The following is a 56,645-nucleotide window of genomic DNA, read 5'->3' as shown; positions in this document are numbered from 1 at the left end:
CCTTAATCCTGATGCCTTTCTCAAACTATGCGCAGTGCTCTCTCGATCCGGTGCTCGCCATGATGAAGGATCCTTGCAGCATAATCGGCCTGGGAGATGGAGGCGCGCACTACGGTATTATTTGCGATGCCAGTTATCCAACGACAATGCTCGCCTATTGGGCACGCGACCGCGGCGGTGAGCGACTTTCCGTCGCGGCTGCTGTTAAGGCGCTTAGCGCTGATAATGCCGCCTTTCTCGGTCTGCACGACAGGGGGCGGCTGGCACAAGGGCTGAAGGCCGACATCAACCTGATCGACCATGCAGCCCTCAGGCTTCATGCCCCGTACGTCGTTCATGACTTGCCGGGAGGCGGTCGCCGATTGGCGCAACATGCGTCCGGATATCGTGCGACGATGGTTAGCGGCGTCATCACTCGTTGGGATGGCGTCGATACCGGCGCACGCCCCGGACGGCTAATCCGGGCAACCTAAGCCAGCACTCCATCAGCTTGCTCGGGGTCGCACTTTGGTGCCGGCGGTCAATCCGTGGCGAATGAAGTCCGTTGCCAGGAAGTCGTGCGGGAAGCCTTTCGGAGTGAAACTGGCCGCTTCCAATCGATCGAGATGGTGCAGATCCAGCGAAACGCCGAGCGCGGTTACATTGTCCTCATATTGCCGCATCGTTCGTGCACCCAGCAACGGCGAGACCACGGCCGGGTTCGCCAAAGTCCAAGCGATGGCCGCTTGTGCCGAAGTAGCGCCGACGTCGTCGGCGACTGCCTGAACGGCGTCAGCAATGGCCAACGTACGAGCGTCCAGCTTGCCCGCAGCGGCGAGCATGGCGCCACGTCCTCCGGTGTCCTGACCCTCTCCGTTGCTCCGGGCCGCGTATTTGCCGGACAGCAAGCCGCTTGCAAGAGGAGACCACGGCATCACGCCAATGCCGAGTGCTTTTGCGGCAGGAATGAGATCCCGCTCGGCGGTACGCTCCACAAGATTGTATTCGGCTTGCAACGCTGCGAACTGGGTCCAGCCTCGCAGGTCGGCCATCGTCTGCAATCGCGCCATCTGCCAGGCGGGCGTATCGGACAGACCCAGATAAAGAACCTTGCCCTGGGTCACCAAGTCATCAAAGGCGCGCATGATTTCGTCTGCGGGGGTGCTATCGTCCCAGACATGGAGAAATAGCAGATCGATGCGATCGGTGCGAAGCCGGCGCAGGCTCGTCTCAACGGTCTGCATCATGTTGCGCCGGCTGTTTCCGGCAGCATTGGGATCTCCAACCGATCGCGTCAGGGAGTATTTGGTGGAGAGAACCAGTCTGTCGCGCTTCGCCTCGGCGAATTTGCCCGTCAAATCTTCCGAAACGCCGCCTGCGTAATATCCTGCAGTGTCGATGAAATTGCCGCCCTGATCGACGTAGGCATCGAAAATGCGTCGGGATTCCTCTTCGCCAGCGCCCCATTCCTCGCCGAATGTCATTGTACCCAGAGCCAAAGGCGAAACTCGTAAGCCCGAACGGCCAAGCAGCCGGTAGGTATCGAGCGAAAGCGGTCCTGTATGCGTGCGGTTCATGGCTGTGTTGGCTCTCTCTCTGCTTCAGTCACGACCCAATGCATCATGCGATGGACGGGCCATCCCCCGTCGTGCGGCAGGCCGCCGAACTTTCCGCTATTGATGTTGCCAAGGCCGACGATGCGTTGCGCGCCGGCCGACGACAGCCCGTCGCGCAACTGCGTGATGCGGCCGGGCGGATAGACGCCGACCGACTGGGTGGCCACGGAGACATGGGCAATCGCCTCCGCCAGGCTGGAGACGGCGACCACGTTGACAAGCTTGCCACCGGGATTGAATGCGACCGGATCGCTTGATCGAACAACCATTCCGGTGCCGTCGGGTTGTCCGAACACACGGTAGATCGGCTCGAGATTGCCGAGCATATCGAGTTCGTCCAACAATGCCTCGGGAGGACGTGGTCCGCCTTGTCCATTCCCATACCGAACATCCTTGCCCATCTCGGCTACGAGAGCCTCACAATAGGCATCGACTTGCGGTAAGGATCCCTCGACGAACTGGAAGCGAGCGCAGCTACATGCGTCCTGATTGAAAGCGATGATATCGGCCGCGCTGCGCCGGGCGATCTCGGCTATAGGCAATCCTGCGAAAGCCTCCTTGCCGATCAGCGAAATCGAGATCTTGGGGTCGAAGGATATGATCTCGAAACCGGGAGCTGCATATTTCATTGCATGGCGAACGGCCGCTTCGCCTCCCCACACCGCCAGCTTGTCGAAATACTGAGATCTGAAGATGTGCTCCTCGATCGCGGTATCGCCGCCGCGCCAATAGGCCGCCGAGAACGAGCGTGTCACCGGGTGATTTGGCCCGACATCAGCCATCGTGCGCAGAAGTGCCGTGGCAGTGAACATGTCGTTCGAGGGCATCTTCAGCAAATGAACGCCCTTGCTGATAGCCCCGCGCACGATCGTCACCGGCGGCACGATGGGGGCATTTCCGGCAAGGATATGGACCATGCGCGGCGGAAACGCCCGGATGTCGAAGGCTTGGCCCTGGATATCACGTCTAACCCAGCCGTCATTCGCGCCGAGCCAACCGAGAGATTGCTCCGCCTCGGCTTCGACGGCCTCGCGCGTGAAGAACCAACCGATGTCCCTGTAGCAGTTTTCCAGAATTCGCGCGCCAAGACTATTGCAGTGGAGATTGAGGGCTGCCGCTTCCTGTAGATAGGCATTTTTATCGAAATCGAGTGCCTTGCCGACCTCGACGAGGAAATCGACGATTTCCGCCAACGGCGTTTCGAACGCAGGTCCGGGGTCGCGTCTGGGCCAAATCAGCGCGTCGAGATCCAGTGCAGGGGTCATCACCGGGCTCGCGCTCGCTCGGGAGCGATGCTCGACTGCAGCGTCGAGCTGTACTTCTCCCTTTATGACGTGCGCTATCAGCAGCCTCGGCTCGTTGGACATGCTTTCCGGTCGCATGACTGTATCCTCGTTCAAGCCGCGACAGTCGGGGAAGACGAGATCGACCCGCGGACGTAGGAGTCGATGGATCCCGCGCAGCTGAGTTTGTCCTCGCCCCCTTCGAGATCGGCATAACGAGCTACGGCGTGGATCACCGGTGTCTTAACACCTTCAAGGCCCGATCCGAACTCCACCTGGACCTTGTCGCCGGAAATCACGCCGCCCCAACGCGCATCGGCGAGGATGTCGAAAAATGCCATACGCCCCTCGACGAGGCCGATGTCACCGGTCGTGCCGAGCAGATGCTCGCCGGACTTGTCGAGAACCAATGGGACGATCCACGGGGGTACCGCATAGGACTCGGTCGGCTGGATCTTGGCGCAGAAGCCGCTCATCTCCACCATTGCGTAAGAACTGGTAATCCGGTCGGCCGTGACGCCGAAGAATTGCTGGATCTGATCCCGGTAATCTGCCGGGACCGCAGCGCCCTTCGTGCCTCCCCCGAAACTCATCAGAGTGTCGGGGTGGAAATCTCCGTTCTTTATCCCGCGCTTTCGTAGCGTTTCTACGATCTGCCAGGCAACGCCGTACATTACGCCGATGTAAAGGGGACTGTGCCGGCGGTCTTCCAATAGGTCGATCCAGGTCTCGAACTCGGCTGCACGCTTGATGCGGCGGACCTCAAGTTCGGCTTCGTAGGCTGCGATCTCGCCCGGGCCGATCTTGCCTGCTGCCAACAAGCGCCGCAATTGCGCAGGCCTCATGGCATCGAACGCACGGATCGGATCCTCGCTCAATCGGTGCAGTTCGCCGGGCGCTGCCCAGCGAGGAAAGTGGCGGTTGCAGAAATCGATCATCTTATGGGTGCCGCGCTCCGGCATCATTGTGAAGACCGAGCGCGAGTGATCGGCGACGTAGCCGGGCGTGGACAGGTCCGCGGCATGCAGACAGGCTGTGACACTGACGTCCCGGTCCTGGTCCGATTGATCCAGAAATGAGGATTTTCCAGATGTTCCGCTCGAGGCAAATACGTGGTGGCCGGCCAAACGTGCGCGGTCCAACCACTCATCGATGTCGCGCACGTCCGACACGTCGATGTTGTCGGTAGGATAGGTCGCGAGGGTGCCGAGCCATAGGTTCATGTGAGCCCATTGCCCGTTGTCGACAAAGGCTTCCGGATAGCTCTTGTAGTTTGTGTGAGCGAAGAGAAGGGGCACAAGATCGGATAGCCGGTCTATGCCGTCGATCCCTGCCTCTCTGGCGCGCTTGTTCAGCACACCAATCTGCCCGCGCCGCTCCGAAAAACGTTCCCGTGCGGCTTCGAGCTGCAGTTCGGCCAACTGTTTCGGGGCGTTGCGGAATGGGTCTGCTGATCGTGCAAGTGCGATCAGTTCGTCGACGGCGCTCATGTTTGCGGCACTCCCGTTCGCTTGTGCCGCAGCACTATAGGAAGCGCTGTGCAGGATGCTGCAACGATGACTTTCAACACGAGGACATAGTGTCGCCGAAGCGACGTCACGTTGCGGCAAATGATTGGGCGGCAACGAACGGCCAATGCCAGGCACGAGGGATTCCGATCTTCCCAATGCGATGAAGGCCAGAGCGCCGGCCCTAACGCGGGCTGGCTATCTTTCGGCAGGGGCATTGCCTGCCATCAGTCCCCATGGTGCCCCGATTGCAGATCGGGGAGGCGAATATGGCGGGACCGTTGCAGGAAGTGCTGGCATTTTTCGGTGAAAGCGGCGGCACCGCGCAAGACATGATCTCGGCAATGAGGAAGCGATTCACGCCCATCACGCGCTGGGAAAATGTTGGCGTGGCGACGACAGTCGGAATCGAGGAAGCAATGGCCTTCGTTGAGGGTTTCCTGGCCCGCATTCCCTTCGAGCGCTGCGAAGTCGTTGTTCACCACGCCGCAGCGCATGGCAACGTCGTCCTCACGGAGCGCAGCGATATTTTTTACGGAGCAGACGGCGCGGAACTCGTTTCGCTGCGGCTGATGGGCGCACTGGAGATGGACGGACCGTACATTACGGCATGGCGCGACTATTTCGACACCAAGGGCTTCTGAAAGGCGATAGCATGGCAAAAGGAAAAGCTGTTTGGGCACAAATCGCGCCAATGCCTGGTGAGGAGCTGGTCGCGGCGGCGCGGAGCTACGAAGCCACCGGAGTAGAGGGAGTTTGGGCACCCCAAATGTTTGGGGCGCCGTTTTCGACCCTCGCGGCCGCCGCGCCTGCCACGCAGAAAATCAAACTCGGCACGGGCATCGCCTTGGCATTCGTGCGCAGCCCGCTTGAGACCGCTTGCAGCGCGGTTGATCTCGATCTGATCAGTGGCGGCCGTGTCGTGGTGGGACTTGGCTCCAGCGCGCAAAGCCAGACGGAAGGATCGTTCGGGTCGACCTATGGAAAGCCACTTGCACACATGCGCGAAGTTGTGGGCATGATCCGCAAGATCGTGGCGCTCGGTCACACCGGCGAACTGTCGCAGCTTAAAGGCGATTACCATAGTCTCGACCTTTCGCACTTTCGCCTGCTGCAGCCGCCGGTGCGAAGTGAGATTCCGATCTATCTTCCTGCAGTATTTCAGAAGGCTTGCCTTCAGGCTGCCGAGATTGCCGATGGACTGCTGGGCCACCCTTTGTGGAACGAGGCCTGGATCGAACGCGAGGTCATTCCGAATATCCGGGCAGGGCTAGACAAATCTGGACGAGAGCGCGGAGATTTTTCGCTCAACCTTTCGATCTTCACGGCGATTGATCCGGATCGCAAAGAGGCCATCGAGGATTGCCGGGCGACCGTGGCCTATTACAGCCAGTCCCCGCAATATCTGCGCTATTTCGAGGAGATCGGCTTCGGCAAGGAAGCCTCCGCTATCCAGGCGGCATTTGCTCGAGGCGATCTAGCGGCAATGACTGCCGCATGCCCGGACGAGATGGTGGAGAGCATCGCGGTCGTAGGCGATGTAGACGAGGTGCGCGCCGGCGTGGCCAGGCGGGCAGCGGCGGCAGACGCGATTACGCCCGTAATTCCGCACTATGGCCTCTCGCCCGAAAAGAGCAGGACATACAGCGCGCGGCTGGCGGAGGCTTTCTATGGCTGATCCAGTGCGCCAACCGATCGCCTCGATGGCACGAGCAGGTGCTTACAACCGGCATTCCGGTTTGCAGCATGCCAATCTTCATTCGGCGCTTCCTCTCTGGGAGGAGGCAGTGGGAACTATCGCTGCGAATTCCCAAGGCTTGGTTCGGATTGTGGACTACGGCGCCTCGCAAGGGCGCAATTCGCTGCTTCCTATGGGCACAGCCATCGACCTTGTGAGGGATCACAACGGCCAACGAGCACTGGAGATCATTCATACCGATCTCCCATCCAACGATTACACGTCATTGTTTGGGCTCCTTGCGACCGAATCGGACAGCTACCTTGCGGGCCGGCGCGATGTATTCCCGATGGCGGTGGGCCGGTCCTATTTCGAACAGATTCTACCCTCCGACAGCGTGGACTTGGGGTGGTCGTCCAACGCCTTGCATTGGCTCAGTCACAACCCCGTCAATGTCGCCGATCACGGCTGGGCCGTATACAGCAACAGCGTGCTCGCGCGCGAAGCGGTCGATGATGTGCTTGCCCAGGATTTGCTCAATTTCCTGCGGGCCCGGTCGCGGGAATTGAGGGTCGGAGGGCGTCTAGTGTGCCAATTCATGGGGCGTGGCGGCGACCGACATGGCTTCGAATGGATGGCTGGTCACTTCTGGGCAACGCTCCTCGACTTGAGGCGCGAGGGCCTGCTCGATGACGACGATACATTCATGGCGACCTCTCCATCGGCGGGACGTTCCCTGGAGCAATTGAAGGCGCCGTTCGAGCAGGGGCTCCTTCCTGACCTCTCGGTAGTTCACGTGTCTTGCGTCCGCTCTCCAGATCCATTCTGGGATGCCTACCGCGAAACCGGGGACGCGGAGGCATTCGGCTTTCAGTGGGCGTCGATGATGTGCGCGGCGAACGGCCCCAATTTCCTGGCCCAGATAGGCCGCGACAGAGATCCGGAACGCCTGATGAAAGAATTAAGAACAAGGCTTGCCACGCGTCTGGCCGCTGATCCGCAGCAGAGTGTTTCCTATCTCGCGCTCCTGTCGATCCGAAAAGGGAGCTAGCCACGCGGAATGGACGATCAACGAAAGTCATATCGGAACGTGTAGATTTGCGAACGGCACCTTGGTGAAGGCAGCGGAGAAAAGCGGTGAGCGATATCGAGAAAAATAAGGCGATTGCACGGCGTTATATGCGGGCTGTGGAGGAAGGAGATCTCGAGACAATCGAGGCTTTGCAGCACCCCGATTGCCAATGGTGGATATTGGGCCATGGCGACATGACACGGGCGGATTTCATCGCCAGCGTGAAGGGCGGATTGCTGTCGGCTGAGCGGCGCACGGCGAACGTTGTTGGAATCACCGCTGAAGGTGAGCGAGTTGCCGTGGAAGTGAGCGGCGAGATGGTTTTTCCCGACCGGGTCTATCGCAACGAGTACCATAACCTTCTGATCATCCGAGATGGTCAGATCGTTTCGGGCAAGGAGTACATGGATACGCGCGCGGTGGCTGAGGCTTTTTCGTCCGGCGCTTGAGCACGTCAATATTTCGCTGCTCAAGCTAGAGTGTATTTGGGATGGCCTGATGCCCCCAAGCGGCCTCGCCAACTGCATCGGACGGTAATTCGAGAGCGCCTGCTTGAGGTGCTTTTTGGGAAAGAAAATGGGCATTTTTACTCACGCGTGCCTCGGCACCAATGACTTGGGGCGGGCAGCCTGCTTCTATGATGCTGCGCTGCTGCCGCTCGGTATTGCCAATTTGGGGCCGTTTCAGGAACAAGGTCTCTGCTATGGGCGCACTGTTCCGGAATTGCTCATTCTGCATCCCCTGGAAGGCCGCGCGACTTCGTCAAATGGTGCGACCTTGGGATTCAAGGCGCCCAGCAGGCTTGCGGTCGACCAGTTTCATGCGGCCGGGTTGGCGGCGGGCGGAACCGATGCAGGGGGGCCGGGACAGCGGAATGCGGTCCCCCACGCCTATGGCGCCTATTTGCTCGATCCCGACGGTAACAAGATCTGCGCCTATTGCTTCGATCCGTGCTGATCGGATTTCCGCCACTGAACCCTATCGGATTGCAGGTTCGCTTTCGCACCTCCCCGCCATCCTGCCCACATCGGGAGACGAGAATACCCAGGAGGACAGCCCATGCATGAAGCTGCATTGCAATTGCTCAAGCGGACGATGGACGATCAGTTGGCCCGGACTGAACACCCGAGCGACTTTCCTGCCTTGCCGCCCATTCCGGCTGGACGCTACACCGATCCCCGGTTTGCGGCCCTCGAGAAAGAAGGGCTGTGGGATCGTGCGTGGTTGCTCGCCGGCATAGCTTCGGAGCTGCCAGAGCCCGGTTCTTACCGACTCTTTCAGCACCTCGATCGATCCGTGATCCTTTCCCGCGGAAAGGACGACCGGATTCGCGCATTCCACAACACCTGCCGGCACCGCGGTTCGCCCCTCCTGCTTGAGGAGGAAGGACGGGCCTCGCGGTTCGTCTGTCCTTACCACTCCTGGAGTTACGCGCTGGACGGTGCCTTGAAAGCGGTGCCCAGCCAACACGATTTTGCCTGTTTCGAAAAGTCGGACCACCGATTGGCAGAAGTGCGCTGCGAAACTTATCGCGGCTTCATCTTTATCAATTTTGATGACGCGGCGGGTCCTTTGCGCGAATTTCTTGGCGAATTTGTTGCCTTGACCGAAGGATATCCCCTCGAACGCATGGTTGTGAAGGACCGGTTCACGGTCGAAATGGATTGCAACTGGAAAATCGCCTATCACAATTTCCTCGAAATCTATCACGTCAATACTGTTCATCCAAAGACGCTTGCACCGCACCTCGATTCCCGCAGTTTCGTGATAGCTCTTTACGACGGTGGCCATATGCGTTTTGGCACGCGCAAGAAAGGCGGCGTTTCGCTCTTCGAAAAGCCGCCTGTGCAGCCTGACGATATTGCCGACGTCTTTCTCGAGAACACGGTCGCATTGCCCACTTTTCCGAACACGTTCTTCTCGCTCGATCCCGTAGGTTTCAATCTGCAATGCTTCTGGCCGGCCGGGCCGAACAAGTCGATCATGGAAGTGCGCCAGATGGGATGGGCAACGGATGACGATGCCGACAGGGAATATTGGGGCGAAATGCGAAAGGCCACCGAACACATCCTGTCAGAGGACCTTTGCCTATTCTCCAGCATACAGCAATCGCTGCGCAACGGCGCATTGGCTTCTATCATTACGGGTTATCAGGAGCGCGCGCTCTATTGGTTCGAAGAGGAAATCGACCGCCAGATTGGTCCGGATCGTGTACCGCGGGACCTTCAGGTGCAGCCGCGATTGGGCTCCTATTCCACGCCCCATAGCGAATGAGCCGGGCAAGCCGACAAGCTGCGCGATCGTCGCGGTGAACCTATCAGTTGCGCCGTCATATCGTCCATGGGCGGCATGACGGCGTGGCTGATGCGATATACTTGGTTTCCGCCGGAAATTTGATGAGCAGTTTTGGAAAAATGAATCCAGTTGTTTGCGGCAATACAAGCGCATCGGCGGAGCGGTCAAATTCTCCTCGGGGAATAGCTCCGCCGCACTGGCTCATGAAGATGGATGCGGCGCGCGCGAATATCATTCGTCGATTAAACGCGTCATGTGGTGATTTGCATGCATTCAAAAGTTGAAGAACGAGTAGACAATTTGGAACGCGCAGCTCTCGAGTTCGAGGGAGCACAATTCGCAACGCGCCACCTTCTGGCAATGCTACTATCCAGGCTCGACAGACATGAGGCTGAAGAATACTTTCGGGATCTGCAATGCACCGGGCGTAAACACGTCGTCGAGCTCGGTAAGGCCCGCTTGACCGGGTATCTAGATGAGCTTGAAGCAGTTCGTCACGCTGCTTGCCTGGCGAGAACCCAGCCAGTTACGCCCTTGCGCGTCGTTTTGTGAAGCCGATCGCCCGAGTTTGGTGGCCATCAGACGGATTTCACGACTATCGCCCTCATCAGATGTCGACGTAATATCCCTCGCAGCAGTCATTAATTCGGAGACAAATCAGAGATAGTCTTTGCCAAGGTTTCAGTTTCGCTGGCCAACGCAAAGTGCGCACCATCACAGGTGGGCGGAGTGTGGGAGAGCGTGGGTTTGGGTCAGTTCAAACCACCGGCTACCTTGTTTTTTTAAGCGCTCGTAGCGCGCGGGTAGCGGCGATCCGTCCTGCAATACCGGACACACCGCCGCCGGGATGAGCGCCTGCACCGCCGATAAGAAAGCCGGGAAATGGCGGCCGGGGGCCGCCGAAACCGGAAGCCGGACGGTGCACCCCCGATCGCAGGGCACCGAAATCTATGTGGGTGACGCACCCATTGCTGACGTTGAGCCGCTTTTCCCGTTCGCGCGCGGTTTCCACGAAGCGCCCGACCTCTGTGTCGAGCCCGTCGTAGAACTCGCCAAGATGGCTTATGATCGAGGCCATCGTTCGGTCCTTCAGCTCCGGGCTCCAGCCCTCGCGCGCATCCACAGCAACACCGGGCAAGTAGATGTATGCCAGCGAACCGCCCGCCGGAGCCTGCGAAGGATCGGTATTGGACAGCGGGCTGAGGGACATCGCGTGACGTTCGGGAATGTCGCCGCGTCGCGCCATGGCAAATGACTTCCGCACTTCGTCGGGCGTTCCGATGAGCCCCACGGCCTTGTCGAGATCGGCATCGTCATGGCGCATGTCCTGATGTCGCTTGAGCCGCAGCGGCCCGGACATCGCAATATTGGCGAGAAGCGGCGCGGCGTTGGATCGGTTCGACGGGGCATGCTCGATGCGTTGCAATAATGTGCGCGAAACGCCGCCCGGCGTCGTCAGGCGCATCGCCGTTCGTGGGTCGCACGTCGCGATCACCATCTTGGCGCGTATGATCCGGCCATTTTCCAGCCGCACGCCTTTGGCCGCGCCGTCGTCGACGATGATTTCCGCAACCGGCGCATTGAGCTCGATCGAGGCGCCCGATGCTTCGATACTGCGAGCAAGCGCGTCCGAAAACGACTGGAGGCTGCCGATGGGTTTACCGGTGCCGTATTTATGCGTGACGGCGAAGATCATGTACGCGGCAGCATTTCCGTCGTCATCGATGGGACCGGCGCCTGCGGCGATTCCCAGCAACAGCGCGATTGTTGCGGGGTCTTCAAACCTTTCGCAGGCGATCTGGTCGGCGGTCGCCTTGGACATCGCCACCAGTTCGTCTTTCAGCCGGACGTTGCGGACCGCGCTTTTGATCACCTTCGACATATTCCGCACGTCGGGGCGTCCGGGCTCGGCCATCATCATGGGAAATCCGATATCCATCATGACGTTCAACGTCTTCATGAAATCCAGATAGGCCTTGCCGTCGTTGCGGTTGATGCGGGCGATGTCTTCCGCCGTGCGGCGATAGTCATAGAAGAGGGCGATAGAGCTGCCATCGGGATGGAGGTAGGCGTAAGTGGGATCAGGATCGACAGTCCGCAGGCCGTATTTATGGAGATCGAAGTCCTCGATGATGCCAGATTTGCGCGCAAACAGCAGTTCCACGGCGCAGGGCGTTACCAAGTGCTCAGGCGCTTCCGGAATCATGTAGCCCGAGCTCGTCATCCCGCCCACTTTCGCAAGGCGCTCGACGACGACGACTTTCTTGCCCGCACGCGCCAGATAGCCTGCGGCCGCCATGCCGTTGTGGCCGGCTCCGATAACGACGACGTCGACCTCGTCCATCATTTCCCGCTATCCCTTAGCAAATCAGCCGTTCGCCGCAGCCGTGTACGCCTTGCCCCATTCGGCGAGGGCAAGAAGGCGCGTCTTTCGGTCTGCCTGGATGCGCGGGATCTGCGCCTCATCCGGACCGTCGGGCACGATCACAAGGGGCTCCTTGCCCAGGCTTGCAAGGGCCAGTGCACAGACGTTTGCGGGATCGTAGGCGGTCGAATAGTCCATCCCGAGCCCTTCGGTCGCCCGGCGCAGGGTCGGAGTGTCCATGATCGGGGCGGCAATTCCGAGGATATCTACGCCTTGTCCGTCGAGCTCTGCCCAAAGCGATTCCACGAAATTCAACTCGAAAGCCTTCGTCGCTGAGTACATAGTCAGCCAGGGCTGGCCGCCAAGACCGGCTCCCGAAGACATGACTATGATCCCCCCGCTGCGCCGCTTGACGAGTCTGTTGCCGAAGCCATGAACGGCTTCGACGACATTGGCTGCATTCATGGTCAGAAGGCTGAGCGCTCGATCAACCGGCTCTCCAAGGAAACTGTTGCCGGCCCCGTCGGCCCCGGCGTTCGAAACGAAGAGTCCGATATCGAGATCACGGGTCTCTTCGACGAGCCGGGAGCCCGTTCCCGATTGCGTGAGATCGGCAACCACCGAGCGAAACGCAATCCCGTACAAACCGGCGAGCCGTTCGCCCAGTTGATCCAGGGCCTCCTTGCGGCGGGAAACGAGGACCACGTTGATGCCCATCGCCGCAAGTTGTTCTGCATAGCTTGCACCGGTTCCTTCCGAGGCTCCGGCGATCACCGCCCAAGGGCCGTAACGGCGTGCAAATTCGGCGTGATCAAGCGGGGGAAGCTCTACTGTTCGCATGCTGGAATGATCCTTGCCCGGGTAACCCGCGTCAGTTTGTTTCATTGCGCGGATGGCGCTTGTTACAAGCTGACGGGGAAGCTCCGTCCTATCGGGAGGCAGGGAGCATCCTTGTTGATTGAAAGGACTGGGACATTGCAAGGTCGTTAATGTTCCAAAACATCGGAAAACTACCATTCCGCCCCACGCTGGTATGGATTCTTGCGGCAATGGTGTTATCCTTGCCCGGTGGAAACAGCCTCGCCTCAACGACGTATACGGATACTCCGGCGAGCAACCGAAATTTTCCTTGATCGCGGTTATGCCGGTGCGACGATCGACGACATCGCGCAGGCTGCCGGTGTGGGGAAAGTTGCGATCTATCAGCTCTTTGGTGACAAGGTGGAATTGTTCGCCGAGTGCATGATCGACGCTGCGAAAACAGCTTCGGAAGGTACCCGGTCTGTGCTGCGCTGTGATGAACCGGTTCGTGACGTACTTGTCGCGTTTGCCGAGCAGCACATTCGCCAGATGCTCCGGCCGGTCTTCGGCGCCAGGCCGTTCTACGAATTTATTCGGGTGCTCCTGAGCGCTTCGATCACACATCCAGATATCAGTGGACGCTGCCTCGATATCCTTCGGACCGAGGAAGCCGCCCGGCTGAACGACTACTTCCAAGCGATGATTGATCGGCGGACGCTGGCAGGGGGCGATGCAGATTTTCTCGCGCGCCAATTCATGCAAACGATCTTCTTTACCAATGTGGTCATTTTGGAGCCCGCAAGCGCAGAGTGCTACAGCAATCCGCGCGTTTCCGCGGAAAATGCGGTTGACCTGTTCTTGAATGGATGTGCGCGAGGCGCTCTGCGATGTCTGGCGGTTGCTTCAGATTGACGTGATCGATTCTGAATTCTCGTCGTGCCATCATCTCCGGCCAGGCCCTGATCTGCTCGCATCATGAAGATGCCAAGCTGGCCGCTTGACACTAATCCATGAGACGCACCCTACCCTTGGAAAGGCGCGAAGATGCAGGGGCTCCGCAATTCTATAGAATATGGAATTGCATCGCCGCCTCCCTTCGCCAGACGTGCCTTCCGGCCCGAGCCTGTTCGGCACGGAGCCGGTCAGTACGCCGCCGACCCGCCGCCAGGCCGTTCTTGAGCGCCTTCGCAGCAGCATCGTTTCAGGAGCCTTGCCCCCCGGTACGCTGCTGCGCGAAACGAGTTTGGCGGCGCATCTGGACGTCAGCGCGACGCCCGTTCGCGAGGCACTTGGCACGCTAGAGGCCGAAGGGCTGGTCGAGATTGAAGTGCACCGCCTGAAACGGGTTGCGCGCATTGACTTTCGCAGCATGCGGGACCTGCTTCGCGTTCAGTCCGAGCTGTGGCGGCTTGGATACATATGGGGCATGCCACATGTTGGCGCAGGGCAGGTAGCTCAACTCGAACACGCACTTGCGCGCTACCGAGCGTGTTTGGCGAGCGATGATTCCGCAGGCGCCCTCACTGCTGGGCTGGATTTCCATACGATCTTCATCGCGGCGTCAAGCAACCAGGAGCTGCTGCGCTCAACGCTCGACCGCAGAGCCCTGATTGCAAGGTTTGTCCTGCTGCACGGTCTTCAAACGATTTGCCCTCTCGGGCTTTCCCAGCATGAAGCGATCCTTGCCGCCTTCCTGGCGAACGACCGCTCCGCAGTGCTCGCTGGTGTCGACCGCATCGCCACTCGCCTGATCGCGCTGGCCGAACAGGGGTGCGAGCTGTCCGACGATGTTGCTGAAAATCAGAAAATATCACTATACGAAAGAGATACCTGAGATGGATTTCGAACTCGAGGACGAATACCGTTCCTTTCGCGACACCGTGCATCGCTGGGTCGAAAACGAGGTGCCCAAGGAGTGGGCGCGAGCGCTCGAGAAGGACGAGCATGCCTACCCCTATGCCCTTTGGGACAAGCTGACTGAGGCGGGCTTTCACGGCGTCGGCATTCCCGAGGAATACGGCGGGCAGGGCGGCGACGTGGTGATGCAGATGCTGCTGGCCCGCGAACTGGCGCGTTCCCTGGGTGGACTGGCATGGATCTGGGGGATCACCAGTTTTGCTGGGGGGAAGTCGATCGGTCTCTACGGATCTGCCGAGCAGAAGGAGAAGTATCTGCCGTTGATCGCTTCCGGTCAGCTCAAGGCCGCCATCGCATTCACGGAACCGGGGGGCGGTACCGACCTGCTTGGCGCGATGACGACAACGGCGGAACGCGTCGATGGCGGCTGGAAGCTCAACGGCGAGAAAACCTGGTCCTCATCTGCGCATGTCGCCGACTATCTTCTGGTGATTGCACGAAGTGACAGGAATCCGGAGAAAAAGCATCAGGGACTGACTCTTTTTTGGGTTCCCGCCAAGACTGCCGGAGTGACGATAACCCCGCTCGCCAAGCTCGGCATGCGATCGATGGGGAGCTGCTCGATCCATTTCGAGGATGCTTTCGTCGCAGACGAACAAGTGCTCGGCGAGCCGGACAAGGCCTGGTACATGTTGCTGCCCACGCTCAACAACGAGCGGATCATGGTCGGCGCGTTCTGCCTGGGCGTCATCGACGGCGTACTGGAAGACGCTGTCGCCTACATGCAGCAGCGCAAGGCATTCGGCGGGATCATCGGCCGTTTCCAGAGCCTGCAGCACTATGTGGCGGATATCGCCACGATGCAGAAGACCACAGAACTCATGCTGCATTTCTGCGCCGACAAGCAGAGCCGAGGCGAAGACGTTGGCGTTGAGGCGAACATGCTGAAACTCATCGCGTCAGAGAATGCCAACGCGGCCGCAGATCTCGGCATCCAGATCCTGGGCGGCATGGGCTACTCCGCAGAGACCGACATGCAGCGATACTGGCGGGACAGCCGGCTCTGGCGGATCGGCCCGATCACCAACGAGATGGTGCGAAACGGTATCGCCGAGAGCCTCGGGTTGCCCCGATCCTTCTAAGCGACAGGTGCAGGAATGACCGGCCCCGGAAATGGGGCGGGACAAACGACAGGGAGTGTGGGAGTGATGATGTTTCCGGAGCAGGCGATCCCCGATCACGTGCCGCCAGCCTTGGTGAGCCGGGACTTTCCATTCATTTTCGGAACGACGACGGACAAAGATCCGTTCGACGATCTGGCCATGCGGATCCATGACGGACCCGATATCATTTACGCGGCCCATGCCTATCCCGGAGGAACGGGAGCATGGGTGCCACGCCGCATGGCGCATCTTCGCGAAATCTATCTCGATACAGAGCACTTTTCTTCCACCGACTTTTCGCCTTTCTCGAAGCTGGTCGGTGGAGCGTGGATCAATTCGCCGGCGGAACTCGACCCTCCGGCGCATGGGCCATTCCGTCAGATGGTGAACCCGGCCTTCACGCCCAAGGCCATGGCGGCGCTGGAAGACAGGATTCGGCACTATGCGGTGGAGTACATCGAGACCTTCGCCAAGCGCGGGCAGTGTGAATTCATGGGCGAGTTCGCATTCGAATTCCCGATCAAGGTCTTCATGGAACTGATGGGTTTGCCGCTCGACCGGGTCAGCGAATTCATGGAATGGGAAATGAATCTCTTGCATAACCACGATTTGTCCAAGATCGCGGATGCCACGCGCAGTGTGCTTGACTATCTGGCCGGCGAGATTGCCGACAGGCGCGCAAATCCGCGCGACGATCTCATTTCATTCGGCGTGCGGGGCGAGATAGAGGGACGTCCTCTGACGCAGGACGAACTGCTCGGCTTCATGTTCAACCTCTTTATCGGCGGGCTCGACACCGTCTCCACGAACATGGGCCTACAATTTCGCCACCTCGGCACACACGTTGAAGACCAGGCATTTTTGAGAGCCGACCCTTCACAGATCCCGCATGCCATCGACGAATTGATGCGGGCATACGGGGCGGTCACCACGTTTCGCACCTGCAAGAAGGAAGCGGTGATAGGCGGTGTGCAGTTCAGGCCGGGAGATAAGGTCGCCATGTCGACAACGCTCGCCGGGCGGGACCCCGACGAGTTCGAAAATCCCTGCGAGGTAAAGCTGGACCGGCGGCCGAGGCACGTCGGCTTCGGCTTCGGCATACATACCTGCGTCGGCATGCACCTGGCTCGCCGCGAATTGCGGATCGCGATGGAAGAGTTCCTGGCGCGGATTCCGGAATTCCGCCTTGCGCCCGGTCATCGGGTGCGTTGTCATCTGGGCATGATCCAGCCAGTGGAATTGCCGCTGGTCTGGTGAGGTTGCGACGGAGCCGTTTCCAGGACAGTCGCTGCTTCCTGACAGGAGAGCGCCTTGGAAACGGCTTTCGAGCCTAAAGGTCGACGCAGGCTTCGTCGAAGTCCAGCCGGGGATTGCGGGGATGGAGTCCTGCCGGATCGCCGTGACCGATGTTGCACAGGAAATTGCTTTTCCAGCGGCCATCGGGGAAGAATTCGGAATCGAGGCTGGCCGCATCGAAGCCCGACATAGGACCGCAGTCGAGACCCAGGGCGCGGGCGGCCATGATGAGATAGGCGCCTTGCAATGTCGAGGAACGGGCGACAGTCTGCGCGACGAGTGCGTCATTGCCTTCAAACGTCGCCCGCATGTCCCTTGCGGGAAACAGCTTGCCGTAGAATTCATAAAACCGTGTGTCACCCGCTACGATCACAGTGCAGGGAGCCTGCATGACCTTGTCTCGGTTGCCAGTGTTGACGTGAGGCAAGAGCCGGACCTTGGCATCGGCCGAGCGGATGAAGACAAATCGGGCCGGATTGCTGTTCGCGGTCGTCGGGCCCCACTTCGCGAGTTCGTAGAGGTTCCGAATGGTCTCCGTGCTGAGCGGACGATCTTGCCAGGTGTTATGCGTGCGGGCTTCCCGAAACAGGAGGTTCAGCATCGTGTCGTGTTCGAGCGTGGTTGCGCCAGTCATCCTCATTCCTCGTCAGTGGAGTAGGAACCGCGAATTCCACGCTCGATCCATTGGCGATGTTCGCGTGCGAGGATAGCTTCGGCCTCTTCGGCCAGAAGCGCCATCTCCGCGATCTCCCAGACGCGGTGGTTTCCGGTCGCATAGGCGCGGGCGTTCTCGCGATAGAGGAGCGCATCGATGATGTTGCCGTGCAGCTTGTCAAGAACGCGCGTCACTCGGCCGGGCGTGCCCATTACCAGGGAATTTGACGGAATAATGGTGCCGGCGGGCAAGAAGCTGTGAGCAGCAACAATCGAGCCGTGGCCTATGACGCAGCGCTCCATGATCGTGGCACCGATGCCGATGAGGCAGCCGGGCTCCAATGTGCATCCGTGCAGGACTGCACGATGTCCAACTGTACAGTAGTCGCCGATGATGGTCGGGTCATTCCAGCCGATGTGGATCATGGCGTGATCTTGCACACTTGCGCATTTTCCGATGCGGACATGACCTCTCTCGCTCCGAACGACCGCGTAAGGCCACAGACTGCAATCCTGTTCCAGCATGACGTCGCCGAAGATCCGGGCTGTGGGATCGACGTAAGCTGGTAGAGAGCCGATGCTCGCCTCGGTCACGATATCGCCGTTCGTTGTCTCTGTTGCTACCCCTGCGCAGCATCCATGGGCCGTCCCTCTCTAAATGGGCTGTGGATGCTGCCACTGGGGCGATCGCCTGCCTAACACGCGATCGCCCCGGCATTTTGGATCAATAGGCACCCGGCGGAGAGATCGGATCGGCTCCGGCAAGGTTCCGGCCATAGATTTCGTAGCCGATGGTCGGGATATTCTGGATGTGGCGGAGAGCCATCGAAATATCGCGCCAGTAGCGGTTGATCGGCTTGTCCAGCGCAAAACCGGAAGAACCCGCCTGGAACATCAGCGATTCACTCGCACTGTGAACGAGTTCGACCATCTGGGCACCGCCGGAGCGCTGCTTTGCCTTCTCGGCGAGGGTGAACTCCTCACCCTGCGCAACTCGGTCGAGCTTGGCTGTGAGGTTGAACAGGATCAACTTGGCCGTGTCGATCATGGCGGCCGCTTCACCAAGGTCGCGCATGTAGGCACCGGAATTGGTGCGCGGCGAAATCGTCGTCGTCAGTACGGGCTTCTTCGGCGATTCCGCCGTAACGATCTCCAGCATGCCCTCGACTGCGCCAATGAGCTGGGCAATGCCGGTCGTGCGAACCACCGGAACGGCAGGAAGGAGGTCTGAAGGCGCGCCGAAATGACGCTTGGTACGATCGATCTGGCCCGCGCGTTCGTCCATCAATACCATCTGGTCATCGGGAATGAACACGTCCTTTGCTATCGCCGTGTCCGACCCGGTTCCCTGCATGCCCGAAACGAACCAGGTGTCCTCAATAGTCATGCTGTCCATCGGCAGATAACACATGCTGATGCCCGGAACGACCGGCCCGTCGTAGCCTTCAAGCACCACGCCCTGTTGCGCCCACTTCGACTGGCGGGAGCCGGACATGTAGGGCCATTTACCGTTGATGATCCAGCCGCCGTCCACCTTGCGCGCCTTGCCCGGCGGGTTGTAGGCGCCGCACACGGTCTGCGGGCCCTCGCCAAAAATTGTGTCCTGGACACCGTCGGGCGCGAGACTGGTGATCCAGCTGGTGCCGTTGATGATCTGCATCACCCAGCTGACCGCGGGGTCGCCCTTGGCGATTTCCATCTGGACGCGGCAAAAGTCGGTGGTCGAGAGTCCGAAGCCGCCCAGGCGTTGAGGCAGCAGAAGCCGCAGGAAACCTTCCGTCTTGAGCATTTGATCGACGGCCGGGGTTGGGCTGCGCCGCTTTTCCCCTTCAGGCGCTTCCTTTTGCAGGAATTCGCGCAGGCTGCGCGCCTTTTCCACCAGGCCGTCGGCCACCGCCTTGTCGGCGAAACCGGATTGCGTGTCTGATTCGAGCTTTGCTACTGTTGCCATGAAATCATCCTCTCGTATTTTCGGCTTGGTGGCCGGCGATTTGCATTGCGATTTCGTGCAGCCGATCGGGAGAACCGTTCCAGAGTTCCAGCCATTCACCAGTGGCCGGAATGATCAGCGTGCTAAGCTGCAGGCGAACGAGCGTGTCGCAGAATGTGTCCCGGTCTATGGTATTTCCGGTCAGTCCTTCGAAATAGTCGAGCACGGGTTCGAGAGCGCGTTGCACGGCGGCCTTGTGACGGCCGAAATGGCTGCGCAGGAAACTCAGGTGAAAGGCAGGTTCAACTTCGAAGATCCGTTCCGGCGACCGCTCGATCGTAAAACGGCCGAAGAATTTCATGACGGCACGGAACCGCTCGATCGGATCGGGAATGCCTTCGCCAGCCTCGACAATGCCCTTTTCGAAACTGCTGCAGATGTATTCGCTGACTGCCGCGAGCACTTCTTCCTTGGACGCGAAATGACGATAGAGGGTCCCGCGCGACACCCCGCTGCTTTCGCTGATGTCACTCATCGACAGTCGCCGCGTGCCGATTGTTGCGATCGCGCGCAGTGTACCGTCCATGATCTTCTGGACGCTGCCCGTGCTGTCGGTGGCGACGACTTCGCTCCAGTCGGTGTGCGGCGTCAGTTTCATGTTTGGGCTTCCATTTCGGCAAGGTTGTGCGGAACGCTTACATAGCCGGGCAGATGCTGACCGCCATCGACATTGATCAGCTCGCCATTGACGAAACGCGACATTTCCGAAGCGAGGAAGAGCACGACCGGTCCGATGTCCTTCTCGGGATCGCCCGCGCGCTTGAGCGGATTACTTGCTGTTGCCATTTCAAGGAAGCCGGGCACGTCCTCTGCCAGCTGCGCGAACACCTGGCCCATCCCTGTCGGTGCGATCGCATTGGTCCTGATGTTGAACCGGCCCCATTCAACCGCAGCGGTGCGGGTCAGGCCCAGGATCGCCCCCTTGTTCATGTTGTAGTCGGCATGAAGCCATGCACCCGTCTGGGCGTCGATCGAGTAGAAATTGACGATCGAGCCGCCGCCGCGTGCCTTCATGTGCGGGAAGGCGGCACGCATGGCCCACCAGGTTCCCCAGGTACCGATCTCGAGAGTGCGCTGGAGCATCTCATCGGTCTTCTGTTCCAGCAACACGTTGGCAGACAGCTGCGAGGCATTGTTGATCAGGATGTCGAGGCCTCCGAACTCGGAGACGACCCGCTCGATCATGCCTTCGACGTCGTCCTTGATTCCCATGTCCGCCGAAAGGCCCATGGCGCGGGTTCCGAACTCCTGGCTTATCTCGGCCGCAACCGCTTCCGCCGCCGCGCCGTCGCGCCCGGTAATGAGGATATCGGCGCCCTCACGCGCCAGACAGCGGCTGATGCCGTAGCCCAGCCCTTTTGCCCCGCCCGTGACGATCGCGATCTTGCCCTGAACCAACCCAGTCAAGCAGCTTCTCCTGCAAATTGTTCGCCCAGCGCGCGGTCCATTTCCATGCGTTCCTGGCAATAGTCCTGCGTAAAAACGTAGCCCCGCACGTTCTTGCCGTTGTCGCGGAACAGATACTTGAGCCCCCGCTCGTCGTTGGCCGCTTCCTCCCACCGCCCGGCAACGCCGATCGGAGCCGGAAGCAGCACCACCGGGTAGGCTGTGGTCTTGACCTGCACCGAGAGCGGCGGAAAGTGGATATTGGTAGGTGTTCCGAGCGCACTGGGAGCGATGGCGCGCGCTGCCGACATGATCGGTGTTACATAGGCTGCGAGGCCTTGCGGATATTCCGCGCAGTCGCCGATAGCGTAGATGTCGGGATCGGAGGTCCGCCCGGTCTGGTCGACAGTAATGCCCCGGCCGGTCTCCAGCCCCGCCTCACATGCCAGCGCGACATGAGGGCGAAGACCCACCGCTGAAAGCACCGCAACGGCTTCAATGACCATGCCGCTGTCGAGCTGCGCGCGAACCCCGCTTGGAGACTTGTGGATGGCCGTGATCTTGCTGCCTAGGTGCCATTCGACGCCCTTGGTAGCCAGCGCATCACGGATTCGATCACCGACCCCGCTGGGTACCAGCTGAGCCAAAGGATGGAGCAGCATGTCCACGACTACCGGAAAATAGCCTGCGGCAGAAAGATCGTTCGCAAACTCAGTTCCGACAAGTCCGCCGCCCATGACCAGCACTCGCCCGCCAGCGGGCAGCCGCTCGCGAAACTCGCGGTAATTGTCGAGATTGTTGACAGCAAGAGCCCGGTGGGCCGCGTCGCCATCGATCGGCGGGCGCACAGGATCTGCTCCAAGCGCGAGGATCAGTTTGTCGTAGAAGATCGGCCCGCCAGTTGTCAGTACAGCCTTGTCCTGCCGATCTATGGCCTCGACGAGGCGTCCTGCGCGCAGATCAATTCGGAGCTGAGCCGCCATTTTCTCACCCGGCGTGGTAATCAGGGCGTCGGGCATTTTGCCCTTGGCCAGTGCGGTGGACAGCGCCGGTTTGGAATAGAAGTGGCCATCGTCCTGCGTCACCAGGGTCAACCGGGCGTGCGGCGCGAGCTTGCGTAGCTCCCGCAGGACGCCGTAGCCGGCGAGGCCGCTCCCGATGACGACGATGTGCGGGGATGACGTCACCGTGCCCGTCCGATCAGAGGAAGATCGCAAGATTGGACATTCCCAGCGTGGATTGGTCGACAATGATCTCCCTTACGGACAGCTTGTAGTTGCCATCCACAAGACGCCAGACGTCCCGACGCTGGGCAGTAAGCGTCTCGTTCTCCGGATTGTCGAAGCGGCTGCGCTCGACGAAGAGGTAGCTGACCACTTCATATTCGCCGGTCTTATCGCTCTCGGCGATCCGCACATTAGTGACGAACCGCCGCGTGCGCGAGGGCGGGTCTTCTGCCCAGGCGCTCTTCGAGAGACGACCAGTGCGCATGAGGATCGACCCGTAATTCTCGTCGAAATGCTTCATCGTCCGTACGACGTCACGGTCCTTGTTGGGGCCATTTCGCGTGAGACGCAGCGGTGCCGTATAGATCAAATCCTCCGCAAGGAAGGCGACCCAGTCGTCGAAGCGCCGCTCGTCGAGCGCAGCCGCTTCGTCATAGAGCGTTTCCAGAATGCGGTTGTAGACCTCCGAACCGAGCGGTACCCGCTTGGTGGAAACAAGACCGCGCATCACTCCAGTCTTGTCGATTGCGGCCGTGGCGTAGTTCACCATGTCGTGATCCTCCCAGTCTCAGGCTTCGGCCATCAGATTGTAGTAAGCCATCCACCAGGCCCACTGCGTGTCGTCCTTGGTGAAGCCGGGATAGAGATCGCCGCCTCCCACCCAGCCTTCCGGCCGCTCGTGGCCGTGAAGCGCCTGGTACTTGAGCGTGATGGTCTTGCTCATGTGGCCGCGTGCATTGCGCATGATCTGCGGCCAGGTATCGGCGTCGTCCTGCTCGATCGTTCCGGAGGTGCCGGTCGACCAGATGGCGTTCTGCAACATATCGCGCTTTACGTCCTCAGGTGCGTCCTTCTCCGCGAAAATGAAGTTCACGAATTCGACCCTGTCCGGCCCCTTGGGAACATAGGTGTGCAGCGACAGCGCGCCTGACGCGCCGCCATCGGTGCGAGGCGCAAAGATGAATGCGATCAGCACGTTGGGGAACATGCCGCCGACTTGCGGGGGGATCGTCGCTAACTGGTTGACCTGATCTTCCGTCAGATTCTTGAAGAGCTGAGGGATCAGGTCCTTGGTGATGCCGGGCGGCGAAAGTAGATGAAGGCGCTCTTCGGTCGACTTCCCTTCAAAACTGACATCCGCAAACATCTTGAAGGTTTGGGCCGCTTCCAGACAGCGCAGGGTATGGCCTTGCGGAACCGAGATATCGACACCGTACATGCCGGGCGCCGTATCGTAGATCGATTCGGCAGTACCGCCCATGATCCCGCCTTCCATAAGCGAGCGGTGCAGCGTCAGAGTATGGAAGCCGTCGGATCCCGACTGTTCGCCAGGGATCTTCCAATTGCAGGGCAGCACGAAGCGCTGCGGCGGGCCGAGCATTTCAAGGCCGTTATCGGTACGGCAGAACAGCTGATCGAGATAGAACTTCGCGTCGCCGAGGTAATCGTCGAACGAAAGATCCTCGTTCCACGTTGCGAAGATGAGGCCGCCGTACAGATGGACGCGGGCCTTCTTGAGCCCGAGTTCTTCCTTCTGGCGCTTGTTGCCGTGCATCTGTTCCTTTTCGATCGGGGCGCCGATAAAGCTGCCATCGGGTCGGAAGGCCCAGCCATGGTAGATGCAGCGGTGGGCATGGGCATTGCCCGCCTCGGCAGTGCAGACCTTCATTCCGCGATGCGGACACACGTTGAGCATGACGTGAATTTCGCCGCTACGGTCGCGCGAGACGATGACATTGTCCTCGGCCATATCGCGCATGACGTAGTCGCCGGCCTTGGGAATCTCGGACTCATGGCCCAGCAGGAGCCAGGTTCGCGCGAAGATGCGCTCCATCTCCAGCTCGTACAATTCCTTGTCGTTCATCACACGCAGCGACACTTCGTTCATCTCGCGGTCGATGAGATTGTCGAGCGTCGTCCCGTCGCTGAGTGTCAACCCAGGGTGGTGCAGCATCTTCCTCTCCTTGGAAAATCCGTGTTTGATCGCGTTATACATATTGAACGAAATCTGTTCAAGCTGTAATAATCCGAAAAAAGGAGAGGACTATGAGTCAGAAGCTGAAAGTCGTGATCGATAAGGCCGCATGCTGCGGATACGGCGTCTGCGCCGAGATCTGCCCCGCGGTGTACAAACTCGACGCCAACGGCATCGTATACGTGGACGACGAAATCGTGCCGGACGGCCTGGAAGAGCTGGCACGCGAAGGCGCCGAAGCATGTCCGCAGGCCGCGCTCGCAGTGGTCGACGCCTGATAAGGGCTCGGTCGGTGGTACAAGAATCCTGATTCGCCCTCTGGGCGAACCTGTCGCCGGGAAGGTCTCAGGACGGAGCGGCTAGAGGCAGCAGTGTCAGAAATCAGGCAGGACGGGAAACCACGGCACTATGGCAAGCGGCACCGAAATTCTTTTCAGGCCATGTGAAGTCGGGCCGCTAGCGCTGCCCAACCGCTTCGTAATGGCGCCGATGACGCGAAATTTCTCGCCTGACGGGATTCCGTCAGCGGGTGTGGCGGACTACTACCGCCGCCGTGCCGAAGCGGAAGTAGGTCTGATCGTCACGGAAGGCATCGGGGTGGATCATCCTGCTGCCGTCGGCAGGGAGACAATGGGGGGCGGAGCCTCGCCGATCATGCATGGCGAGGCCGCGCTTGCGCGGTGGCGCGCGGTCGTGGACGGGGTCCATGAGGCCGGGGGAAAGATCATTCCCCAGCTATGGCACCAAGGCGTCATCCGAGTCCCGGGAACCGGCTATCATCCCGACGCGCCGTCTGCGCGCCCCTCAGGCATCTGGGGCCCACTCGACAAGGCGATGGTGCCCCCGGAATATCTCGAACAGGTTCGCGAGCCTACCGCGCCGCTGACAGAGAACGAAATCGCCGACATCATCGTCGGGTTCGCACGAAGCGCGGCAAATGCGAGAGCCGCAGGCTTCGATGGCATCGCCCTCCACGGTGCACATGGCTACCTGATCGACAGCTTTCTCTGGGGAGAGACAAACCTGCGAACGGACCGGTGGGGAGGCGCACTCCCAGACCGCGCCAGGCTTGCGGCAGAGTTGGTCCGGGCAGTGAGGGCCGCGACGGCGCCCGATTTTCCGATCATGTTCCGGTACTCGCAGTGGAAATTGCAGGATTACGATGCGCGAAATGCGCAAACCCCGGATGAGCTCGAATCCTTGCTGACACCGATTGTCGAGGCGGGCGTGGACCTATTTGACGTCAGCACCCGGGTGTTCTCGGCGCCCGCATTCGACGGCTCCGATCTCAGCTTGGCGGGATGGGTAAAACGGCTTACGGGCCGGCCAACGATAGCGGTGGGCGGCGTCGGCCTCTCGCGCGATTTGCAATCGTCGTTCGCCCAGCCGACCGTGATGACCAACAATCTTTCGCTTGTGGCGGAGCGCTTGGCGAAGGGTGAGTTTGATCTGGTGGGGGTGGGAAGGGCGCTACTGATGGACCCGCAGTGGGTTTGCAAGATGCGGAAGGGAGAGAGCGTCAATCCCTTCCGGCTGGAAGCTTACGGGTCGCTGGATTAACGCTTAATGCGTGTCACAGGCGGCAAACACTTGAATCCGGGCGAGGTTGGTGCGCTCGGGCTGAGCCGCCATGTACCGCACGGCATCCGCAACATCCTCAGGTTGCATCGGCGGTATGAAACTGTCCCAGGCCGGCTGTCCGCGTGACTTCATGTCCTCGAATATTTCCGTGCTGGTCGTGCCCGGCGAAACGATACCGACTTTCACTCCAGTGCCGGCCAATTCGACCCGCAAACAATCGGTGAACCCCTCCAGTGCTCGCTTCAGGCCGCCGTAGACACCGACACCAGGTGCAACGATGTTGGCGCCGATGCTCGAAATATTGATGATCTGGCCTCTGGCTGCCGATTTCATTGTCCGTGCAAACAGAGTACTGGTGCGAACGACCGCTTCGTAATTGAGCGCCATCATCGGTCGCAACTGGTCGAGATCGAAATCGTCGATCGGTGCCGCATGAAGAATGCCCGCATTATTGACCAGAATGTCGGCTCGCCCGAACTTAGCCAGAACGAAGTCGTGCAAAGCCCGAGCGGCGTCGGGATCCGCCATGTCGGCTGAATGGACACAGGCATGCTCGCCAAGTTCGCCCGCCAGTGAGGCAAGGCGTTCGGCGCGGCGGGCGACCAGCACTGTCCTCGCGCCCGCCTCGGCGAGCGCTCGCGCAGTGGCCGCGCCTATCCCCGACGATGCCCCGGTTATAATGGCGACCTTACCTTCAAGGGCGTTCATTACCGTCACTCGTGCGCTCCTGTCTCTTTCAGCCGGATCAACCGCTTGCCGTGGTTTTCCCCACGGTAAAGGCCCGCAAGGGCATCCGGACAGCTCTCAATCCCGTCGAGTATTTCCTCGCGCCACGTCAGGCGGCCCTGCTCGGTCCACTCGCGCAGCTGCGCAACTGCGGCGGCGTAACGGGCCATGTGATCGAAGACGACGAAGCCTTCCATTCGTGCCCGCTTGACCAGAAGGTGGCGTTCCACGCGCGGACCATCGGGCCAGGGAGCCCAGCGGTCCTGCGACGCTGTTCCGCAGACGATGACACGGCCGCCGAGCGCGAGGTGGGGCATTACCGCGTCGCTGATCGGGCCGGCGACGTTGTCGAAATAGACGTGGATCCCCTGGGGCGCGACGCGGCTCAAAGTGGCGGCCACGTCCTGGCCGCGGTAGTCGATCGCAGCCTCGAATCCAAACTCCTCGACACAGCGCCGCACTTTGTCTGCTCCCCCGGCAATACCCACCGTGCGGCATCCAAGGATATTGGCAATCTGGCCCGCGGCGGACCCAACCGCGCCTGCGGCCGTGGATACCAGCACGGTTTCACCGGCGCGCGGCTGCCCGACAAGCGTGAGGGCCAGATAGGCCGTGACGCCGTTTATTCCCAAAATGCCAAGCGATGCGCGAAGTTCTTTTTCGCTGGTCTTCTGAAGGATTTGATCGGCCGCTACGCAAGCGAAATCCTGCCACCCGAACCATCCTGCGACGTATTCGCCAACTTGGAAATGTTCGTGGTTCGATTCGATGATACGGCCTGAGGCGAGGCTGCGCATGACCGAGCCCAGGGCCACCTGGTCTCCGTAGTTACCGACGTCGGCGATCCAGCCGCGCATGGCGGGCTCGACCGAGAGATAGTGATTTTGTACAAGTATCTGGCCCGGACCGGGACGGTCCACCGGAGCGCTGCGGATTTCGAAATGCTCGGCCTGGGCAATGCCTGCCGGACGAGAGCGCAACCTGACCTGCCGGTTCGTCGCCATCAAAAACCCGCTCTGACCATCGTGAATTTCCGGCGGGATATCCGCCAGCCTTCTGCCGTGCGGATCAGGCAGTCGTCATAGAATCCGGCCGCTCTGGTCGCGCTGCCTCCCGGTGCCGGGTCGGTCAGCACAGCGTCCACATAACTGCGGGCCAGAATCTCGCTATTGCGGCTCTCGACCACGATATTGGTTATGCGGTGAAGCGTCGCGCCTAGATTGCGATGCGCGGATTCCATGTACTCGGTGATCTCGCGCGGTCCGCGCCATTGACCGAAGCTGCCGTAATCCACTTCGCAGTCATTCGCGAAGCAGGAGCGAAACAAGGGCCAGTCCCGGGTATCGATGCCGGTCGCGTAGCGCAGCAGCAGATTGCGGATTGCGCGCTCGTCATCGGCCGCGACAGGCGATGTTCTCGTCAGGCTGCCTGATGTCGGCATGCTCCATCCTCCCGTTTTTGTTACTTGCGACGATAGTGCGTAATCGGGGCGACTTGCCCGTCCAAGGATAGGAGCTTGCGGGGACACGCCCCTATTTTTTACGATTTATCTGGCCCATCATTTCGTCGGCAGAGCATAGGCGATCAATTCGTCACTCGTTCCAGACAGCATGGCTGCATGGCCGCCGGCCGCGATGACGACAAATTGGCGTCCGCTGGGCCGGGACCAATACGTGGTCGGCGATGCATTGCCGCCGGCTGGCAACCGTGCTTTCCACAACACCTGCCCACTTTCCGTCGCAAGGGCGCGAAATACGTGCTCCTGAGTCGCGCCGATGAAGGTGAGGCCGCTCGAAGTCGTTAGAGACCCGCCAATGTTCGGCACCCCCATAGGTATCGGTACGAGCGAAGGCAGAGCCAGCGGCCCGCTGTCGCGCGATGAGCCCAAGGTACGGGACCATACCAGCTTGCCGGTTCTGAGATCGACGGCGTTGATGCTGCCATAGGGCGGCTGCTGACACGGGATCGCGAGCGGCGAAAGAAAGGGTGCGATTTGCGCGGCGTAAGGCACGCCCTGTTGAGCCGCTGGACCTCCCACATTGCTCATGTGCGCTGCATTCATCGGCTTGATGCCGCGCCGGTCCGCCTCCGCTCGGGAAATGAGGCGGTTGTAGTTGGCGACCTGGTTGTTGTTGACGATCATGAGGCCGCGTCTCACATCGACGGAGACACCGCCCCAGTCGATCCCCCCAAGGTAGCCAGGCCACGTAATCGTGAAGCGGTCTGTCGAGAGGGGTGTCATTTCGCCTTCGAAACGGGCTTGCCGAAAGCGGATGCGGCACAATGCCTGATCGATCGGCGTGAGCCCCCACATGCTCTTTTCCGTGGGAGCCGGGCCGCCGAAACTTGGCATCGCGGCGGAAAAGGGCTGGGTGGGAGATAGTCGCTCACCGGCGACCGCTCCGCGGGGAACAGCGCGTTCCATTACAGGCAGTAGGGGTTTACCCGTCATGCGGTCCAGGACGAAGATCTGCCCACGTTTTGTGGGTTGTACAAGTCCATGGATGCCGCCGGGCAGGTCGAAGAGAGTAGGCTGCGCCGCAACATCGTAATCCCAAAGATCGTGATGTGTCGTCTGGAACGACCAGCGGACTGCTCCTGTCTGGGCGTCAAGTGCGACAACAGCGCTGGAGTAGCGATCGTCCAGCGCCGTGCGGTGGCCGCCGAAGTAGTCAGGCGTTGCGTTTCCGGTTGGCACATAGACGAGCCCCAGAGCTTCATCGGAACTCATCGGAGCCCAGCTATTCGGCGTGCCTCTTGTGAATGTCGCGCCTGGTTCCGGTGAACCGTGATCGTCCGGGCGGCCAATATCGAATGCCCACGAAAACTCGCCCGAAACAGCATCGAACGCGCGGATGACGCCCGAAGGCTCCTGCGTTCGCTGACCGTCGATGATCCAGCCGCCGACGACCAGCCGTCCGCGAACCAGCGCCGGGGGCGAAGTGACGAAGTAATAGCCCTTTTCGACGGACCCAAGGCCCTTGGTGAGATCCACCTGGCCGTTCTGTCCGAAGGCGCCGCAGGACTGTCCCGTGGCAGCATCGAGCGCCAAAAGCCGAGCATCCAGCGTAGCGGTATAGATACGTTCTGAGCAGGTGCCCGTCGCGCCGGGCACGCGGTAATATGTCACGCCGCGGCATACAAGGCCGTAAACGCCTTCGAGGTTTGTCCTTGGCGAGTGGCGCCAGAGCTGGCGGCCGGTTTCAGGGTCGAGTGCGATTACATCATTGTTGCCCGCGCAAATGAACAAGCGATCACCGATCTTGAGGGGATTGGTTTGAAAGGCCGTGCCCTGCTTGCCGCTTGTCAGTTTGCCCGTATGGTAACTCCAGACGGGTTTCAGATTGCCGACGTTTGCTGGTGTGATCTGACCAAGCGGTGAATAGCGCGAGCCTCCGCGGTCGTTGCCGTAGGCAATCCAGTCACCTTCTTCCGAAGCTGCTGGTGCCGGTCCCCAAGCTGTGCTTGTGGCAGCAGGTGTGCGGTCAGCCCAGAACGCCGCCCCGATCCCGGCTATCCCGATTACCGCGAGGCCAGGCCAAAGTAGGCGGCCGCCGGGCAGGGCTGCCTGCTGGCCCACATGCCGGCGGTACCAACCTGTCAGCATGTAGAGACCCATGACAGTCGGCATTGCGATCCGCGGCGCCAGTGCCCAGCCATCGAGGCCGCACTCCCACAGCGCCCAGCATAAGTTCACACAGAGAAATACCCAATAGAGCAGCGCAGACTTTGCTTCCCTCCGCCATCCCAGAACTGCGCAGACAAGCATGACAAGGCCGCTCAGCACATACCAGGGCGATCCACCCAGCAAGGCGAGCTGGGCGCCAAGGACTGTCAGGGTACCGCCTGTTGCGCCCAGCAGCACCAGGAAAGCATGATTGAATAGGCGTCGCATGTCACCGCCTTGGGTCTCAGGATGGAAAGTGAGCGCGAACTCAGGACGGCAGTTGTTCAGCCAGCCAGTCCGGGACATTGATCCGGTAGCATTTCTGTTCGTAAAGGCGGCTGATCTTCCAGCCCTGCTCGGTCCGGATAAAATCGTGAATATACCAGAGGCCAAATACGAGCGTGTCGCTCGATTGCCCCTGCGAGACGGTCATCGGATTGTAGCATACCGTCTTGGTCCGGGCGGTATCGCCATCGATAGCGTATTTTGTGGTCGACACTGCGTGCTGGTAGGCGAGAATGGGAGATAGCCCCTCCACGAGGAATTGCTTGATCTCGGTCAGTCCGCCGCGCACGCCCACCATTTCTGAATAGTCTATCAGCGCGTCTTGCGTGAAGTACTCGTCAAGCGCGTCCCAATCGCGATTGTCCACGGCATAACAATATCCCACGATCAGGTCCTGCAGTTCAAACCTGTCGGACATTTCCTGCATGCTCAGGGTCATGGCCTCTCCTCCGTTCGATATGGTGCGATCGCACGGGCGTTCGTCCTGGCCGCCTTTCGTTGGGTAGGTGGCAGCAGGTGCGGGGATCGGGATGACGGGCTACGGCCTGCGCGATGGGCGGGCCAGATATCAAGCAAGGAGAATACTGATGGGCCTGGCCCCGTTCACTGAAGCCGATTTCGTCCTGTCCAAGGAGAAGCGGGCCGAAATCACAGCCGGACTGACTGAGCGGCAGGCTTTCATGGTCACGCAATGGATGGACCTGCACGAAGTCATCAATCGGGGCGATTGGGACGGCATGGATGCCTTCTTCAACACCGACACCATGACGTATGACAATCCGAACCGGCCGGATCTTGGCACCTACCATATCTGGAAGACCTCGCCGCAGGGCCTCTACAAGACGTTCCCGCCCAGCACTTACCGGACTTTGAAGGCATGGGGTCGCGGCGACGATGAGGTCTGCGTGCTCTGCCATCACTACGGCAAGCACACTGGCGGTCCCTACATGGGTGTTCAGCCGACAGGAAACGAACTCAACGTCCTGTGGTTCTCCTGGCTGCGTTTCCGCGGCGACAAGATCGACCACATCTATTCGATCTCCGACGTGCTCTCGATGCTGAAGGACCTCGAAGTGATCGATGTGCCTCAGCCAGTCGATCCCTACAAGTGATCGAGCACGCCCCGGCCGCCTGCGTTGTCGGGCGGTCGGGGTGTGAAAAGGCCCAATCTTAGAGCGGGACTTGCGGCATAGCTCGCCAAGGGTTTGACGTGGGGCTCTCGGGTGCCTCGGGGTATCGGCGTCCTTAACGCTGAGAGTTTCCCAGTAGCGGCTGGCGTCTCATTCGCCCGTCTTGGCCATCTCATCGATCCAGCCGTTGAGTTTCGCCCAGCTGTCGCTGCGCGTCGAGGCGAAGTTATGGCAATGCGCAGAACCAGCGAGCGGCATCAGGCTGATACGGCGCGACTTGCCGTAGAACGACGGCTCAAGAAGCGGATCCGGACTGACGTCAATGTCCCCGAAATGCAGATAGACGGGAACATCGATCGCGGCTGCCTCATCCGCCACGCCGCCGGGCACTATCGCCAGGCGGCCGTAGCTGTTGGGCGTGACCGAGGCGCGGGAATCGTCGGCGGCAATGACGGCTTCAGGCACGTCAGGGGCGTGGAAACTCGCGCGCATCGAACCCCGATCCGCTTGACTGTAACCACTGCCTTCGACCCGCTTTTCGAGATCTGCACGCACTTCGTCCGGCAGATCGAGGCTGATATTGGTGAACCCAAGGATCGCAACCTGATCGAAGCTGCGAAACGAGGCCTGCTGAATGATCGTGAGCATTCCGCCCATGGAGTGACCGATGCCGCTGATCCGTTTGCGCTTCGCTGCAAGTTCGGCGCCGAAATCTCCAGCGTCGATCCGGCACAGGATGTTTGCAAGCGCCTGATGGTGCGCCTGCGCGCCGAGCAGGGGATTTAGCAGTCCTTCATCGAGTGGCTTGGAACTATCCCCCATTCCCAGTGCGTCGAGGGTGAGGACGGCCTTTCCCTGGGAGAGGAAGTAATCGATGAAGCTGTAGCCGGGGTGACCGTCAATCCATGCATCCCAGTACCAGCGACTGTACGATGCGCCATGTAGGCAGACGAGCAGGTCGAGAGCATCTGAAGGCACGGTTTCGGGCAGGGCCAGCGTAGCGGCAACCGTGAGTGGCTGCGCGAATTCGATCGCGGGTGCAACGGGTATCGACAGCGTTAATTTGGACACGGTTGCTATCCTGTTTCAGAGGCTGAAGCCACCGTCGACGATGAGGGTCTGACCCGTCACGTAACCTGCACGCGCTGACGCAAGGAAGGCCACGGCGTTGGCGATATCGCCTGCGCTGCCAAAGCTCTGGAGCGCGATCCGCTTGCGCTGGGATTCCCAGATGTCCGGTGTGTAGAGAGTTGAAAGAAATTCGGCGCCAAGCCCTGCGTCGATGATGCCTGGTGCGACCATGTTCGCCCTGATGCCGTATCGCCCTTCTTCTTTCGCAACAGCCCGGCAAAGAGCCTCGATACCGGCTTTGGGAACCGATGAAAGCGCATCGCCAGGGGGGAAGCAGTAATTGGCAACCGATACGACCGCGACGAAATTGCCGAAGCCCTGCGTCCGGAAGTGCGGCAGGGCATGGGCAACCACGCGGGTGAAACCCATCAGTTCGATCTCGATGACTTCGCGCCATTGCTGTTCGACGATCTGACTGACGAATGGCTGCGGAATTTCGACGCCGCTGGCGTAAACGACGGTCCCGATTGCTCCGAACCGCTCCACGGTGCTGCGCATGGCCTCCTGGATCGAAGCATTGTCAGAAAGGTCGCAGCGGACCGCGAGGGTGCCGCCGTTTCCGCCCATTGTTTCGGCGACTGCGAGGGCTCGCTCCTGGCTGGAACGATATCCAATGGCGACTCCGTTCCAGTCAGAGGCAAGCTGCCTGCATATCTCGCTTCCGAGGCCGCCGGTTCCGCCAATGACTATTGCGGCTCCCCGGTTCATAAAGGCAGATGCTCGGCCAGATGGCGCAGCAGTCGAACTGCGAAGGCATCGTTCTGGTCGCCGGTGAACATGTGACCGACACCCTCGGCGATTTCGACCTCCAATTGCGGTGTGAGGCTTTTGAAATGGCGAACGCTCTCGTCCGAGACAAGTTCGCTGAGCTGCGCCTTCACCAGCACGACGGGTGATTTCACCCTGCCGGCCGCTGCAAACAGGGATGCGCGTTCGGAAGGCGGATGCAGGAATTCGGGTGCGGTTGTGCGCGGATCCCAATGCCAGAACAGCCGGCCGTCTTGCTTCCGCATCGACTTGGCCAGCCCGGATACATTGGCAACGCGCGGTTGGCCCAAATGGCGATGCAGAGCATCGGCTGCGTCATCCAGCGTCGCAAAGCCGGCGTCGCTGCTGCGAAAGAAATCGCGAATGCCATCCACGCCGTCATCGACGATCAGCGGCGCCACGTCCGCCAGCATGATGAGCCTGACGAGATCGGGATGACGCGAACCGCCGACCAGTGCCGATTGGCCGCCTCGCGATGCGCCGACCAGCGCAACGGGCCTGGAGAGACGGGTGACGATGGCTTCCACATCGCGCCCGTAGGCTTCCAGCTCATAGTCGCCATCGGCCGCCCAGCCGCTCTCGCCATGCCCGCGCAAATCGAACGTAAGTGCATAGTAGCCGGCCTCCGCTGTCCGCCGTGCCGAACGCGTCCATGAGCGCCGGCTTTGGCCGCCGCCATGGAAGAAGCACACTGCAGGAGCAACAGGGTCGCCGAAGGCATCGGCTACCATGTCGAGATGGTCACCGGGCCACGTAGTTTGGGAAGCGGTGATCATGCGCAAGTCTGCCGATCACGCTGCCGCGACCGGGGGTACCAGTTCTGCAAAGGAAGGATGTTCGCCTGGCCCGCGGTACGCGAACTTGCCCGGCGCATGGTGCCACTTGCCGTCGTTCCTGCTCTCGTAGGGCGAGGCGACCTCGATAAGGCAGCCATGGGAGCTTTTCGGGCCCACCCAGCTCCATTTCTGCCAGGTCATGTCCGGGTCGTTGTAGGTCTTGCCGCCGCCAAGCACCTGAATGCCTTCTGCGGCCAACTTCTCCATCGCGTCCGGTACGTCGTCCGTAGCAAAGCAGAAGTGATGCACGTGCTCGCCGACCTTTTCGAGGCGGTCGCCCATTGGCGTTCCCGGAGAGGGCTGGATGAACTGGATTTCGGTTCCGCCATTGTTGACGAAAGTGGCCCACCGCATGCCTGCATCCGCACCGCTCGAGAATTCGTCGTACTTGACGATACGCTCTTCCAGCGATGCAGGGTCGAGAACGCGCAGGATCTTGGTCCAGTTCTCGATGGCGGTGTCGAGGTCGCGTACGACCATGCAAACGTGGGCAAAAGGTCCGCTAGGCATAATCTCTCTCCTGGAGAATCTTCAGATTTCTATTGTTGCTGTGCCGGAATTGACGGTACCGCGCCCGTCCACGTCGAGCTTGAATTCGCAAGTGACCGTGCTTCCATCGATCGCCGTGACCTTGCCGGTGACGACAGCGCGATCCTCGCCATAGACATTGTCCAGAAAGCGCGAATCCATCTTCGAAATCCGGCCGTTGGGGAAGGCACGCATGAGCATGTTCATCATGTAGGCCACGTTGATTGGCCCCTGGTTGATGACGCGGTTGCCCAGGCCCTTCGCCTTTACGACTTCGACGTCGAGATGGATCGGATTGGGATCCGCGAGAAAGACCGCCCACTGCTTCATTGCATCGGAGCTGACGCGTTCGATGGTGAAGGAAGGCAGTTCGTCTCCAACGTCGTATGTCATGCCGCAAACTCCTTGCGGGGCAGTACCCACACGTTGTCGGTTTCAAGCACTTTGGTGCCGTCCAGCAGGTGCAAACGGAGCCGGTAGGTCAGTACGTCCATGACGCCGAGCTTGCGGCTGCGCTTGCGGACGAGATCGAGGATTTCGCCGGTGACCCTGTAGCTTTCGCCCACCTTCAGAGGGGCGTCGAACGTTACGCCGCTCGAGCCCATCATCGGACCGTCCTCGACGTCGAATTCGCAGGCCTCGCATACGCCGGCCACCGTCTTGCCCATCGCGACCTGGGTCGCGATGTAGTAGTAGATCGGATGCGCAGTGCCGTCAGGCGCCGGCTCGATGCCGGTCGACCGGCACAGCGCAGCGTTTTTCTCGGCACTGATCGTGAAGATCGCCCTGCCGTCCAGAGACGTGCCGGCAGCGTTCGGGGCAGGGGGCAGATCGTCGAGATCGCTCATGGCCATTTCCTTCAGAAAGAGCGGGGCAGCCCGAGGCTTTCGGCAATGGTGTTGCGAACCATCTCGTTGCTGATTGGCGTCATTCTCAGGATCCGATGATCCCGCCAGTAGCGTTGCATGTCCGTCTCTGCGGAATAGCCCATGCCGCCCAGGATCTGGATGCCTAGATCGGCCGCTTTTACTGCATTTTCAGTGGCGACCATCTTGAGCATGTTCGCCTCGACACCGCAGGGCATGCCGTTGGCTTGCATCCATGCGACGTTGTTGAGCAGCAATTCGGTCGTTTTTTGCCAGGTGGCGATATCCGCAACGTAGTGTTGAAGGATCTGAAAGCGGCCGATGATGCCCCCGAACGCCTTGCGCTGCTTCATGTAGTCGAGGGCGTCTTCAAGTACGCCGTCTATCGCACCGAGGCACTGCGCGCCGACCATGATACGCTCGTTGTTGAGCGTCGGCAGCATTGCGTACCACGCCTGCCCCGGTTCCCCGAGCACGTCCTCATCCGGGACGAAGACATCGTCGTAATGGACTTCGCACGAACCCATCGCCCGCATGCCAAGCTTGGGCAGTAGCGAGCAGGTAATGCCGGGAGATTTGGCATCGACGAAGAACATCGTGAGGCCGTGATGCTTCTTTTCGACATTGCGATCCGTCCGGGCGAGGACAAGAAGCCGGTCAGCCGCCTTGGCGGCCGTCGTCCACATCTTGGCCCCCTTCAACCTCCAGCCGCCCTCGACCTTGTCCGCGTAAGTCTTCATCGCGCCCAGGACATCGGTCCCGCCATCGGGTTCGGTCATCGACAGCGAGACGCGAAGCTTGCCCTGCGCCATCGGCCTCAGCCAGCGATTCTTCTGCTCTTCGGTTCCCACCGCACCGATCGTCTTGGCGCCTCCGAACGAGGTAAGGCCCCACACCCAGAGCAACCCCCCTGCCGTGCGGGCGAACTCGCGGGCGAAGATCATCTGCATCATGACGTCGCCGCCAAGCCCGTCATATTCTTCCGGGATGCCGATGCCGAAAAAGCCTTGCTCTGCCAGCTTGTCCCAAAGCGCGTAAGGGTAGTTTTCCTCGTCGGCTTCGAGCGTGCGCATCCAGTCCTTCGGGGCTTCTGCGTCGACCCAGCGGCGCACCACGTCACGAAAGGCCTGCTGCTCGTCGGTGAGCGAAAAATCCATTGTACTTCCTGTTCTCTTGCGCTCCCAATTGGCACCCATCCGGTGCGCTCAGAACCTATCGTCCTATAGGGTCGGCCCTGCGTGGAAGCGAAACATCTGGTCTACCATCATGGTAAGCTGGCTGGTGACGGGCGCCTGTTCGATGGGATCGCCCTCGGTTCCGACCGTGTTGATCGCAACCCCGAGAGGTGTGGGCCAACCGCGCAGGGCATGGGTTATGCTGCGAAGCTGCTGGAGCGTTCCAACCGCAGCCTGCCAGCCAGCAGCCGTGGCGATTGCGCCGACCGGCAGGCCGTCGAAGTAGCAGCGACTGTCCCGGTTCGTATCCTCGACATAATCGAGCGCGTTCTTGACGAAGCCCGATATCGCACCGTGATAGCCCGGCGAACCGATGATGATGCCATCGGCGGTCCGAAGCAGTTCAATATAACGCCGTGCTGCGTCGGAGCGCTCCTGATTTTCCGGTGCATACGGGGGGAAATTGATGTCTTCGCCCGAAAGGATGGTAGTGCGTGCGCCGCGCTCCTGCGCGATTGCTAGCGCTTTACGCAGGGCGCGTTCGGTCGATGACATGGCGCGCATGGTGCCGCCGATGGCGATGAAATGGGGCTGAGTCATATCAGATCGACAATCCACCTTCGACCGGAATGACCGATCCTGTCACGTAGGCTCCGGCGCGAGAGGCCAGATAGATGGCGGCGCCCGCCAGGTCTTCCGCAGTACCGGTGCGCCCGCGCGGCACCATGCCTTCGACCATTTTTCTCATCTCGTCGGACGTGATGACGGTCATCTCCGTCTCGAAGAAGCCGGGCGCGATGACATTGGCCGTGATGTTATCGCGGCCCAGTCGTTTGGCGAGACCCTTCGCCAGCCAGTGGATCGCACCTTTGGATGCCTGGTAGGCGTAGTTCTCCTTGGGACCGACCTTGAGAGCGCCTACCGAGCCGATGTTGATGAGGGATGCCGGCCGTTCCTTTGTCCCGCCGGCGCGCAGTAGAGGGAGAAATTTCTGAAGCAGGAAGAACGGTGCCTTCAGGTTGAGATCCATGACCTGGTCCCAGTCCTGCTCGCTGTAATCGTCGATAGGCGCCTCGGCCATCGCACCGGCATTGTTGACCAGGATATGAAGCGCATTCTCGGCTTCACTCACGCGGGCGACGAGAGCGTCCACTCCCTCCAGGGATGAGACATCAGCGGTTAGCCCGATGCATTGACCCCCGGTCGAGGTGCTGATTTCCCGGGCGGCATCGAGCACTTTGGCCTCGGTCCGCGCGCAGATATAGACCTTGGCGCCGGCGGCCGCGAAGCCGGTCGCTATATGGCGCCCAATGCCGCCGGAGCCGCCCGTCACGACGGCGATGCGGTCCTTCACCGAGAACAGTTCTGCGGGGTTCATGCGTCTACCTTCAATCCGGCGATTTTAAGGATCAGGCCGGTGGTGCCTTCGGGATCGCCCACCAGCAGAGCATGGTCGCCGGGATGTTCGTGAATGTTCCAGCCGAGCGCGCGCGCGCGCTCGTGCATCGCCGTCATTACGGTCACGGCGGCGGCGATATAGTCCACCGGTCTTGCGATGGTTTCGCTGCCCTTGGCGATGGCGCCCGCTGTCGCCTTCATTGGCTGGTCAGAAAGGTTGTCGAGCAGCCACTTTTCCCGTGCGGGATCCATGAGGTGCGGATGCTCCTTGGCAGCCGCACGCTGCATCTCGTCGACGCCCGAACCGATCGGTCCCTCGCCGGCTTCAAGCAATGCATCGAGCTGTGCGACTTGTTCCTCGGGTACATAACCCATCAGCGAGGCGATGCGCTCGCCCGAATGGGCGATAATGGCGTCGAGGTAGATGATGCTGGCGATGCGGTCGCCCACCTCTGCTATGATACCCGGCGCCACGGTGCCTGCATAGCTGTGCGCTACCAGCACGACGTCATGCAGATCTTCGAATTTGAAGACGTTGACGATGTCGCGCACGTGGGTCTCGTTGCCCACATCGCGGCCGATGAGATGGCTGCGCTCGCCAAAGCCGGTAAAGGTCGGTGTGTAGACCTTGTGCCCGTGCGCTTCGAGAATCTCCCGGACGTATTTCCAGGTCCAGCCGCCCATGCCGCCGCCGTGAAGAAGAACGAATGTGGTCATGGCAATCAGGCCTCCGCTGGTTCGGTGTTCTGGATAAATTCGGGGAATGGGTCCGGCCCCCAAAGGAACATGCTGTCGTCAGGGGCGTGGTTGGCCGAGGGCCAGTCCACATCCGCAGGAATGAAATCGATGTCGGCGGAATACTCGCTGAAGCTGCCCCAAGGATCGCGTACGTAGTAGAAGTAGTTCGCACCCAGCACGTGCTGGCCGAGGCCCCAGTTGGGTCCGTAGCCGGCGCGCGCCATGCTTGCGCCGCCGAGACCCACTTCCATGACGGAACCCACGTCCCAGCTGTTGTGATGCATACCGCGGCGGTCGGAGAGCACGAGTGCGAGCAAGTGGTGATCGCTCCCATGGACACCATGGAGAAAGGCAACAGCGGGCTCGCTCTTGTCGGAGAGCCGCAGGCCAAGCGTCCGCTCATAAAAGTCGATCGCGGCGTTCACGTCGGTGGTGAAAATCGCAAAGTGCGAAAGACGCCGGGGGTGGACCTTGGGTGCCTTGCTGTTGGGAATCGCGCCGGACTTGCCGGGTTCTGAACTCGTGAAGCTGAAGCGGCTCTTTTCGGCGGGCGTCGCCTTTTCCGCAACGCGGACGTTGATGGGAAGGCCGTCGAACCCTCTGAACCAGATACCCTTGGCTTCTGCGTTGTCAGGTGCCGGGATGAATTCCACACCGGCGCGCTTGAGGTGGCCGCGAAACGTCTCCTCCTCATCCGCGAATATCCCGAAGCTGAGATAACGCAGCCGCTTGGCATCGCCTGCCTGGCTGAGGACTGCCCACCTGTGCGGATGACCCTGCGCATAGAGTTCGAGCCGGCCATCCGCCTCGCGCACGTCCAGACCGAAGAGCGTGTAGAAGCGTCGTGCCTCGTCGAGGTCGGGCACTTCCACCGCAAAGTGATCGATGGAATGGACACCAAGTACATTGGCGCGGCGACTGGCGATGCTTTTCTCGTTCATCCTGTCCTCCATGGCGGCCGAGCGATGTTCTGGCGCATCGCTCGGCCCGAAATCACGCTGCCTTGATGGGATTGACCAGCAAGCCGATTTTTTCGATCTCCACTTCGCACACATCCCCGTCCTTCATGAAGAGCGGAGGATTGCGGGCAAGTCCGATGCCCGACGGCGTGCCCATGACCAGCACGTCGCCTGCTTCCAGCGTGAAGCATGTGGAAAGCAAGGACACCGTATCGACAACATCGAAGACCATGTCAGAGGTATTGGCGCTCTGAACCACCTGCCCGTTCAGCCTGGTCTCGATCTTGAGCCCAGCGCCGCCCGCGGGCAGTTCATCGGCCGTGACCAGCCATGGACCGAAGGCACCGGTATCGTCGAAATTCTTGCCCACGGTCCATTGCGGCGTCTTGAGCTGATAGTCGCGCACGGAGCCGTCATTGAACACCGAGTAAGCGACGATGTGGGACAGCGCGTCTTCCTTTCCGATGTTCTTTCCGCCCTTGCCGACGATTGCGACCATTTCAGCCTCGTAATCGAGCTGGTCCGATGTGGCCGGCTTGATGATCGGTGCGCCGTGGCCGATCAGGCTCGAATTGAACCGTCCGAAAACTGTCGGGAATTCGGGAACCTGAAAGCCGCCTTCGGCAGCGTGATCCTTGTAGTTGAGACCAAGGCACAGGATTTTCGGCGCCTTGATGAGCGGAGGCAGAAATTCAAGGTCGTCTTGCGCGACGCTCTCTCCCTGGGCCAGGACTTTGCCGCCCGCCTTTGCGAGCGCTTCGCCGCCCTGAGCGACAAGGTCGTCCAGATCGTAGAGTGCCGCGTCGCCGAAAATCGCCTTGATGCCGGAGCCAGTGTCCACCGCAACGCCGATGCGACCGTCCTTCGAAACTTTTGCCAAGCGCATGATTCGATCCTTTTCCAAACTCGGGCACCGTGGGGTGGCTCGGTCGGCTCGTCAATCTGAAATATATTCTAAGTACTCAAATATACCTCTAGCGTTTACCTTGCATTTCGTTGCTGCTATGGAGACTGGGATGACAAAAAAGCTCAGCCTCACCGAGCAGGCCTATCGCCGGCTGCGGGACAATCTCCTGACCTGCCGCCTTGTGCCGGGGGAGCGGATCAACATCAAAGACGTGTCGGACAACCTGGGGTTCAGTCTCGGTGCAGTCCGAGAGGCCTTGTCGCGCCTGACGTCTGAAGGGTTCGTCGTCCTTGACGATGCGCGAGGCTTTCGGGCAGCGCCGATTTCCATCGCCGATCTGACTGACCTCGTCATGGTGAGGAGTGACATCGAGGGACAGTGTCTTCGCCGCGCCATCGAACGCGGCGGCCTCGATTGGGAATCGACGATCGTGAGTGCTGCCCACCGTCTCAGCAAGACGCCGACACGCGATCCCGACATGCCGGAGCGGCTCAATGAGGACTACGCCGAGGCCCATGGTGACTTCCATCATGCCCTCGTCGATGCTTGCGACAGCCCATGGTTGCTGCGCATGCGCGAATGGCTCTACGCTCAATCCGAACGATATCGCTACCTCACGGTTCCGCTCGCAACCGGCGAGCGGGATCTGGTGCATGAGCATGCCGAAATCGTCGAAGCCACGCTTGCCAGGGATGCGGATCGGGCCGTCGCTCTCCTCAGAAGCCATCTCGAGGCAACAGCCAGGCTTCTGATCGATGGACAGACCGACCCGGCGGGTGAGGCGAACCTGCGTTTCCTGGATGACAAGGCCGCCTGACACCATTTTCAGCGTTGCCTTTGCTGGCCCGTGCCGCCCCCGCTGGCCGGCATCAGCATGTTGCTCATGCCGCCGTCGACAAGCACATCGATACCGCTGATGTGGCTGGCCTGCGAACTGGCGAGGAACAGGATGGCGTTGGCGACATCCTCGGCCAGGCCGAGTTTACGCAAAGGTATACTGGCTTCCCGCTCTTCCCGGCGCGTCTTGTCACCGTAGCCGGCGGCCGTCATCGGCGTGTAGGTAGGACCGGGAGAGACGGTATTGCAGCGGATGCCATCGGGACCCCACTCAATGCAGAGTTGCCGGATCAGCATCAGAAGCGCCGCCTTGCTGCACGAATAAAATCCGAGCCCCGGCGTGGGCTGGGTGCCCGACATCGAACCTGTAGCAATGAAGGCACCCTTGCTGGCTCGCAGGTGCGGATGCGCGGCCTTTGCTAGCAGCCAGGTGGAGCGAGTGTTTACCGCGAAGATCCGGTCGAAGTCGGCAAGTGGCTGGTCGACAAGAGCGCCACCCATGATGATGCCCGCATTGCTGATGACTGCATCGATACCGCCCATGTGGGCGAGTGCAGCCTCGACGATGCGATCGCCGCAGTCGGGCTCGGCAAGATCGACGACGCAGCCCCCTGCCGCCGGCCCAATTTTGCCCGTCACTGCTCCAAGATTGGCCTCGTCCCTGTCGGCGAGGAGCATTGAGTGCAGGCCGGGCAACACTTGTCCCGCCGCCAGCAGTTCAGCGCAGGCGCGGCCGATGCCGCTGGCTGCACCAGTAATGACCACACGCATTCCATTCTCCCTTTGCGCGCAGCGCCTGATCAGTCCTTGAGACCAAGCTCGTCCATCAACGCGCTGCGCAGCTTGAACTTCTGTATCTTCGATGCCGACATCGGCCATTCGTCGATGAACCGGATGTGCCGGGGCACCTTGAACGAGGCAAGGCGCGCCTTGGTAAAGGCGATCAATTCCTCCGGCTCGACAATCACGTCGCCGTCTCGCTCGATGTAGGCTGCAGGGATTTCGGCCAGCCGCTCGTCCGGCAGGCCAACGACCTGGGCAAGACGAACAGCCGGATGCGCGGCCAGGACCGCTTCGACTTCTGCCGCCGCGACGTTCTCGCCGCCCACCTTGAGCATGTCCTTGAACCTGCCGTGAAACATCACATGCCCGTGCGCATCGATCGAGCCGATGTCGGCGCTGTGATACCAGCCCTCGCTGTCGAGCGCCTGGGCCGTCTTCTCAGGATCTTTGTAGTATCCGTCGAACAGATTGTAACCGCGGATCAATATCTCGCCCCGTTCGTCGACGGCTTTCTCCAAGCCTGTTTCAGGGTCGATGATTTTCATTTCGATGCCGGCAAGAGGATAACCGAGCTTTCTGAAGCCCATTTCCGGCTCCATCCCGTAGCCGCCGGTGGTCACGATTCCTGTAGCCTCCGTCATGCCCATGGTCCCCACCTGCAACATACCGGGAGCCTTCTCCCGGTATGCCTGACCGACCCGGTCGGGCATGAAGGCAAAGCAGCTGTTCTGGAGCCTGACCGAGGAAAGATCTGACGTTTCCCAATCGGGATGCGCGATCATTGCCTGATGAAATGTGACGAAGGGGAGGAACATCATCGTCACGCGCTCCTGCTCGATCTGGCGCAGGCTTTCTCCGGCGTCGAAATGCGGCTGTCCGATGAAGGTACCACCTACCTCCATCGCGCCGAGCATGCAGAGCATTGCGGCGATATGGAAAAGCGGCAGCGGCGACCATGCTCGCTCGCCGGGCTGGAAGGCCCAGCGATAGTGCGCCAGGTTGTTCGCCTCGCGCGTCACGGCTTCATGGCTTAGTAGACAGCCCTTGGGATTGGCCGAAGTGCCGGAGGTGTACAGAATCATCGCGGTATCACGTACGCGAACAGTGAGGCGCGCCGCATGGATTTCGTCTTCGCTGACCTGTTCGGCGGCTTCATCGAACATCGCCTGGTCGATGAAGCCGGGAACCGAACGACCGCCAAGCATGATGATGCGGGAAAGCTTCGGTGCCGCGGCAAGTGACAGGCGAGCAGGATTGTCGGCACTCGCCAGGTCTGCAAACGCCTCGTAAAGCCGGGCACCGAAGTCGACGTGTTCAGAGACAAGATCGTTTGTGACGATGGCTGCAAGGTCGGCGTTCTCCGACACGTACGCCATCTCTGGTGCCTTGTAGCGGGCATTCATGAGAACCGAGACGGCACCGCACATCGCATTTGCGAAAAGCGTTTCGACGAATTCGATGCTGGACGGCAGCAAGATGCCGACATGGTCGCCCCGCCGAATCCCGAGCGCCCTTAGCCCCCTCGCGCGGCGCAGAACACTGGCCACGACTTCGTCATAAGTCTTGCGTTCGCCCGGAAAAACCAGGGCCTCCCTGTCCTTGCCCTTGTCCCACCCCGCCAAGAGGTGATCACCCAACGTCGTCGCGGTGATGCGAATTGCGGCGTCGTCTTCACCCGTCATGCTCACAAAAGCTCGTCCTCAAAGTTCGTCCCTGCGCGATGAGTGCGAGATTGCAGCGAACCCGCGATCCTGCGCCTTTCGTTGGATAGGTGCGGACAGGCTGGCCAGACCCAAGAGCAGGATCACGAAAACACCGATCACTGGCCGGGAAATGACGATGGAAGCCTATATCTACGATCATGTTCGCACGCCGCGCGGCAAGGGCCGGCCCGATGGCGCGCTGCATGAGATCACTTCGGTCGAAATGGCGACACAGCTGCTCAAGGCCTTGCAGGAGCGCAACGCACTCGACACCGCCTTGCTCGATGACGTTATCATTGGCATGGCGCAGCCGGTCGGCGAACAGGGCGGTGTCCTGGCGCGCGCGGCAGTTCTTCAAGCCGGCTATGCGCAATCGGTGGCTGGCCAGCAGATTCACCGATTTTGCGCGACTGGCCTCGATGCTGTCAGTCTCATCGCGGCCCAGGTCCATTCCGGCATGATCCAGGCCGGCATCGGGGGCGGCGTTGAATCCATGAGCCGGACGGTCATGGGCTATGATTCCGGTGCCTGGACGTCGGACCCGGCTGTTGCATTCGGCAACTATTATGCGCCGCAGGGCATCGGCGCGGACATCATCGCGACGCTCGACGGCTACACCCGCGAGGATGTCGACCGTTTCGCGGTCGAGAGCCAGCGCAAGGCGGCCCGTGCCTGGGAAAACGGCTATTTTCGAAATTCCATCGTGCCAGTGAAGGACGTGCTGGGCGAGGTCGTGCTCGATCATGATGAGCACATGCGTCCGGGCACCACGCTGGAGAGCCTGGCAAAGCTCAAGCCCGCATTCGAAGGCTTCGGGAAAGCCGGTTTCGAAGCTGTCGCAAAAGCGCGGTACCCCGAGATCGAGGACCTCGACTACGTCCATCACGGCGGCAACAGCTCCGGTATTGTCGACGGTTCCGGGCTCGTCCTGGTCGGCTCACGGGCGTTCGGCGAGAAAGCGGGGCTCAAGCCCCGCGGGCGCGTCCGTTCCTATGCCAATATCGGTTCTGAACCGACGATCATGCTGACGGCCCCTGCGGAGGTCTCGCGCAAGGCTTTGCGGGCCGGAGGAATGATGCCCAAGGACATCGACCTCTGGGAGCTCAACGAGGCCTTCGCCAGCGTAGTTATGCGCTTCCAGCGCGACATGGACATTCCCGACGACCGGATCAACGTGAACGGCGGCGCGATCGCCATGGGACATCCGCTCGGCGCCACCGGCGCGATGATCCTCGGCACCGTGCTCGACGAATTGGAACGCCGCGACGCCGAAACCGGCCTCATCACGCTGTGCGCGGCCAATGGTCTTGGGACCGCCGCTATCATCGAGCGCGTCTGAACGCTGCTCCATTCCTAGAAAAAGATCGGGACACACCCATGAAGACAATGCGACTGGAGAAGGCCGAAGACGGCTTCGCGATCCTGACTCTCGATGCCGAAGGTTCGATGAACGTCGTCAACGACGGCTTCATTGCGGACATGACGCAGGCCACCAGGCAGATCGCACAGGACGACGCCATCAAGGGCGTTATCCTGACCTCGGGCAAGAAGTCGTTCATGGCCGGCGCGGATCTCAAGCAGCTGGTCAATGGCTTCGATACGCTCACACCGCTCGAGGCCTATGCGTTCTCGAAGCGGGCGACCGACATGCACCGCGCGATCGAGCAGTCGGGTAAGCCGTGGGTTGCAGCGATCAATGGTTTGGCGCTGGGCGGAGGTTTCGAACTCGCGCTGGCCTGCCATCATCGCATCCTCGTCGATGATGCAAAGGCCACTGTCGGCCTGCCCGAAGTTACTGTCGGTCTCCTTCCCGGATCTGGAGGCACGGTTCGGCTCGGTATCATCGCCGGCATGAAAACGGCGCTCGACCTGCTTCTGACCGGCCGCGCCGTCGCGCCTGCCGAAGCGCTCAAACTGGGCATCGTGGATCAGGTGGTTCCCGAAGCGGAACTTCTCGATACCGCCCGGACGTGGCTGGCGAGCGGGCCCGACCCTGTCAAGCCGTGGGACGTCAAGGGCTGGGTTCCGCCTCAGAAGAAAGGGCTCACGGTACCGGAAGATTCCGCCGCGTACATGATGGCGACGGGAGGCCTTGCGAAGAGCGGCTATAATCAGCCGGCTCCGCTCGCAATTCTCAATTCGCTGTTTCAGGCATTGCAGTTGCCGTTCGACAAGGCGCTCGCAGTAGAGGGCAAATACTTTGCTAAGCTGCTAACCGATCCGGTCGCCCGCAACATCATTCGCACGACCTTCATCTCGAAGCTGGCAGCAGAAAAGGGCGCTCGCCGCCCCGCAGGCTATCCCAGGTTCGAAGCGCGAAAGGTCGGCGTGCTGGGCGCGGGGATGATGGGTGCGGGAATTGCCTACGTTGCGGCCAATGCCGGCATCGACGTCGTCTTGATCGACCGCGATGTGCCGACGGCGCAAAGGGGCAAGGACTATTCAGCCAAGGTACTCGACAAGCTGGTCGAAAAAGGCAAGGTGACGCGGGACAAGGCCGATGCGGTTCTTGCCCGCATTGTCCCGACCGACGATTTCGGCATGCTCCAGGGCTGCGATCTGGTCGTCGAAGCCGTGTTCGAGGATACCGCGATCAAGGCGGAGACCACGAAGAAGGCAGAGGCAGTGCTGCCGCCCGAAGCCATTTTTGCTTCTAACACCTCGACTCTTCCGATTTCGCAGTTGGCGCTGGCTTCGAGAAGCCCGGATCAGTTCATCGGTCTGCATTTCTTCTCGCCGGTCGATCGCATGGGTCTGGTCGAGGTCATCATGGGCAAGCAGACCAGCAAGGAAACGCTGGCCAAGGGTCTCGATTTCATCGCGCAGCTCCGCAAGACGCCGATTGTCGTCAATGACAGCCGCGGCTTTTATACCAGCCGCGTGTTCCAGATGCTGATCCACGAAGGAGCGGCCATGCTGGCGGAAGGCGTGCCACCGGCAGTGATCGAGAATGCCGCCAAGGCAGTTGGCATGCCGGTCGGTCCGCTCGCGCTGCTGGACGAACTCACGCTGGATCTGCCGCTCAAGATCGTCGACCAGGCGATCGCGGAAGAGGGCGAGGCCTATACTCCGCCGGCCGGCGTTGCCGTCATGCGCAAGATGAAGGACGAGATCGGACGCTCCAGCCGCAAGACCGGAGGAGCCTTCTACGACTACCCTGAAGGCGGCAAGAAGCACTTGTGGAAGGGGCTCGTCGAGCACTTCCCTGTCAATGACAGTTGGGACATCGAGGAACTCAAGAAGCGCTTTCTATTTGCCCAGGCGATGGAGACGGCGCGCTGCCTGGAAGAGGGCGTGTTGGAAACACCGCAGGACGCCGATCTCGGCGCGATCTATGGGTGGGGTTTCCCGACGTGGACCGGCGGAACGATCAGCTACATCGATACGATCGGCATCGGCTCGTTCGTCGGGGAAGCGGATATCCTTGCCCAGCGATATGGGCCCCGTTTCCTGCCTTCCGCGTGGCTGCGTGAGAAGGCATCGCGCGGCGAGACCTTCTACACTGCCGAAAGCGCCGACGAGGCCAAGGAGCCCATGCCAGCATGAAGCGCCTGATCTTCGAGCCGGAGCACGAGCAGTTTCGCGACAGCGTCGTCAAGTTCATGAGCGCCAATGTCGGCGCCCATGCCGAACGCTTTCGCGAACAGGGCATGGTCGATCGCGATCTTTACCTCAAGGCAGGCGAGCAGGGATTGCTCTGCACCTGGGCCGAGGAACGGTACGGGGGTGCGGGAATCGACGATTTTCGTTTCGAGCAGATTATCATCGAGGAGAATATGCGCCACGGCGACATAGGCTTCTACATCAATCTCCATAACGATTTGGTCGCGCCCTACATCGCCAAGCTCGGCACACAGGAGCAAAAGGAGCGCTGGATGCCCGGCATCGTCAGCGGCGAGACTATTCTTGCCGTGGCGATGACCGAGCCATCTACGGGCAGCGACCTTGCAGGAATGCGCACGAGCGCGGTCGAGCATGACGATCACTGGGTGCTCAACGGCGCCAAGACATACATTTCCAACGGCATTTTGGGCGATCTGGTTGTTGTCGCGGCACGGACCGATCCGGCCAGCCGCCATGGGCTTGGCCTGTTTGTGGTGGAGCGCGGCTTCGAAGGCTTCGAGCGCGGGCGCAAGCTCGCCAAGATGGGTATGAAGGCGCAGGATACCGCCGAGCTGTTCTTCAGCGATGTCAAAGTGCCCAAGCAAAACGTGCTGGGCGATCCGACGCAGGGCTTCAAGTATCTTGCGCGCTTCCTGGCACAGGAGCGCCTTGTGGCAGCGATCGGTTTCATGGCCACTGCCCAGACTGCCTTCGACCTTACGCTGGACTACGTGAAAGAGCGCAAGGCCTTCGGAAAGCCGATCGGCGCGTTTCAGAATACGCGCTTCAAGATGGCTTCCATGCGCGCGGAGCTCGATGCGATCCAGACGTACGTGGATCAATGCGTGATCCTGCTCAACGCAGGCGAACTCACTGCCGAAGATGCCTCCGCTGCCAAGTTGCTCACGAGCGAACTGGAGGGCCGGGTGATGGACGAATGCGTCCAGCTCCACGGCGGGGCCGGGTACATGGACGAGTACCGGATCAGCCGGATGTACACCGATGCCCGCGTCAGCCGCATATTCGCCGGCACGAGCGAGATCATGCGCGAGATAATCGGGCGCGGGCTCGGGCTCGACGAGCGCAAGCTGACCTGACCGAAGGGAAACTCGCTATGCTGAACCTTGAGCGCATGCGCGGTTACCGGGTCCCGATCGCGCAGGACGTTTGCGATCCGCGTTCCGCCATCCTCTACGCCCTGGGCGTGGGAGCGGGGCTCGCCGCCATCGATGAGAGCCGCTTCCTCTTTGAGCGTGACCTCACCGTTTTGCCAACCATGGCGCTTGTGCTTGGCACGCCGGGGTTCTGGCCGATGGCTGCGGAACTCGGGTGGGACTGGCCGCGAATTCTGCATGGCGAGCAGAGCTTGCGTCTTCATCGACCGCTGCAACTGGGCCAGGTCATTCATGGCCGGATCGAGATCGGAGAGGTCGCCGACAAGGGACCGGGCAAGCCCGCTCTCGTTCGGGCGAAGCGGATACTGACGACGCCGACAGACCAGCTGATTGCGGAGGCAGAGGAAATCTGGGTCCTACGGGGCGAAGGTGGTTTCGGGGGAGACCGATCTCTCGTTCCGCTTGCGGATGGACAATGTCCCGATTTTCCGCCGGATGCAGTGCTTGACCTGCCTACGGCGGCTAACCAGGCGATGCTATACCGGCTGACCGGCGACCGCAATCCGTTGCACATCGATGCCGGAACGGCGGCGGCGGCGGGGTTCGAGCGCCCGATCCTCCACGGACTGGCGACGATGGGCCTCGTTAGCCGCGCATTGATCCATTTGTGCTGCGGCGGAGACGCGTCGTTGCTGACGCGCATGCATGTCCGTTTCACCGCGCCTGTGTTCCCAGGCGAAACCATTCGGACCGAGATCTGGCGCGATGGAGATGACATTCGCTTTCGCGCGTCTGCGAGAGAACGCGGCGTGGTGGTGATCGACGGGGGCAGTGCCTGCGTTCAAGGATTTGTGAAAGAACAGGAAGAGGTCACGTGAAAATACTGGATGGAAAGGTCGCGCTCGTTTCGGGATCGGGGCGGGGCATCGGCAAGGCGATCGCGCTCAAATTGGCTAGCGCGGGCGCAAATGTCGTGGTCAATGACCTTGACGAAGACGTGGCCCGCGCCACCGCGGCCGAGATCGAAGGACTTGGCGTTCGCGCCGTCGTTTGCGTCGGCGACGTTACTGATCCGACTTTTGGCGATACCTTCGTGTCCGCAGCAGTCGCGGCTTTCGGCACGATCGATATCATCATCAATAATGCCGGCTATGCCTGGGATTCGGTGCTTCAAAAGACCAGCGACGAACAGTGGATCGCGATGCTCGATGTACACCTGAGCGCGCCTTTCCGGATTCTTCGCGCCGCGCAGCCGATCATTTCGTCCGCAGCCAAGGCCGAGATCGAACAGTACGGGCGTGCCAAGCGACGGACAGTCGTAAACATTTCGTCAGTTTCGGGTCTTGGCGGAAACCCGGGGCAGGCCGGTTATGCTGCCGGCAAGGCAGGGATTGTCGGCCTCACCAAGACTGTGATGAAAGAGTGGGGGAGATACAACACCACGGTCAATGCCGTCGCCTTCGGCGCGATCATGACGCGTATGACGGCTGGCGAGGCTGGCAGTTCAACCATCGATATCAAGGGCAAGAAGATCAAGGCCGGGGTCAGCGACGAGATCCTTGAGGCCATGGAGAAAGGAATTCCCCTCGGGCGCGCAGGCACTCCGGAAGAAGCAGCAGGACCCGTCTATCTCCTTTGCATGCCGGAGGCCGATTACATCACAGGTCAGGTCATAGTCGCGGGGGGCGGCTGGCAGCTCTGACCTGTGGAGCGAGGGAGGAACTATGTCCTCCCTCGCTCAAGTCTTTTCGCTGCCGGAGGAATGCGGTCCTCGGAGGATACGGCATCAGGGATGAGCCTGGCTGGACGCTCGTCCCTCTGCCGGCATCAAGATCACCCGCAGCCGACTACGCCGCCATCGACCGGAATTTGCGCGCCGGTGACATAGGCTCCTGCTCGCGAGCAAAGGAAGACGACAATTCCGGCGATGTCGTCGGCGCGGCCCAGCCTGCGCAGCGGAATATGGCTGAGCAATTTCGGGTCGACTGCATCCTCGTCACGCATGTGAGCGGTCATTTTGGTAGGGAAGAAGCCCGGTATCACGGCATTGACCGTGATGTTCCGGTCGGCAAGGTCGCCGGCGAGATCCCGCGTCATCATGTGGACCGCCGCCTTGCTGGCAGCGTAACTGTAGGCATTGAGCCGTTCGGCCTTCATGCCCGCCACCGAACCGATGTTGATGACCCGCGATGGATCATCGGCCGTGCCCGCCGCGACCAGTTCGGGAAGGAGTTCGCGCACAAGAGTGAAAGGCGTCTGGACATTGACTGCCATCACGCTTGGCCAGGCCTTGTCGGGAAAGGTATCGATAGGGCCGCCCCAGGTCTTGCCGGCGTTGTTGATCAGGATGTCGCATTGGCCCAGCGCGCTGCGATACAGTGCGGCAAGCTCCACCGCGGCTTCCGGAGTAGACAGGTCTGCGGCAAGCGGCAGGCATGGCCCGAGACCCGACATTTCCGCCGCGGCGGTCTCACACACATCGGCCTTGCGCGATGTGATTGCCACGCTAGCGCCTGCGCGCAGAAGACCTTCAGCGATCATCCGCCCCAACCCCTGCGCGCCGCCGGTGACGAGGGCTTTCTTGCCGTGCAGGCTGAACAGATCGCTCACATCGTCACCACGACTTTGCCGAACTTGTGCTGGTCGCGAAGGTGAAGAAGAGCTTCCTTTGCCTTCGCCAGAGGGTAAGTAGCCTCGATGACCGGCTTGATCCGATGCTCGCCGGCGAACGCTAGCATTTCCCGGAAGTCCTGCGGATCGCCGACCTGACTGCCGACGATGCTGGCGCTCTTGAGGAAAATATCCGTCGCATTGAACTTGACCTCGTTCCCGGCGGTCGACCCGTAGATGACTATGCGCGCACCCGGGTTGATGGCGCGGACATAGTTGGCAAAGCTGGGTGACGGTGCACCATCCAGGACCACGTCAATCCCGCCGGTCAGCTTGCCAACCTGCTTTCGCCAATCCGGGTCGGTATAGAGCAGGCCGCCCTTGGCACCCATCTCGATCGCCCGGTCGAGGACTTCCTGGCTCTCACCGGTCACATAGACGTTCGCGCCCTTGGCGACGGCGAATGCGAGGCCGAACGTGGCGACTCCGCCGCCGACCCCGCTGATCAGCACAGTTTCTCCGGCCTGAAGCCGGCCCTTGAACATCAGAGCCCGCCACGATGTCAGCGCTGTGAGCGGCATTGCGCCGGCTTCCTCAAAGCTCATGAAGGAAGGTTTGGGAGCCAGGTTCTCGGCAGGGATACAGATGTATTCGGCGATCGTCCCGGCAAATGGCATGCCCAGCAAACCGAAGTCTGCAGCGGGCGCATGGCGATTGGGGCCCCAATTGCGGGCCGGATAGAGAACGACTTCTGAGCCCACGTCCACGCCGCTAACGTCGGCGCCGACCTTGTCGACAATGCCTGCGCCGTCGCAACCCAGCGTTACCGGCACCACCATGCCGGGATATTGTCCATGAGAAATGAACAGTTCTCGGTGGTTGATCGAGGCGGCTTTGAGTGCGACTCGCACTTCCCCGGGACCGGGTTCCGGCGTTTCGACGTCGGCAACGCGGGTGGATTCAGGTCCCTCGGCGTTTTCGAGATACAGGGCCTTCATGGTCAACCTTTCCTAGCTTTTGGCCCCGGCAGCTTCGGGCGGCCTGCTTGTTTCGGGCGTAAAGACGGCAATTTACGAAAATTCCCGGCCATCCGGAGCAGGACAATATCTCCGGCTCGCGAGGACCTATCTGCGGATAGGAAAAAGGATTGCGTTTAGGATTTCACACGTCAGAATATATTTCGGATCAAAAAACAAATTGCCACAAGGCATGTCCAGGAGAGAGCCATGAAAGTCATTCCGACGAGCGCTTTGCCGCATCGGATAACGCCGACATTGATTGAGCGCGCTGCCATGAGAGACCTGACGGCCAAGGTCCGCGATTCCCGATTGACGATGGTGTCAGCGCCCGCTGGAAGCGGAAAGACCACCTCGATGCTCTACTGGGCGGACCTGCTACGCGCGCAAGGCCACCCGCTCCTCTGGGTGGCGACACGTGCGGGGATCTTCAACAAGGCATCTTTCCTCTCTGCCCTCAAGGCAGCAGGCGTTGCGGCCGGCCTTCCTTGGGAGCAACTTTCCCTGGATGGCGACGATGCGCCCTGGCTCGAAGCGTTGTCGATAACGATCGACCCGCGGCCCGTCCTTGTCATCGACGATGCCCATCTGCTCGATCAAGCCGCTCTCGATTTTATCGCACAGCTATCGGCGACAGCTCGGGATGCCCTGTGCATGATCGTTTCTGCCCGCGGCGCGATTGGGCTTCCGCTGGCGCGTATGCGCGCATTGGGTTTCCTCAATGAAGTGGGAAATGCCGATCTCTCACTCACGATCGCGGAAGCGGCTCAGCTGGTAACCCAGAGCATCGGAACGCCGATCGACTCCAAGGATCTTCAGGATATCGTGCGGGACACGCAAGGTTGGGTATCCGGCGTTGTGATCGCCTGCGACTTGTACCGCCGCGGCAAACAGGGGGCCGGCAGTCCCAGGTTGACGGGCTTGCGTCCGGAATTTGCAGAGTACTTCCATGAAGAGGTGCTCAGCCGTCAGCCAGAGGACGTTCGCCGCTTCCTTGTCGATACGTCGATCCTGGATGAACTGACCCCTTCTGCCTGCGCGGCGGTCACCGGCGACGAAGATTCTCGCGCGATGCTTGACCATGTGTTCCGCCAGGGGCTCTTCCTGAACGCGATCGATCAGGAACACAGTCGATACGCGTATCACCGCCTGTTTCGTGAGATGGTCCTTGGACGCCTGATGGACAGGGCGCCCGCACGGGCGGGCCTGATGCATTGCCGTGCCAGCGACTACTTCGCCGCCAACGATCAGGCAGTCCTGGCCATCGAGCATGCCCGACTGAGCGGCGATCAAGCATTTCTGGCCCGCCAGCTCGACCAATTGGCGGAACAGCTGACCTATACCGGCTATCTCTATCGCATCGACGAGTTGGGCTCCGCCTTGCCCTGGGCGGAACTGGCCCAGCACCCTTATCTGTTGTTGGCTCTGGCATGGCGGCGCATTCGCCAATTGTCTTTCACCGCCGCCCAGCGCTTTATCGACGCAGCGCGCGCTATCCTCGAGACCAAGGTCTCCGAAGGAAGGGTCGCTGCGCACGATGCGGATCAGATCGATCTGATGATCCGCCATCGCCTGGTCATGCTGGCCGCCGCGCGCGACGACATGGTCAAGGTTGAAGCGGACGCGGAGCCGCTTTTGGTCGAGATGGCCGAAAGCCATGCCTATCTCAGCTGTACGTTGCTTGCCCAGCTCATGTCGGCACGGCGCGAACTCTACCACTTTCAGGACATGCTCAAGCTGGAAGCGGAAACTCGGCGGGCGCTGTCCAGGCCGGGTTCGGATTTTGCCTCGATTGCGCTCAAGGCCTCCGTTGCCCCGACATTGATGGCACAAGGCAAAACGCCCCTTGCCGAGCGCTTCCTCGAAGAAGCCTTTACGCTTGCGAAAGGGTTACATGGCGAGGGCTCGGGACTGGCTGCCTTGCCAGCGCTCCCGCTTGCGGAGCTGCTTTACGACGCCGGCGATCTAGATCGCGCGGCTGACCTGGTCGAACGGCACTTGCCAGTCGTGCGACAGTGGGGATTCGCCGACCAGATGGCATCCGGTTATCTCGTCGATGCTCGCCTTCGCGCGGCGCGCGGCGACCTTCCCGGCGCGCTTGTCACTCTCAATGACGCGCATCTCGTTGCGATAGAATGCGGTCTTGATCGCATGCGCGCCTTCATTGTTGCCGAAGAGGTCCGTCTGCTCGTCAAGGCGGGCCAAATCGAGGAGGCTGAGCGGCACTTCCTGGCCGGCGATCCGCAGATCGACGGCGAGCCCATACCGACGCTGCGGCCGACGCGTCGTAACGAGTGCAATGCGATCGCCTGGTTGCGCATCGAAATGCAGCATCACCGATTGACCCGGGCGCGCAAGGTGGCCCATCGCTGGCTGGAGTTCGTAAAGCGCGCCGGGGCCATTCGCTCGGCCGTAACCTTCGAATTGCTCCTTGCCGAAATCGCGGTGCTCCAGGGCAATCGCTCCGAGGCTCGCCGCGCTGTGCGTGCGGCGGTGGAAATGGCGGAACCTGCCGGCTGGATGCGCACGTTTATCGACGAGGGCGAAGTCATTTCCGCTCTTCTTACCGAGGCCTATTCCCACGGTCCTGAACTCGAAACACCTGCCGACCGGTTCGCGGTTCACTTGGTCTCCCTGATGCGAAATGGCCCGCAGATCGAGACAGACGAGGACGAGGACGACGATTTCGGACTGACCGGTCGCCTGGCCAACCGGGAGGTGGACATTCTTACCATGGTGAGTGGCGGTCTGCGCAACCGGGAAATCGGCGATCGGCTGGGACTGACCGAGGGAACGGTCAAGTGGTACATGCAGCAGATATACGACAAGCTCGGTGTTCGCCGTCGCCCTCAGGCGGTTCTGCGCGCCCGCCAACTCGGAATCCTTCCCTGACGAGCCACCTCACTGCCTATCGAAGGATAGATTGCGGGCGGCGAGGCGGCTGCCATCGAGCGGCTGCGGGAAAGGAAACATCATGGCCAAACGAAAAGTCATCATCAGTTGCGCAATCACCGGAGCGATCCATACACCCTCGATGTCACCCCATCTTCCGGTGACAGCTGACGAGATCGCGGAATCTGCGGTTGGCGCGGCCGAAGCGGGCGCAGCGATCATCCACCTTCACGCCCGCAACCCCACTGACGGCCGGCCCGACCAGGATCCCAAGCTTTTCGAACCGTTCCTCAAGGTCATCCGCCAGCGCAGCGATGCTGTGCTGAACCTGACGACCGGGGGACATCCCTCGATGACCGTCCAGGAACGCATCCGTCCCGCCCAGACTTTCGCGCCGGAAGTCGCCAGTCTCAACATGGGCACGATGGGTTTTGGATTGTTCCCGATGCTGGACCGCTTCAAGGAATTCAAACACGCCTGGGAGCCAGCGGCGCTGGAAGCATCGCGGGACTTGGTATTCAAGAATACCTACGCGGATATCGAGCATCTGCTCGGCACGCTTTCGCCTCTCGGCACGCGTTTCGAGTTCGAGTGCTACGACACCAGTCACCTCTATAACCTGAAGTACTTCCTGGACCGGGGCTTGGTAAAGGCACCGCTCTTCATACAGACATGCTTTGGCATTCTGGGCGGGATCGGCAGCCATCCCGATGATATCATGCACATGAAACGCACAGCAGATCGGCTGTTCGGCGATCAGTATCAGTGGTCGGTGCTCGGCGCGGGTGCCCGCCAGATGAGTGTCGTCGCGATGGCTGCGTCCATGGGAGGAAACGTGCGCGTCGGATTGGAAGATTCTTTGTGGGGCGGCCCCGGGCGTCTGGCCGAGACCAATGCTGAGCAGGTGCGCAACGCGCGCCAGATCATCGAGGGCATGGGGCTGGAAGTGGCAAGTCCGGACGAAGCTCGTGCCATTCTCGACCTGAAGGGCGCGGACCGGACAAATATCTGATGCCGGAACGGTCAGGGCCGCTGGTCGGCGTGCGTATCATCGAGATCGATGCGATCGGCCCGGTGCCGCTGGCAGCGATGCTGCTGGCCGACATGGGGGCGGACATCGTTCGGGTCGCGCGGCCTCCCTCCGCTGGACCCGGTGACTGGGAGGACGTGGGCGGTGATATCCTTCATCGCAGCCGAATGGTCACTTATCTCGATCTCAAAAACGAGAGGGACCGCAGCAGTCTGCT

General features: G+C 60.7%; 57 protein-coding genes (2 of these 57 cut by a window edge). 23 read left to right on the top strand and 34 right to left on the bottom strand.

Going from position 1 to position 56,645, the window contains the following annotated elements; translation table 11 throughout:
* A protein-coding gene (locus NTCA1_RS17125) for an amidohydrolase family protein (protein WP_159831195.1) crosses the window boundary here: on the top strand, positions 1–473 show its 3' portion. 1,240 nt of this gene lie to the left of the window's left edge; the window shows 473 of its 1,713 coding nt (coding positions 1,241–1,713); its start codon lies off the left edge, out of view; the stop codon is at positions 471–473.
* Between the two features lie 12 nt (positions 474–485).
* Here NTCA1_RS17125 and NTCA1_RS17120 read toward each other — a convergent pair whose 3' ends face one another.
* Genes NTCA1_RS17120 through NTCA1_RS17110 form a run of 3 tightly spaced genes read right to left on the bottom strand, consistent with a single transcriptional unit; the run spans position 486 to position 4,368 of the window.
* Positions 486–1,556 (bottom strand): aldo/keto reductase, encoded by a 1,071-nt coding sequence (locus NTCA1_RS17120; RefSeq protein ID WP_159831194.1) that lies wholly within the window; start codon positions 1,554–1,556, stop codon positions 486–488.
* Positions 1,553–2,977, bottom strand: coding sequence for an acyl-CoA reductase (locus tag NTCA1_RS17115; protein ID WP_159831193.1), 1,425 nt, complete (start codon positions 2,975–2,977; stop codon positions 1,553–1,555). The genes NTCA1_RS17120 and NTCA1_RS17115 overlap by 4 nt, the downstream gene beginning before the upstream one ends.
* A gap of 14 nt (positions 2,978–2,991) precedes the next feature.
* Positions 2,992–4,368 carry a hypothetical protein gene (locus NTCA1_RS17110; RefSeq protein WP_133085010.1) on the bottom strand — a complete coding sequence of 459 codons (1,377 nt, stop codon included), beginning with the start codon at positions 4,366–4,368 and terminating at the stop codon, positions 2,992–2,994.
* Between the two features lie 287 nt (positions 4,369–4,655).
* On the opposite strand from NTCA1_RS17110, the gene NTCA1_RS17105 reads away from it, so the two are divergent.
* The 6 genes from NTCA1_RS17105 to NTCA1_RS17080 all read left to right on the top strand — a co-directional run bounded on the left by NTCA1_RS17105 (position 4,656) and on the right by NTCA1_RS17080 (position 9,410).
* Positions 4,656–5,030, top strand: coding sequence for a limonene-1,2-epoxide hydrolase family protein (locus NTCA1_RS17105; protein WP_133085011.1), 375 nt, complete (start codon positions 4,656–4,658; stop codon positions 5,028–5,030).
* Between the two features lie 11 nt (positions 5,031–5,041).
* Positions 5,042–6,064: an LLM class flavin-dependent oxidoreductase gene (locus NTCA1_RS17100; RefSeq protein WP_133085012.1), complete on the top strand. Its 1,023-nt coding sequence runs from the start codon at positions 5,042–5,044 to the stop codon at positions 6,062–6,064.
* Positions 6,057–7,115 carry a hypothetical protein gene (locus tag NTCA1_RS17095; RefSeq protein ID WP_133085013.1) on the top strand — a complete coding sequence of 353 codons (1,059 nt, stop codon included), beginning with the start codon at positions 6,057–6,059 and terminating at the stop codon, positions 7,113–7,115. The genes NTCA1_RS17100 and NTCA1_RS17095 overlap by 8 nt, the downstream gene beginning before the upstream one ends.
* A gap of 86 nt (positions 7,116–7,201) precedes the next feature.
* A complete protein-coding gene (locus NTCA1_RS17090) occupies positions 7,202–7,585 on the top strand; it encodes a nuclear transport factor 2 family protein (RefSeq protein ID WP_133085014.1) in 384 nt (127 codons plus the stop codon).
* A 127-nt stretch (positions 7,586–7,712) separates the two neighbouring features.
* A complete protein-coding gene (locus NTCA1_RS17085) occupies positions 7,713–8,093 on the top strand; it encodes a VOC family protein (RefSeq protein ID WP_133085015.1) in 381 nt (126 codons plus the stop codon).
* Between the two features lie 102 nt (positions 8,094–8,195).
* Positions 8,196–9,410 (top strand): aromatic ring-hydroxylating dioxygenase subunit alpha, encoded by a 1,215-nt coding sequence (locus NTCA1_RS17080; protein ID WP_133085016.1) that lies wholly within the window; start codon positions 8,196–8,198, stop codon positions 9,408–9,410.
* A gap of 790 nt (positions 9,411–10,200) precedes the next feature.
* On the opposite strand, the gene NTCA1_RS17075 is transcribed toward NTCA1_RS17080, so the two are convergent.
* Positions 10,201–11,778: an NAD(P)/FAD-dependent oxidoreductase gene (locus NTCA1_RS17075; protein WP_133085017.1), complete on the bottom strand. Its 1,578-nt coding sequence runs from the start codon at positions 11,776–11,778 to the stop codon at positions 10,201–10,203.
* A gap of 21 nt (positions 11,779–11,799) precedes the next feature.
* A complete protein-coding gene (locus tag NTCA1_RS17070) occupies positions 11,800–12,681 on the bottom strand; it encodes an SDR family NAD(P)-dependent oxidoreductase (RefSeq protein ID WP_236549407.1) in 882 nt (293 codons plus the stop codon).
* A 183-nt stretch (positions 12,682–12,864) separates the two neighbouring features.
* Here NTCA1_RS17070 and NTCA1_RS17065 point away from each other — a divergent pair, with 183 nt between their 5' ends.
* The 4 genes from NTCA1_RS17065 to NTCA1_RS17050 all read left to right on the top strand — a co-directional run bounded on the left by NTCA1_RS17065 (position 12,865) and on the right by NTCA1_RS17050 (position 16,874).
* Positions 12,865–13,509 (top strand): TetR/AcrR family transcriptional regulator, encoded by a 645-nt coding sequence (locus tag NTCA1_RS17065; RefSeq protein ID WP_159831192.1) that lies wholly within the window; start codon positions 12,865–12,867, stop codon positions 13,507–13,509.
* Between the two features lie 166 nt (positions 13,510–13,675).
* Positions 13,676–14,431 (top strand): GntR family transcriptional regulator, encoded by a 756-nt coding sequence (locus tag NTCA1_RS17060; RefSeq protein WP_236549406.1) that lies wholly within the window; start codon positions 13,676–13,678, stop codon positions 14,429–14,431.
* A 1-nt stretch (position 14,432) separates the two neighbouring features.
* The gene (locus tag NTCA1_RS17055; RefSeq protein WP_133085102.1) at positions 14,433–15,596 is read left to right on the top strand and encodes an acyl-CoA dehydrogenase family protein; all 1,164 of its coding nucleotides are present in this window, start codon (positions 14,433–14,435) and stop codon (positions 15,594–15,596) included.
* Between the two features lie 66 nt (positions 15,597–15,662).
* Positions 15,663–16,874, top strand: a complete 1,212-nt coding sequence (locus tag NTCA1_RS17050) for a cytochrome P450 (protein WP_133085020.1) — start codon at positions 15,663–15,665, stop codon at positions 16,872–16,874.
* 73 nt (positions 16,875–16,947) lie between these two features.
* Here the strand turns inward: NTCA1_RS17050 and NTCA1_RS17045 are convergent, their stop codons facing one another.
* From NTCA1_RS17045 to NTCA1_RS17010, 8 genes are all read right to left on the bottom strand, one after another.
* Entirely contained in the window at positions 16,948–17,547 is a 600-nt protein-coding gene (locus NTCA1_RS17045; RefSeq protein ID WP_133085021.1) for a malonic semialdehyde reductase, read from the bottom strand.
* Positions 17,548–17,549: 2 nt separating this feature from the next.
* Entirely contained in the window at positions 17,550–18,161 is a 612-nt protein-coding gene (locus NTCA1_RS17040; protein ID WP_236549405.1) for a gamma carbonic anhydrase family protein, read from the bottom strand.
* Positions 18,162–18,291: 130 nt separating this feature from the next.
* Complete coding sequence (locus NTCA1_RS17035; RefSeq protein WP_236549404.1) at positions 18,292–19,518, bottom strand: acyl-CoA dehydrogenase family protein; 1,227 nt, start codon at positions 19,516–19,518, stop codon at positions 18,292–18,294.
* 4 nt (positions 19,519–19,522) lie between these two features.
* On the bottom strand, positions 19,523–20,155 hold the full coding sequence (locus tag NTCA1_RS17030; RefSeq protein ID WP_133085022.1) for a TetR/AcrR family transcriptional regulator: 633 nt from the start codon (positions 20,153–20,155) through the stop codon (positions 19,523–19,525).
* The gene (locus NTCA1_RS17025; RefSeq protein ID WP_133085023.1) at positions 20,152–20,964 is read right to left on the bottom strand and encodes an SDR family NAD(P)-dependent oxidoreductase; all 813 of its coding nucleotides are present in this window, start codon (positions 20,962–20,964) and stop codon (positions 20,152–20,154) included. Before NTCA1_RS17025 ends, NTCA1_RS17030 begins: the two co-directional genes overlap by 4 nt.
* Positions 20,961–22,130: an NAD(P)/FAD-dependent oxidoreductase gene (locus NTCA1_RS17020; RefSeq protein ID WP_133085024.1), complete on the bottom strand. Its 1,170-nt coding sequence runs from the start codon at positions 22,128–22,130 to the stop codon at positions 20,961–20,963. The genes NTCA1_RS17025 and NTCA1_RS17020 overlap by 4 nt, the downstream gene beginning before the upstream one ends.
* Positions 22,131–22,143: 13 nt before the next feature.
* Positions 22,144–22,719 carry a 3-phenylpropionate/cinnamic acid dioxygenase subunit beta gene (locus tag NTCA1_RS17015; protein WP_133085025.1) on the bottom strand — a complete coding sequence of 192 codons (576 nt, stop codon included), beginning with the start codon at positions 22,717–22,719 and terminating at the stop codon, positions 22,144–22,146.
* Between the two features lie 18 nt (positions 22,720–22,737).
* Complete coding sequence (locus NTCA1_RS17010; protein ID WP_133085026.1) at positions 22,738–24,123, bottom strand: aromatic ring-hydroxylating dioxygenase subunit alpha; 1,386 nt, start codon at positions 24,121–24,123, stop codon at positions 22,738–22,740.
* A 92-nt stretch (positions 24,124–24,215) separates the two neighbouring features.
* Here NTCA1_RS17010 and NTCA1_RS17005 point away from each other — a divergent pair, with 92 nt between their 5' ends.
* Positions 24,216–24,422 (top strand): ferredoxin, encoded by a 207-nt coding sequence (locus NTCA1_RS17005; protein ID WP_133085027.1) that lies wholly within the window; start codon positions 24,216–24,218, stop codon positions 24,420–24,422.
* 130 nt (positions 24,423–24,552) lie between these two features.
* A complete protein-coding gene (locus NTCA1_RS17000) occupies positions 24,553–25,704 on the top strand; it encodes an NADH:flavin oxidoreductase (protein WP_133085028.1) in 1,152 nt (383 codons plus the stop codon).
* Between the two features lie 3 nt (positions 25,705–25,707).
* On the opposite strand, the gene NTCA1_RS16995 is transcribed toward NTCA1_RS17000, so the two are convergent.
* From NTCA1_RS16995 to NTCA1_RS16975, 5 genes are all read right to left on the bottom strand, one after another.
* Positions 25,708–26,433, bottom strand: a complete 726-nt coding sequence (locus tag NTCA1_RS16995; RefSeq protein ID WP_133085029.1) for an SDR family oxidoreductase — start codon at positions 26,431–26,433, stop codon at positions 25,708–25,710.
* A 5-nt stretch (positions 26,434–26,438) separates the two neighbouring features.
* Positions 26,439–27,455 (bottom strand): NADP-dependent oxidoreductase, encoded by a 1,017-nt coding sequence (locus tag NTCA1_RS16990; RefSeq protein WP_236549403.1) that lies wholly within the window; start codon positions 27,453–27,455, stop codon positions 26,439–26,441.
* Positions 27,455–27,892, bottom strand: a complete 438-nt coding sequence (locus tag NTCA1_RS16985) for a nuclear transport factor 2 family protein (protein WP_133085031.1) — start codon at positions 27,890–27,892, stop codon at positions 27,455–27,457. The genes NTCA1_RS16990 and NTCA1_RS16985 overlap by 1 nt, the downstream gene beginning before the upstream one ends.
* A 117-nt stretch (positions 27,893–28,009) precedes the next feature.
* Positions 28,010–30,346: a membrane-bound PQQ-dependent dehydrogenase, glucose/quinate/shikimate family gene (locus tag NTCA1_RS16980; protein WP_133085032.1), complete on the bottom strand. Its 2,337-nt coding sequence runs from the start codon at positions 30,344–30,346 to the stop codon at positions 28,010–28,012.
* Positions 30,347–30,386: 40 nt separating this feature from the next.
* On the bottom strand, positions 30,387–30,842 hold the full coding sequence (locus NTCA1_RS16975; protein WP_133085033.1) for a nuclear transport factor 2 family protein: 456 nt from the start codon (positions 30,840–30,842) through the stop codon (positions 30,387–30,389).
* Positions 30,843–30,990: 148 nt separating this feature from the next.
* Between NTCA1_RS16975 and NTCA1_RS16970 the strand changes: the two genes are divergently transcribed.
* On the top strand, positions 30,991–31,515 hold the full coding sequence (locus NTCA1_RS16970) for an ester cyclase (RefSeq protein ID WP_133085034.1): 525 nt from the start codon (positions 30,991–30,993) through the stop codon (positions 31,513–31,515).
* Between the two features lie 168 nt (positions 31,516–31,683).
* Here the strand turns inward: NTCA1_RS16970 and NTCA1_RS16965 are convergent, their stop codons facing one another.
* The 12 genes from NTCA1_RS16965 to NTCA1_RS16910 all read right to left on the bottom strand — a co-directional run bounded on the left by NTCA1_RS16965 (position 31,684) and on the right by NTCA1_RS16910 (position 40,818).
* Complete coding sequence (locus tag NTCA1_RS16965; protein ID WP_159831191.1) at positions 31,684–32,604, bottom strand: alpha/beta fold hydrolase; 921 nt, start codon at positions 32,602–32,604, stop codon at positions 31,684–31,686.
* Between the two features lie 15 nt (positions 32,605–32,619).
* Positions 32,620–33,372, bottom strand: a complete 753-nt coding sequence (locus NTCA1_RS16960) for an SDR family NAD(P)-dependent oxidoreductase (RefSeq protein ID WP_133085036.1) — start codon at positions 33,370–33,372, stop codon at positions 32,620–32,622.
* Positions 33,369–34,208: an alpha/beta fold hydrolase gene (locus NTCA1_RS16955; RefSeq protein WP_133085037.1), complete on the bottom strand. Its 840-nt coding sequence runs from the start codon at positions 34,206–34,208 to the stop codon at positions 33,369–33,371. Before NTCA1_RS16955 ends, NTCA1_RS16960 begins: the two co-directional genes overlap by 4 nt.
* Positions 34,209–34,223: 15 nt before the next feature.
* Positions 34,224–34,778 carry a VOC family protein gene (locus tag NTCA1_RS16950; protein ID WP_236549402.1) on the bottom strand — a complete coding sequence of 185 codons (555 nt, stop codon included), beginning with the start codon at positions 34,776–34,778 and terminating at the stop codon, positions 34,224–34,226.
* 21 nt (positions 34,779–34,799) lie between these two features.
* Positions 34,800–35,189, bottom strand: coding sequence for a MaoC/PaaZ C-terminal domain-containing protein (locus NTCA1_RS16945; protein WP_133085038.1), 390 nt, complete (start codon positions 35,187–35,189; stop codon positions 34,800–34,802).
* Positions 35,186–35,644, bottom strand: coding sequence for a hypothetical protein (locus tag NTCA1_RS16940; RefSeq protein WP_133085039.1), 459 nt, complete (start codon positions 35,642–35,644; stop codon positions 35,186–35,188). The genes NTCA1_RS16945 and NTCA1_RS16940 overlap by 4 nt, the downstream gene beginning before the upstream one ends.
* Before the next feature lie 11 nt (positions 35,645–35,655).
* Positions 35,656–36,819, bottom strand: coding sequence for an acyl-CoA dehydrogenase family protein (locus NTCA1_RS16935; RefSeq protein WP_133085040.1), 1,164 nt, complete (start codon positions 36,817–36,819; stop codon positions 35,656–35,658).
* A gap of 63 nt (positions 36,820–36,882) precedes the next feature.
* The gene (locus NTCA1_RS16930) at positions 36,883–37,437 is read right to left on the bottom strand and encodes an NADPH-dependent FMN reductase (protein WP_133085041.1); all 555 of its coding nucleotides are present in this window, start codon (positions 37,435–37,437) and stop codon (positions 36,883–36,885) included.
* Position 37,438: 1 nt separating this feature from the next.
* Positions 37,439–38,191: an SDR family oxidoreductase gene (locus NTCA1_RS16925; RefSeq protein WP_236549401.1), complete on the bottom strand. Its 753-nt coding sequence runs from the start codon at positions 38,189–38,191 to the stop codon at positions 37,439–37,441.
* Positions 38,192–38,211: 20 nt separating this feature from the next.
* Positions 38,212–38,952, bottom strand: coding sequence for an alpha/beta fold hydrolase (locus tag NTCA1_RS16920; RefSeq protein ID WP_133085043.1), 741 nt, complete (start codon positions 38,950–38,952; stop codon positions 38,212–38,214).
* A gap of 5 nt (positions 38,953–38,957) precedes the next feature.
* The gene (locus NTCA1_RS16915; protein WP_133085044.1) at positions 38,958–39,914 is read right to left on the bottom strand and encodes a VOC family protein; all 957 of its coding nucleotides are present in this window, start codon (positions 39,912–39,914) and stop codon (positions 38,958–38,960) included.
* Between the two features lie 52 nt (positions 39,915–39,966).
* A complete protein-coding gene (locus NTCA1_RS16910) occupies positions 39,967–40,818 on the bottom strand; it encodes a fumarylacetoacetate hydrolase family protein (RefSeq protein WP_133085045.1) in 852 nt (283 codons plus the stop codon).
* Positions 40,819–40,918: 100 nt separating this feature from the next.
* On the opposite strand from NTCA1_RS16910, the gene NTCA1_RS16905 reads away from it, so the two are divergent.
* Complete coding sequence (locus tag NTCA1_RS16905) at positions 40,919–41,656, top strand: GntR family transcriptional regulator (RefSeq protein ID WP_236549400.1); 738 nt, start codon at positions 40,919–40,921, stop codon at positions 41,654–41,656.
* Positions 41,657–41,664: 8 nt separating this feature from the next.
* Here NTCA1_RS16905 and NTCA1_RS16900 read toward each other — a convergent pair whose 3' ends face one another.
* Both NTCA1_RS16900 and NTCA1_RS16895 read right to left on the bottom strand, forming a co-directional pair.
* A complete protein-coding gene (locus tag NTCA1_RS16900) occupies positions 41,665–42,447 on the bottom strand; it encodes an SDR family NAD(P)-dependent oxidoreductase (RefSeq protein WP_133085046.1) in 783 nt (260 codons plus the stop codon).
* A 29-nt stretch (positions 42,448–42,476) separates the two neighbouring features.
* A complete protein-coding gene (locus tag NTCA1_RS16895; RefSeq protein ID WP_236549399.1) occupies positions 42,477–44,141 on the bottom strand; it encodes a class I adenylate-forming enzyme family protein in 1,665 nt (554 codons plus the stop codon).
* A gap of 157 nt (positions 44,142–44,298) precedes the next feature.
* On the opposite strand from NTCA1_RS16895, the gene NTCA1_RS16890 reads away from it, so the two are divergent.
* From NTCA1_RS16890 to NTCA1_RS16870, 5 genes are read left to right on the top strand one after another with little or no spacing between them, the layout of a single operon-like run.
* Entirely contained in the window at positions 44,299–45,501 is a 1,203-nt protein-coding gene (locus tag NTCA1_RS16890) for an acetyl-CoA C-acetyltransferase (protein WP_133085048.1), read from the top strand.
* A gap of 38 nt (positions 45,502–45,539) precedes the next feature.
* Positions 45,540–47,708: a 3-hydroxyacyl-CoA dehydrogenase NAD-binding domain-containing protein gene (locus tag NTCA1_RS16885; RefSeq protein WP_201282523.1), complete on the top strand. Its 2,169-nt coding sequence runs from the start codon at positions 45,540–45,542 to the stop codon at positions 47,706–47,708.
* Positions 47,705–48,862, top strand: a complete 1,158-nt coding sequence (locus NTCA1_RS16880) for an acyl-CoA dehydrogenase family protein (protein WP_133085049.1) — start codon at positions 47,705–47,707, stop codon at positions 48,860–48,862. Before NTCA1_RS16885 ends, NTCA1_RS16880 begins: the two co-directional genes overlap by 4 nt.
* A 17-nt stretch (positions 48,863–48,879) precedes the next feature.
* The gene (locus NTCA1_RS16875; RefSeq protein WP_133085050.1) at positions 48,880–49,758 is read left to right on the top strand and encodes a MaoC family dehydratase; all 879 of its coding nucleotides are present in this window, start codon (positions 48,880–48,882) and stop codon (positions 49,756–49,758) included.
* Entirely contained in the window at positions 49,755–50,582 is an 828-nt protein-coding gene (locus NTCA1_RS16870; RefSeq protein WP_159831190.1) for an SDR family NAD(P)-dependent oxidoreductase, read from the top strand. The genes NTCA1_RS16875 and NTCA1_RS16870 overlap by 4 nt, the downstream gene beginning before the upstream one ends.
* A 131-nt stretch (positions 50,583–50,713) precedes the next feature.
* On the opposite strand, the gene NTCA1_RS16865 is transcribed toward NTCA1_RS16870, so the two are convergent.
* On the bottom strand, positions 50,714–51,490 hold the full coding sequence (locus NTCA1_RS16865; protein WP_133085052.1) for an SDR family oxidoreductase: 777 nt from the start codon (positions 51,488–51,490) through the stop codon (positions 50,714–50,716).
* Complete coding sequence (locus NTCA1_RS16860; RefSeq protein WP_133085053.1) at positions 51,487–52,488, bottom strand: zinc-binding dehydrogenase; 1,002 nt, start codon at positions 52,486–52,488, stop codon at positions 51,487–51,489. Before NTCA1_RS16860 ends, NTCA1_RS16865 begins: the two co-directional genes overlap by 4 nt.
* Before the next feature lie 228 nt (positions 52,489–52,716).
* On the opposite strand from NTCA1_RS16860, the gene NTCA1_RS16855 reads away from it, so the two are divergent.
* The 3 genes from NTCA1_RS16855 to NTCA1_RS16845 all read left to right on the top strand — a co-directional run.
* Positions 52,717–55,398 (top strand): LuxR C-terminal-related transcriptional regulator, encoded by a 2,682-nt coding sequence (locus NTCA1_RS16855; protein ID WP_133085054.1) that lies wholly within the window; start codon positions 52,717–52,719, stop codon positions 55,396–55,398.
* A gap of 82 nt (positions 55,399–55,480) precedes the next feature.
* A complete protein-coding gene (locus tag NTCA1_RS16850) occupies positions 55,481–56,410 on the top strand; it encodes a 3-keto-5-aminohexanoate cleavage protein (RefSeq protein WP_133085055.1) in 930 nt (309 codons plus the stop codon).
* On the top strand, positions 56,410–56,645 hold the start of the coding sequence (locus NTCA1_RS16845; protein ID WP_133085056.1) for a CaiB/BaiF CoA-transferase family protein. The gene runs 871 nt beyond the window's last position; the window shows 236 of its 1,107 coding nt (coding positions 1–236); its start codon is at positions 56,410–56,412; its stop codon lies off the right edge, out of view. Before NTCA1_RS16850 ends, NTCA1_RS16845 begins: the two co-directional genes overlap by 1 nt.

Source organism: Novosphingobium sp. TCA1 (genome assembly GCF_009811895.1).
In the GTDB taxonomy this organism is placed as follows: domain Bacteria; phylum Pseudomonadota; class Alphaproteobacteria; order Sphingomonadales; family Sphingomonadaceae; genus Novosphingobium; species Novosphingobium panipatense_A.
Note: the sequence above shows the minus strand (reverse complement) of the source record. Positions and strands in the feature narration are given on the sequence as shown.

Coding starts and splice junctions, on each gene's coding strand:
- NTCA1_RS16950 (WP_236549402.1), bottom strand. CDS start 34,778: ATGCCTAGCGGACCTTTTGCCCACGTTTGCATGGTCGTACGCGACCTC.
- NTCA1_RS17110 (WP_133085010.1), bottom strand. CDS start 4,368: ATGAGCGCCGTCGACGAACTGATCGCACTTGCACGATCAGCAGACCCA.
- NTCA1_RS16880 (WP_133085049.1), top strand. CDS start 47,705: ATGAAGCGCCTGATCTTCGAGCCGGAGCACGAGCAGTTTCGCGACAGC.
- NTCA1_RS17070 (WP_236549407.1), bottom strand. CDS start 12,681: ATGAAACAAACTGACGCGGGTTACCCGGGCAAGGATCATTCCAGCATG.
- NTCA1_RS16930 (WP_133085041.1), bottom strand. CDS start 37,437: ATGACTCAGCCCCATTTCATCGCCATCGGCGGCACCATGCGCGCCATG.
- NTCA1_RS16875 (WP_133085050.1), top strand. CDS start 48,880: ATGCTGAACCTTGAGCGCATGCGCGGTTACCGGGTCCCGATCGCGCAG.
- NTCA1_RS17030 (WP_133085022.1), bottom strand. CDS start 20,155: ATGAAACTGACGCCGCACACCGACTGGAGCGAAGTCGTCGCCACCGAC.
- NTCA1_RS16995 (WP_133085029.1), bottom strand. CDS start 26,433: ATGAACGCCCTTGAAGGTAAGGTCGCCATTATAACCGGGGCATCGTCG.
- NTCA1_RS17045 (WP_133085021.1), bottom strand. CDS start 17,547: ATGACTGGCGCAACCACGCTCGAACACGACACGATGCTGAACCTCCTG.
- NTCA1_RS17015 (WP_133085025.1), bottom strand. CDS start 22,719: ATGGTGAACTACGCCACGGCCGCAATCGACAAGACTGGAGTGATGCGC.
- NTCA1_RS16940 (WP_133085039.1), bottom strand. CDS start 35,644: ATGAGCGATCTCGACGATCTGCCCCCTGCCCCGAACGCTGCCGGCACG.
- NTCA1_RS17120 (WP_159831194.1), bottom strand. CDS start 1,556: ATGAACCGCACGCATACAGGACCGCTTTCGCTCGATACCTACCGGCTG.
- NTCA1_RS17105 (WP_133085011.1), top strand. CDS start 4,656: ATGGCGGGACCGTTGCAGGAAGTGCTGGCATTTTTCGGTGAAAGCGGC.
- NTCA1_RS17005 (WP_133085027.1), top strand. CDS start 24,216: ATGAGTCAGAAGCTGAAAGTCGTGATCGATAAGGCCGCATGCTGCGGA.
- NTCA1_RS16955 (WP_133085037.1), bottom strand. CDS start 34,208: ATGATCACCGCTTCCCAAACTACGTGGCCCGGTGACCATCTCGACATG.
- NTCA1_RS16850 (WP_133085055.1), top strand. CDS start 55,481: ATGGCCAAACGAAAAGTCATCATCAGTTGCGCAATCACCGGAGCGATC.
- NTCA1_RS17055 (WP_133085102.1), top strand. CDS start 14,433: ATGGATTTCGAACTCGAGGACGAATACCGTTCCTTTCGCGACACCGTG.
- NTCA1_RS17085 (WP_133085015.1), top strand. CDS start 7,713: ATGGGCATTTTTACTCACGCGTGCCTCGGCACCAATGACTTGGGGCGG.
- NTCA1_RS16855 (WP_133085054.1), top strand. CDS start 52,717: ATGAAAGTCATTCCGACGAGCGCTTTGCCGCATCGGATAACGCCGACA.
- NTCA1_RS16900 (WP_133085046.1), bottom strand. CDS start 42,447: ATGCGTGTGGTCATTACTGGTGCAGCCAGCGGCATCGGCCGCGCCTGC.
- NTCA1_RS17095 (WP_133085013.1), top strand. CDS start 6,057: ATGGCTGATCCAGTGCGCCAACCGATCGCCTCGATGGCACGAGCAGGT.
- NTCA1_RS16975 (WP_133085033.1), bottom strand. CDS start 30,842: ATGACCCTGAGCATGCAGGAAATGTCCGACAGGTTTGAACTGCAGGAC.
- NTCA1_RS16920 (WP_133085043.1), bottom strand. CDS start 38,952: ATGACCACATTCGTTCTTCTTCACGGCGGCGGCATGGGCGGCTGGACC.
- NTCA1_RS16860 (WP_133085053.1), bottom strand. CDS start 52,488: ATGAAGGCCCTGTATCTCGAAAACGCCGAGGGACCTGAATCCACCCGC.
- NTCA1_RS16890 (WP_133085048.1), top strand. CDS start 44,299: ATGGAAGCCTATATCTACGATCATGTTCGCACGCCGCGCGGCAAGGGC.
- NTCA1_RS16985 (WP_133085031.1), bottom strand. CDS start 27,892: ATGCCGACATCAGGCAGCCTGACGAGAACATCGCCTGTCGCGGCCGAT.
- NTCA1_RS16970 (WP_133085034.1), top strand. CDS start 30,991: ATGGGCCTGGCCCCGTTCACTGAAGCCGATTTCGTCCTGTCCAAGGAG.
- NTCA1_RS16915 (WP_133085044.1), bottom strand. CDS start 39,914: ATGAACGAGAAAAGCATCGCCAGTCGCCGCGCCAATGTACTTGGTGTC.
- NTCA1_RS17100 (WP_133085012.1), top strand. CDS start 5,042: ATGGCAAAAGGAAAAGCTGTTTGGGCACAAATCGCGCCAATGCCTGGT.
- NTCA1_RS17115 (WP_159831193.1), bottom strand. CDS start 2,977: ATGCGACCGGAAAGCATGTCCAACGAGCCGAGGCTGCTGATAGCGCAC.
- NTCA1_RS16945 (WP_133085038.1), bottom strand. CDS start 35,189: ATGACATACGACGTTGGAGACGAACTGCCTTCCTTCACCATCGAACGC.
- NTCA1_RS16885 (WP_201282523.1), top strand. CDS start 45,540: ATGAAGACAATGCGACTGGAGAAGGCCGAAGACGGCTTCGCGATCCTG.
- NTCA1_RS17080 (WP_133085016.1), top strand. CDS start 8,196: ATGCATGAAGCTGCATTGCAATTGCTCAAGCGGACGATGGACGATCAG.
- NTCA1_RS16990 (WP_236549403.1), bottom strand. CDS start 27,455: ATGGCGACGAACCGGCAGGTCAGGTTGCGCTCTCGTCCGGCAGGCATT.
- NTCA1_RS16910 (WP_133085045.1), bottom strand. CDS start 40,818: ATGCGCTTGGCAAAAGTTTCGAAGGACGGTCGCATCGGCGTTGCGGTG.
- NTCA1_RS17000 (WP_133085028.1), top strand. CDS start 24,553: ATGGCAAGCGGCACCGAAATTCTTTTCAGGCCATGTGAAGTCGGGCCG.
- NTCA1_RS17075 (WP_133085017.1), bottom strand. CDS start 11,778: ATGATGGACGAGGTCGACGTCGTCGTTATCGGAGCCGGCCACAACGGC.
- NTCA1_RS17050 (WP_133085020.1), top strand. CDS start 15,663: ATGATGTTTCCGGAGCAGGCGATCCCCGATCACGTGCCGCCAGCCTTG.
- NTCA1_RS16895 (WP_236549399.1), bottom strand. CDS start 44,141: ATGACGGGTGAAGACGACGCCGCAATTCGCATCACCGCGACGACGTTG.
- NTCA1_RS17010 (WP_133085026.1), bottom strand. CDS start 24,123: ATGCTGCACCACCCTGGGTTGACACTCAGCGACGGGACGACGCTCGAC.
- NTCA1_RS16960 (WP_133085036.1), bottom strand. CDS start 33,372: ATGAACCGGGGAGCCGCAATAGTCATTGGCGGAACCGGCGGCCTCGGA.
- NTCA1_RS16935 (WP_133085040.1), bottom strand. CDS start 36,819: ATGGATTTTTCGCTCACCGACGAGCAGCAGGCCTTTCGTGACGTGGTG.
- NTCA1_RS17035 (WP_236549404.1), bottom strand. CDS start 19,518: ATGGCAACAGTAGCAAAGCTCGAATCAGACACGCAATCCGGTTTCGCC.
- NTCA1_RS16980 (WP_133085032.1), bottom strand. CDS start 30,346: ATGCGACGCCTATTCAATCATGCTTTCCTGGTGCTGCTGGGCGCAACA.